At 70.1% G+C, this 56,850-nt stretch carries 51 protein-coding genes, 2 tRNA genes, 2 pseudogenes and 1 riboswitch (1 of these 56 only partly in view); of the genes and pseudogenes, 31 read left to right on the plus strand and 24 right to left on the minus strand.

What is annotated here, in order from left to right:
* The first annotated feature begins 68 nt into the window (after positions 1-68).
* The 5 genes from KWI83_RS16235 (at position 69) to KWI83_RS16255 (ending at position 3,983) form a co-directional block, all read left to right on the plus strand.
* Positions 69-2,285, plus strand: coding sequence for an ATP-dependent DNA helicase UvrD2 (locus KWI83_RS16235; RefSeq protein WP_218515072.1), 2,217 nt, complete (start codon positions 69-71; stop codon positions 2,283-2,285).
* Positions 2,286-2,449: 164 nt separating this feature from the next.
* Positions 2,450-2,773 (plus strand): hypothetical protein, encoded by a 324-nt coding sequence (locus KWI83_RS16240; RefSeq protein ID WP_218515073.1) that lies wholly within the window; start codon positions 2,450-2,452, stop codon positions 2,771-2,773.
* A 175-nt stretch (positions 2,774-2,948) separates the two neighbouring features.
* The gene (locus KWI83_RS16245; protein WP_019072119.1) at positions 2,949-3,317 is read left to right on the plus strand and encodes a WhiB family transcriptional regulator; all 369 of its coding nucleotides are present in this window, start codon (positions 2,949-2,951) and stop codon (positions 3,315-3,317) included.
* A complete protein-coding gene (locus KWI83_RS16250) occupies positions 3,314-3,637 on the plus strand; it encodes a hypothetical protein (protein WP_218515074.1) in 324 nt (107 codons plus the stop codon). Before KWI83_RS16245 ends, KWI83_RS16250 begins: the two co-directional genes overlap by 4 nt.
* Positions 3,638-3,773: 136 nt before the next feature.
* Positions 3,774-3,983, plus strand: coding sequence for a hypothetical protein (locus tag KWI83_RS16255; protein ID WP_218515075.1), 210 nt, complete (start codon positions 3,774-3,776; stop codon positions 3,981-3,983).
* An 82-nt stretch (positions 3,984-4,065) separates the two neighbouring features.
* Here the strand turns inward: KWI83_RS16255 and KWI83_RS16260 are convergent, their stop codons facing one another.
* On the minus strand, positions 4,066-5,439 hold the full coding sequence (locus tag KWI83_RS16260; RefSeq protein WP_218515076.1) for an AarF/ABC1/UbiB kinase family protein: 1,374 nt from the start codon (positions 5,437-5,439) through the stop codon (positions 4,066-4,068).
* Positions 5,432-6,658, minus strand: coding sequence for a TOMM precursor leader peptide-binding protein (locus tag KWI83_RS16265; protein ID WP_218515077.1), 1,227 nt, complete (start codon positions 6,656-6,658; stop codon positions 5,432-5,434). Before KWI83_RS16265 ends, KWI83_RS16260 begins: the two co-directional genes overlap by 8 nt.
* Positions 6,659-6,902: 244 nt before the next feature.
* Between KWI83_RS16265 and KWI83_RS16270 the strand changes: the two genes are divergently transcribed.
* The 4 genes from KWI83_RS16270 to KWI83_RS16285 all read left to right on the plus strand — a co-directional run bounded on the left by KWI83_RS16270 (position 6,903) and on the right by KWI83_RS16285 (position 10,846).
* Positions 6,903-7,499: a M48 family metallopeptidase gene (locus KWI83_RS16270; RefSeq protein WP_218515078.1), complete on the plus strand. Its 597-nt coding sequence runs from the start codon at positions 6,903-6,905 to the stop codon at positions 7,497-7,499.
* Positions 7,500-7,639: 140 nt separating this feature from the next.
* Complete coding sequence (locus KWI83_RS16275) at positions 7,640-9,379, plus strand: TerD family protein (RefSeq protein WP_218515079.1); 1,740 nt, start codon at positions 7,640-7,642, stop codon at positions 9,377-9,379.
* A gap of 14 nt (positions 9,380-9,393) precedes the next feature.
* Complete coding sequence (locus KWI83_RS16280) at positions 9,394-10,074, plus strand: AIM24 family protein (protein WP_218515080.1); 681 nt, start codon at positions 9,394-9,396, stop codon at positions 10,072-10,074.
* A gap of 16 nt (positions 10,075-10,090) precedes the next feature.
* Complete coding sequence (locus tag KWI83_RS16285; protein WP_218515081.1) at positions 10,091-10,846, plus strand: AIM24 family protein; 756 nt, start codon at positions 10,091-10,093, stop codon at positions 10,844-10,846.
* Between the two features lie 80 nt (positions 10,847-10,926).
* Here KWI83_RS16285 and KWI83_RS16290 read toward each other — a convergent pair whose 3' ends face one another.
* Positions 10,927-11,442: an NUDIX hydrolase gene (locus tag KWI83_RS16290; RefSeq protein ID WP_218515082.1), complete on the minus strand. Its 516-nt coding sequence runs from the start codon at positions 11,440-11,442 to the stop codon at positions 10,927-10,929.
* Positions 11,439-12,881: a zinc-dependent metalloprotease gene (locus KWI83_RS16295; protein WP_218515083.1), complete on the minus strand. Its 1,443-nt coding sequence runs from the start codon at positions 12,879-12,881 to the stop codon at positions 11,439-11,441. Before KWI83_RS16295 ends, KWI83_RS16290 begins: the two co-directional genes overlap by 4 nt.
* Positions 12,882-13,075: 194 nt before the next feature.
* Between KWI83_RS16295 and KWI83_RS16300 the strand changes: the two genes are divergently transcribed.
* The 4 genes from KWI83_RS16300 (at position 13,076) to KWI83_RS16315 (ending at position 16,388) form a co-directional block, all read left to right on the plus strand.
* Entirely contained in the window at positions 13,076-14,188 is a 1,113-nt protein-coding gene (locus KWI83_RS16300) for an SDR family oxidoreductase (RefSeq protein ID WP_218515084.1), read from the plus strand.
* Positions 14,189-14,490: 302 nt separating this feature from the next.
* Positions 14,491-14,952 carry a molybdenum cofactor biosynthesis protein MoaE gene (locus KWI83_RS16305; protein ID WP_218515085.1) on the plus strand — a complete coding sequence of 154 codons (462 nt, stop codon included), beginning with the start codon at positions 14,491-14,493 and terminating at the stop codon, positions 14,950-14,952.
* Positions 14,953-15,058: 106 nt separating this feature from the next.
* On the plus strand, positions 15,059-15,235 hold the full coding sequence (locus KWI83_RS16310) for a hypothetical protein (RefSeq protein WP_218515293.1): 177 nt from the start codon (positions 15,059-15,061) through the stop codon (positions 15,233-15,235).
* A gap of 55 nt (positions 15,236-15,290) precedes the next feature.
* The gene (locus tag KWI83_RS16315) at positions 15,291-16,388 is read left to right on the plus strand and encodes a PDZ domain-containing protein (protein ID WP_218515086.1); all 1,098 of its coding nucleotides are present in this window, start codon (positions 15,291-15,293) and stop codon (positions 16,386-16,388) included.
* Positions 16,389-16,475: 87 nt separating this feature from the next.
* Here the strand turns inward: KWI83_RS16315 and KWI83_RS16320 are convergent, their stop codons facing one another.
* Positions 16,476-17,018 carry a PPA1309 family protein gene (locus KWI83_RS16320; RefSeq protein WP_218515087.1) on the minus strand — a complete coding sequence of 181 codons (543 nt, stop codon included), beginning with the start codon at positions 17,016-17,018 and terminating at the stop codon, positions 16,476-16,478.
* A 161-nt stretch (positions 17,019-17,179) separates the two neighbouring features.
* On the opposite strand from KWI83_RS16320, the gene KWI83_RS16325 reads away from it, so the two are divergent.
* The 4 genes from KWI83_RS16325 to KWI83_RS16340 all read left to right on the plus strand — a co-directional run bounded on the left by KWI83_RS16325 (position 17,180) and on the right by KWI83_RS16340 (position 23,084).
* On the plus strand, positions 17,180-20,146 hold the full coding sequence (locus KWI83_RS16325; protein ID WP_218515273.1) for a UPF0182 family protein: 2,967 nt from the start codon (positions 17,180-17,182) through the stop codon (positions 20,144-20,146).
* A gap of 44 nt (positions 20,147-20,190) precedes the next feature.
* A tRNA-Met gene (locus KWI83_RS16330) sits at positions 20,191-20,264 on the plus strand.
* 225 nt (positions 20,265-20,489) lie between these two features.
* Positions 20,490-22,319: a tetratricopeptide repeat protein gene (locus tag KWI83_RS16335; RefSeq protein WP_218515088.1), complete on the plus strand. Its 1,830-nt coding sequence runs from the start codon at positions 20,490-20,492 to the stop codon at positions 22,317-22,319.
* Between the two features lie 691 nt (positions 22,320-23,010).
* Positions 23,011-23,084 (plus strand) — tRNA-Met (locus KWI83_RS16340).
* 90 nt (positions 23,085-23,174) lie between these two features.
* Here KWI83_RS16340 and KWI83_RS16345 read toward each other — a convergent pair.
* A complete protein-coding gene (locus KWI83_RS16345; protein WP_218515089.1) occupies positions 23,175-23,591 on the minus strand; it encodes a Fur family transcriptional regulator in 417 nt (138 codons plus the stop codon).
* Positions 23,592-23,755: 164 nt separating this feature from the next.
* Here KWI83_RS16345 and KWI83_RS16350 point away from each other — a divergent pair, with 164 nt between their 5' ends.
* Positions 23,756-25,210 (plus strand): catalase, encoded by a 1,455-nt coding sequence (locus tag KWI83_RS16350; protein WP_218515090.1) that lies wholly within the window; start codon positions 23,756-23,758, stop codon positions 25,208-25,210.
* Positions 25,211-25,329: 119 nt separating this feature from the next.
* Here the strand turns inward: KWI83_RS16350 and KWI83_RS16355 are convergent, their stop codons facing one another.
* Both KWI83_RS16355 and hisN read right to left on the minus strand, forming a co-directional pair.
* Positions 25,330-25,722 carry a cyclic nucleotide-binding/CBS domain-containing protein gene (locus KWI83_RS16355; RefSeq protein WP_218515091.1) on the minus strand — a complete coding sequence of 131 codons (393 nt, stop codon included), beginning with the start codon at positions 25,720-25,722 and terminating at the stop codon, positions 25,330-25,332.
* Positions 25,723-25,841: 119 nt separating this feature from the next.
* Complete coding sequence (gene hisN, locus KWI83_RS16360) at positions 25,842-26,642, minus strand: histidinol-phosphatase (protein ID WP_218515092.1); 801 nt, start codon at positions 26,640-26,642, stop codon at positions 25,842-25,844.
* 216 nt (positions 26,643-26,858) lie between these two features.
* On the opposite strand from hisN, the gene KWI83_RS16365 reads away from it, so the two are divergent.
* A complete protein-coding gene (locus tag KWI83_RS16365; RefSeq protein ID WP_218515093.1) occupies positions 26,859-27,467 on the plus strand; it encodes a TetR/AcrR family transcriptional regulator in 609 nt (202 codons plus the stop codon).
* A 32-nt stretch (positions 27,468-27,499) separates the two neighbouring features.
* Here the strand turns inward: KWI83_RS16365 and KWI83_RS16370 are convergent, their stop codons facing one another.
* From KWI83_RS16370 to KWI83_RS16415, 11 genes and pseudogenes are all read right to left on the minus strand, one after another.
* A complete protein-coding gene (locus KWI83_RS16370; protein ID WP_218515094.1) occupies positions 27,500-27,823 on the minus strand; it encodes a multidrug efflux SMR transporter in 324 nt (107 codons plus the stop codon).
* Between the two features lie 132 nt (positions 27,824-27,955).
* A complete protein-coding gene (gene rsgA / locus KWI83_RS16375; protein WP_218515095.1) occupies positions 27,956-28,966 on the minus strand; it encodes a ribosome small subunit-dependent GTPase A in 1,011 nt (336 codons plus the stop codon).
* Between the two features lie 11 nt (positions 28,967-28,977).
* Positions 28,978-30,294 carry a 3-phosphoshikimate 1-carboxyvinyltransferase gene (aroA, locus tag KWI83_RS16380; RefSeq protein ID WP_218515096.1) on the minus strand — a complete coding sequence of 439 codons (1,317 nt, stop codon included), beginning with the start codon at positions 30,292-30,294 and terminating at the stop codon, positions 28,978-28,980.
* An 86-nt stretch (positions 30,295-30,380) separates the two neighbouring features.
* On the minus strand, positions 30,381-31,094 hold the full coding sequence (locus tag KWI83_RS16385) for a M50 family metallopeptidase (RefSeq protein WP_218515097.1): 714 nt from the start codon (positions 31,092-31,094) through the stop codon (positions 30,381-30,383).
* A gap of 337 nt (positions 31,095-31,431) precedes the next feature.
* On the minus strand, positions 31,432-33,102 hold the full coding sequence (locus KWI83_RS16390) for an RICIN domain-containing protein (protein ID WP_218515098.1): 1,671 nt from the start codon (positions 33,100-33,102) through the stop codon (positions 31,432-31,434).
* Positions 33,103-33,259: 157 nt separating this feature from the next.
* Positions 33,260-33,404, minus strand: a pseudogene (locus tag KWI83_RS40275) (transposase); the annotation flags it as partial.
* Between the two features lie 11 nt (positions 33,405-33,415).
* Positions 33,416-34,126 (minus strand): GntR family transcriptional regulator, encoded by a 711-nt coding sequence (locus tag KWI83_RS16395; RefSeq protein ID WP_218515099.1) that lies wholly within the window; start codon positions 34,124-34,126, stop codon positions 33,416-33,418.
* Positions 34,127-34,282: 156 nt separating this feature from the next.
* Complete coding sequence (locus tag KWI83_RS16400; RefSeq protein ID WP_218515100.1) at positions 34,283-35,620, minus strand: Gfo/Idh/MocA family protein; 1,338 nt, start codon at positions 35,618-35,620, stop codon at positions 34,283-34,285.
* 185 nt (positions 35,621-35,805) lie between these two features.
* Positions 35,806-37,089: an extracellular solute-binding protein gene (locus KWI83_RS16405; RefSeq protein WP_218515101.1), complete on the minus strand. Its 1,284-nt coding sequence runs from the start codon at positions 37,087-37,089 to the stop codon at positions 35,806-35,808.
* Positions 37,090-37,173: 84 nt separating this feature from the next.
* Entirely contained in the window at positions 37,174-38,079 is a 906-nt protein-coding gene (locus KWI83_RS16410; RefSeq protein WP_308122070.1) for a carbohydrate ABC transporter permease, read from the minus strand.
* Positions 38,069-39,043, minus strand: coding sequence for a carbohydrate ABC transporter permease (locus KWI83_RS16415; RefSeq protein ID WP_218515102.1), 975 nt, complete (start codon positions 39,041-39,043; stop codon positions 38,069-38,071). Before KWI83_RS16415 ends, KWI83_RS16410 begins: the two co-directional genes overlap by 11 nt.
* Positions 39,044-39,472: 429 nt before the next feature.
* Between KWI83_RS16415 and KWI83_RS16420 the strand changes: the two genes are divergently transcribed.
* From KWI83_RS16420 to KWI83_RS16465, 10 genes are all read left to right on the plus strand, one after another.
* Positions 39,473-40,288 carry an SOS response-associated peptidase gene (locus KWI83_RS16420; protein ID WP_218515103.1) on the plus strand — a complete coding sequence of 272 codons (816 nt, stop codon included), beginning with the start codon at positions 39,473-39,475 and terminating at the stop codon, positions 40,286-40,288.
* A gap of 22 nt (positions 40,289-40,310) precedes the next feature.
* Positions 40,311-40,940 (plus strand): alpha/beta family hydrolase, encoded by a 630-nt coding sequence (locus KWI83_RS16425; RefSeq protein ID WP_218515104.1) that lies wholly within the window; start codon positions 40,311-40,313, stop codon positions 40,938-40,940.
* Between the two features lie 256 nt (positions 40,941-41,196).
* Positions 41,197-41,880 (plus strand): RNA polymerase sigma factor SigR, encoded by a 684-nt coding sequence (gene sigR / locus KWI83_RS16430; protein WP_218515275.1) that lies wholly within the window; start codon positions 41,197-41,199, stop codon positions 41,878-41,880.
* Positions 41,877-42,182 (plus strand): mycothiol system anti-sigma-R factor, encoded by a 306-nt coding sequence (gene rsrA, locus KWI83_RS16435; protein WP_218515105.1) that lies wholly within the window; start codon positions 41,877-41,879, stop codon positions 42,180-42,182. The genes sigR and rsrA overlap by 4 nt, the downstream gene beginning before the upstream one ends.
* A 140-nt stretch (positions 42,183-42,322) precedes the next feature.
* Positions 42,323-43,636 (plus strand): HD-GYP domain-containing protein, encoded by a 1,314-nt coding sequence (locus KWI83_RS16440; RefSeq protein WP_218515106.1) that lies wholly within the window; start codon positions 42,323-42,325, stop codon positions 43,634-43,636.
* Positions 43,633-44,871: an HD-GYP domain-containing protein gene (locus KWI83_RS16445; protein WP_218515107.1), complete on the plus strand. Its 1,239-nt coding sequence runs from the start codon at positions 43,633-43,635 to the stop codon at positions 44,869-44,871. Before KWI83_RS16440 ends, KWI83_RS16445 begins: the two co-directional genes overlap by 4 nt.
* A 105-nt stretch (positions 44,872-44,976) precedes the next feature.
* Positions 44,977-45,957: a hypothetical protein gene (locus tag KWI83_RS16450; protein ID WP_218515108.1), complete on the plus strand. Its 981-nt coding sequence runs from the start codon at positions 44,977-44,979 to the stop codon at positions 45,955-45,957.
* A gap of 62 nt (positions 45,958-46,019) precedes the next feature.
* Positions 46,020-46,670, plus strand: coding sequence for a peptide deformylase (def, locus tag KWI83_RS16455; RefSeq protein WP_218515109.1), 651 nt, complete (start codon positions 46,020-46,022; stop codon positions 46,668-46,670).
* Between the two features lie 278 nt (positions 46,671-46,948).
* Positions 46,949-48,034, plus strand: a complete 1,086-nt coding sequence (gene cyc1, locus KWI83_RS16460; protein ID WP_218515276.1) for an epi-isozizaene synthase — start codon at positions 46,949-46,951, stop codon at positions 48,032-48,034.
* Positions 48,031-49,407: a cytochrome P450 gene (locus tag KWI83_RS16465; RefSeq protein ID WP_218515110.1), complete on the plus strand. Its 1,377-nt coding sequence runs from the start codon at positions 48,031-48,033 to the stop codon at positions 49,405-49,407. The genes cyc1 and KWI83_RS16465 overlap by 4 nt, the downstream gene beginning before the upstream one ends.
* 3 nt (positions 49,408-49,410) lie before the next feature.
* On the opposite strand, the gene KWI83_RS16470 is transcribed toward KWI83_RS16465, so the two are convergent.
* The gene (locus KWI83_RS16470) at positions 49,411-50,373 is read right to left on the minus strand and encodes a GlxA family transcriptional regulator (RefSeq protein ID WP_218515111.1); all 963 of its coding nucleotides are present in this window, start codon (positions 50,371-50,373) and stop codon (positions 49,411-49,413) included.
* 93 nt (positions 50,374-50,466) lie between these two features.
* Here KWI83_RS16470 and KWI83_RS16475 point away from each other — a divergent pair, with 93 nt between their 5' ends.
* Positions 50,467-50,709, plus strand: coding sequence for a hypothetical protein (locus KWI83_RS16475; RefSeq protein WP_218515112.1), 243 nt, complete (start codon positions 50,467-50,469; stop codon positions 50,707-50,709).
* On the opposite strand, the gene KWI83_RS16480 is transcribed toward KWI83_RS16475, so the two are convergent.
* Together KWI83_RS16480 and KWI83_RS16485 are read right to left on the minus strand one after the other, a co-directional pair.
* Positions 50,622-51,635, minus strand: coding sequence for a ribonucleotide-diphosphate reductase subunit beta (locus KWI83_RS16480; RefSeq protein WP_218515113.1), 1,014 nt, complete (start codon positions 51,633-51,635; stop codon positions 50,622-50,624). The two genes, KWI83_RS16475 and KWI83_RS16480, sit on opposite strands and share 88 nt — an antisense overlap.
* Positions 51,635-54,007, minus strand: coding sequence for a ribonucleoside-diphosphate reductase subunit alpha (locus KWI83_RS16485; RefSeq protein ID WP_218515114.1), 2,373 nt, complete (start codon positions 54,005-54,007; stop codon positions 51,635-51,637). Before KWI83_RS16485 ends, KWI83_RS16480 begins: the two co-directional genes overlap by 1 nt.
* 145 nt (positions 54,008-54,152) lie before the next feature.
* A riboswitch (cobalamin riboswitch) is annotated at positions 54,153-54,231 on the minus strand.
* A 340-nt stretch (positions 54,232-54,571) separates the two neighbouring features.
* On the opposite strand from KWI83_RS16485, the pseudogene KWI83_RS16490 reads away from it, so the two are divergent.
* Positions 54,572-54,766 (plus strand): annotated as a pseudogene (locus KWI83_RS16490) (IS200/IS605 family accessory protein TnpB-related protein); the annotation flags it as partial.
* A gap of 61 nt (positions 54,767-54,827) precedes the next feature.
* Here the strand turns inward: KWI83_RS16490 and KWI83_RS16495 are convergent.
* Both KWI83_RS16495 and mctP read right to left on the minus strand, forming a co-directional pair.
* Positions 54,828-55,349, minus strand: a complete 522-nt coding sequence (locus tag KWI83_RS16495) for a GNAT family N-acetyltransferase (RefSeq protein ID WP_218515115.1) — start codon at positions 55,347-55,349, stop codon at positions 54,828-54,830.
* A gap of 73 nt (positions 55,350-55,422) precedes the next feature.
* Positions 55,423-56,850: the 3' portion of a monocarboxylate uptake permease MctP gene (mctP, locus tag KWI83_RS16500; RefSeq protein ID WP_218515116.1), read on the minus strand. It continues 183 nt past the right edge of the window; only the last 1,428 of its 1,611 coding nucleotides appear in the window; its start codon lies beyond the right edge, outside the window — the gene reads right to left on this strand; its stop codon occupies positions 55,423-55,425.

The raw sequence follows: 56,850 nt of genomic DNA on the forward strand, positions 1-56,850 counted from the left end.
TACGACTGCAGGGTCCCGCCTGTGGATAACCGACTCACCCGTCTCCGCCGACCTGGCAGCATGGCCGTGTGACAGCAGCAACGCACTCCACCCTCTTCCCGCAGGTACCGGACTCGGCCGACGCGGTACTGGAAGGGCTCGACCCCGAGCAGCGCGAGGTCGCCACCGCGCTGCACGGACCGGTGTGCGTGCTGGCAGGCGCCGGCACCGGAAAAACCCGGGCGATCACCCACCGGATCGCCTACGGCGTGCGCGCCGGCATCCTGCAGCCTTCCAGCGTGCTCGCCGTCACCTTCACCAACCGGGCCGCCGGCGAGATGCGCGGCCGCCTCCGCCAACTCGGCGCCGCCGGGGTCCAGGCCCGTACGTTCCACTCGGCGGCCCTGCGTCAACTCCAGTACTTCTGGCCGAAAGCCGTCGGTGGTTCGATGCCCCGGCTGGTCGACCGCAAGGTCCAGCTCGTCGCCGACGCGGCCGCCGCCTGCCGTATCCGCCTGGACCGGGGCGAGTTGCGGGACGTCACCGGCGAGATCGAATGGTCCAAGGTCACCCAGACCGTCCCGTCCGACTACGCGTTCGCAGCCGCCAAGGCCGGCCGCGAGGTGCCCCGTGATCCGGCCGAGATCGCCCAGGTCTACGCCGCCTACGAGGACCTCAAGCGGGACCGCGCGGTCATCGACTTCGAGGACGTCCTGCTGCTGACCGTCGCCATCCTCCAGGACCGGCACGACATCGCCGACCAGGTGCGCGCCCAGTACCAGCACTTCGTGGTCGACGAGTACCAGGACGTCAGCCCTCTCCAGCAGCGCCTGCTCGAACTCTGGCTCGGCGACCGGGACAACCTGTGCGTGGTCGGCGACGCCAGCCAGACGATCTACTCGTTCACAGGAGCAACACCCGACTACCTCCTCGACTTCCGCACCCGCCACCCAGGCGCCACCGTCGTCAAGCTGGTCCGCGACTACCGCTCCACGCCCCAGGTCGTCCACCTCGCCAACGGACTGCTCGCCCAGGCCCACGGTCGCGCCGCCGACCATCGGCTGGAACTGGTCTCCCAGCGCCCCGCAGGCCCCGAGCCCGCCTACACCGAGTACACCGACGAGCCCGCGGAGGCCGAGGGCGCCGCCCGCCGCATCCGCGAACTGCTCGACGCCGGGATCCCAGCCAGCGAAATCGCCGTCCTGTTCCGTACGAACGCCCAGTCCGAGACCTACGAGCAGGCGCTCGCCGACGCCGGGATTCCCTATCAGCTGCGCGGCGCCGAGCGGTTCTTCGACCGGCCCGAGGTGCGCAAGGCAGGCATCGCCCTGCGCGGCGCGGCCCGCTTCGGCGGCAACGACTCCCTCCTCGACGAGGCCGTCGACCTGCCCTCCCAGGTCCGGGCCGTGCTGTCCGGAGAGGGCTGGACGACCACGCCCCCGGCCGGCTCCGGTGCCGTCAGAGAGCGCTGGGAGTCCCTGGCCGCGCTCGTCAACCTCGCCCAGGACTTCGCCGCCGCCCAGCCCGGCGCCACCCTCGCCGACCTCGTCGCGGAACTCGACGAACGGGCGGGCGCCCAGCACGCCCCGACCGTGCAGGGCGTCACCCTCGCCTCCCTGCACTCGGCCAAGGGCCTGGAGTGGGACGTCGTCTTCCTGGTCGGTGTCGCCGAGGGCATGATGCCGATCACCTACGCGAAGACGGACGAACAGATCGAGGAGGAACGCCGCCTCCTCTACGTCGGCGTCACCCGCGCCCGCTCACACCTGCACGTCTCCTGGGCACTCGCCCGCTCACCCGGCGGCCGCCCGAACCGCCGCCCCAGCCGCTTCCTCGACGGACTGCGCCCCGGCTCCGCCGCAGCCGCGGGCCGCGCCGGCGCCGGGGCCGCGGGCGGCATCGAACGCGGCTACTCCAGCGGAGGCGGAGCAAACGGCACAGGCGGCCCCGCCGCCCCACGACGGACGCAGCGCGCCCCCGCCCGCTGCCGGGTCTGCGGACGCACGCTCACCGACGCCGGTGAGATGAAGCTGATGCGCTGTGAGGACTGTCCCTCCGACATGGACGAGGGGCTGTACGAGCGGTTGCGGGACTGGCGTGCGGTTCAGGCCCGGCGCAGTGGTCAGCCCGCCTTCTGCGTCTTCACGGACAAGACACTCATGGCGATCGCCGAGGCCGCCCCGGACGAGGAGGGCGAGTTGGCACGCATCCCCGGCGTCGGCATGCGCAAGCTCAACCGCTACGGAGCCGACGTTCTGGCCATCTGCGCAGGCCAAGAGCCCGGGAGAGAGGAAGACGGGGACTGATGCCAACTCGTCGAAAAAATAGTTTGCGCATGCCCCAGCAATCCCCATAGGTTCTTACGCACGGGGACAGCGGCCTTCCTGAGGCCCTGATTCCGTGTTGTACTTGCATATCCGTCGGACTGGCTCACCCCAGTCCCCCGAGACGCCGAGAGGAGGCGAGTCCAGTGATCAGCATCAAGAACAGCACCACCAGCATCGACAAAATGACCGATCGCTCGGTCGCCTCCGTGTGCATGCTCGGCGCCTCCAACCCGGGCACCGGTCTGTCCGGCATTCGTGCCGTCCGTCCGGCGTCCTCCCTGTCCCTCGCGGGCCTTCCCGTCCGCGAGTGCGATGAGCGACCGACCAAGGCACTGGAAGCGGCAGTACTGGCACAGGCCCAGGCCTATGCCTTTACGGCGACCGGTGCCGGATTCCGGAAGCAGACGACGCAGCACCACCTGATGTGGGCCTTCCGTGGGCCAGAACCCTGGAGTGATCCAGCCTGATCGGCAGTCAGGCCGGCGCCTTCAGGGCCGCGGAACCCCATCCGGGATCCGCGGCCCTTCTGTTTGTCCCGAACGGGACGGCGGAGCGAAGGGGCTTCGGGACAAGAAAAGAACCCGGTACCAGCCGCCACCCGGTCCCACCGGACCGGAACGACCAGACGAGGAAGACGACACCGTGCAACTCGAAGCGCACGCCCCGTCCGTACCGCCTTCGGAAACGATCCCCCCGCCCGGCCTCACGGAGGACTCCACCTTGACCCCGCTCACCGCGCTCACCGCGCTCGACGACGCCATCGAGAACCTCGGCGTGCCCGTCCCCTGCCGTTCCTACGACCCGGAGGTCTTCTTCGCCGAGTCGCCGGCGGACGTCGAGTACGCCAAGTCCCTCTGCCGCACCTGCCCGCTGATCGAGGCCTGCCTCGCCGGCGCCAAGGAGCGGCGTGAGCCCTGGGGTGTTTGGGGTGGCGAGCTGTTCGTCCAGGGTGTCGTCGTCGCCCGGAAGCGGCCGCGTGGCCGCCCGCGCAAGAACCCGGTCACGGCATGAACACCCCAGGAACGATCGACCGCCCTCTCACGCACGACCCCCAGAAGCAGGCCCCGATGAAGCCGTCCACCAACGAGCCCACCGGCTCCGCGACCCCAGATGTCACCACCACCGGCGCGAACGACTCGCGTCAGAACAGGACCCGAGAGATGCAACTCATCCCAGAAGCCCTGGCTCGTGCCCATATGCACGACCGCCTGCGTGAGGCGCAGCAGCAGCGCCAGGCCATGCGGCTGGTGGCCGCCCGCCGTATGCAGCGCCGGGCCGAGCGCGCCTCGCGGCGCGCCCGGCGGGCGCTCGCCATGGCCGTCATGCAGTAACCGCCACACCTCAAGCGGTGGCCTCCCGTCCCGAGGAGGCAGGTGCTTTCCCGCGGGGGCCGGTCCGGCCGAACGGACCGGCCCCCGCGGTGCGTTGTACCCGCCGGTCCGCCGGTCACGGCGATATCGTCGCCGGATGACGAGTCTTCCCGGAGGCAGCGACAAGGGCGGCTCCGCCCCGGAACCCCGCCCCATCGTCTGCGCCCGCTGCGGCAACCAGGCCCGCGCGCCCCAGCCGACCTGGACCTGCTCCGTGGAGAACGGCAAGCGCCGCTACTTCTGCGAGGCCTGCTCTCGGGAGAACCTGAGGGCCATTGAGGGGCGACTGGATTCAGCGTGGTGGTGAGGGCAGGCGCCCACACCGCCGGATCGTGACCTGACTACCGCCCATGCACACCCCTACGAAAACGGCAGCCCAGCAACACGGCTCACGCCTCAGCCGCCGCCGAGCCCCCCTCCTCCACCGCCTCCTCCGGCAGGAATCCCGGCAGCCACTCCTCCAGTTCCTCGCGCAGGCGGACCGTGGCGTTCAGCTGGCACAGGACGCCGATCGTGCTGAGGGTCACTCGGTGTATCAGGAGATACGCCGGGGGGAGGTTGAGCTGCTTGCCGAGTTGGTACGCGGGGGAGCGGATGTCGGCCACACGGGCCGCCTGGCTGCGCATCCAGCCGCGGGTGAAGGTGAACTCGTCGACGCGGGCCGGTTCGATGATCGGCAGCAGGTAGTCGAGGACCGCGTCCGGGTCGAGTGCGATGGACTCCTTGACGAAGCCCTCGGCGCAGAGCAAGTCGTAGACGGCCTGTGCCTCGCCGTCCAGCGTCATGCGCAGGGAGTCGCCGATGGGGGTCGGCAGGCCGCCCGGGAGGCGGTCGACCGTGCCGAAGTCCAGGACGCCCAGACGCCAGTCGTCCTCCCCGGCCGGACCGCCTGGCAGGAGGCGGAAGTTGCCGGGGTGCGGGTCGGCGTGCAGCAGGCCCGTGCGGGCGGGGCCGGAGAAGAGGAAGCGGGCAAGGAGCTGGCCGGCGCGGTCGCGCTGCTCCTGGGTGCCGTCCGCGATGATCTCCGACAGCGGGACACCCTCGATCCACTCGGTGATCAGGACCTCGTCGCACTGGTGGACCACGGCGGGCACCACCACGTCCGGGTCGTCGGCGAACTCATCGGCGTGCGCCTGCTGGGCCTGGGCCTCCAGGCCGTAGTCCAGCTCCTCCGAGACGCGGTCCTTCAGCTCCGCGATCAGCGGCTTGATGTCCATGCCGGGGATCAGCGGCCCCAACAGCCGTGCGAAGCGGCTCAGTTGGTTGAGGTCGGACAGCAGGGCCTCGCCGGCTCCCGGGTACTGCACCTTGATCGCGACCTCACGGCCGTCGTGCCACACCCCGCGGTGCACCTGGCCGATCGATGCCGCCGCGGACGGCTTGTCCTCGAACTCCAGGAACAACTCCCGCCAGTCCTCGCCGAGCCGTTCCGCGAGCACCGCGTGCACGGTGCGCGTCGGCATCGGCGGCGCCGCGTCCTGGAGCTTGGTCAGGGCAGCCCGGTAGGGCCCGGCGATCTCCTCGGGCAGCGCCGACTCGAAGACGGACAGGGCCTGCCCGAACTTCATCGCGCCACCCTTGAGCTCGCCGAGCACCTTGAAGAGCTGCTCCGCGGTGCGCTGCTGCAGTTCGCGGCCGACGAGCTCCGCGGACTCGCCGACGATCCGCTTGCCCAGCCCCCAGGTCGCCCGCCCGGCGAAGCCGAGCGGCAGCGCGGCGAGCTTGGCGGTCCGGGTGACCGCTTTGCGGGGAAGATCAGACATGCGCCCTCCAAGTCCCAGCCGGCCGCGCCGCGCCTGCCCGACGGCGTACGTCCGTTGACGACCGTTCCACCGCCATTGTCTCTTGTGCCTCCCCGTCCTTTGAGGCGCGTTCCCCCTTGGCTTTCTCCGTACCCTTCTCCGCCGCCCCGCACGGGCATGCCGGATGCGCCCAGACGGGGCGCGCGTGCCACTGGAGGACCGGTACGGAGATCTCCCAGCGGGCTCCCGCGCTGGTCGGACGGCGGCCGTCGAGGAAGGCGAGGGCGTGCGCGGCCGTCAGGCCGGCCACCGTGGTGGCCAAGGTCACGTCGCACGGGCGGACGTGGCGGTGCCGGCCCGAGCGCCACTGGGCGACCAGGCGGGGCCAGGTCGGATCCCGGTCCGTCCGGCCCTCGTGCAGGCAGCGGGCGCAGCCCGTGTCGCCCGGGAGGACGAAGGGGCCGACCACGCCGGTGCCCTCGACGACCCCGGCGTACAGGTGGGGCGTGCCGGAGGCGATCAGGGGCTCGGCGGTGTCCGGGGCGGGGGCGTGCACGGCGACGTCGTCGCGTGGGGCGAGGACCACCAGGGAGAAACCCGGGTCGGCCGGTTCCGTCGGGGCCCGGTGATCGCGGCGGGGCGGGCGGTCCGGGGCGGCCCTGCGGACGACCCGGCGGGCGGCCTCGTCACGGCGCTCGCCGATGGACTCGGCGGGCAGCCCGCCCGGCGCCACGTCCCAGGGCTCGACGCAGCCGCCGTCGCGCACGTCCACCTCGCCGACGCCGGCGGCCGACAGCAGCGCCGCCACCGTGGCGCCCACGCGGCCGGCGCCGCGTACCTGCACCCGCAGGGAGCGGCGGGCGGCGAGGCGTCGGATCGCGTCGCCCGGCTCGGCGGTGGTCATGGACAGCGTGGCCAGGTCCGGGCGCAGCCGGTCGAGGACGGCCTGCTTGCCGCGCAGGGCGTCGGCGGCCGGTCCGCCGCCCTTGGCGTCGTCGAGGAGTCCGGATCGGGCCAGTCGCCGGATCAGTTCGTCGACGTGGCCGTCGGGCAGGTCCATCCGGCGGCCCTCCTCGCGCAGGAGCGGCAGCCCGCGTGTGCCGTTCAGCAGCTCAAGGAAGCTGCCCGTCGCGGTGGCCATCGGACCCAGCGTCATCGCGTGCGCCGGCGTCATGCCGAACTGCACGGTGTTGAGGTCGCGCCAGCCGCGCCGCAGCGCGGGTTTCACCATCGGATGCATCACAGGCCCCCGTAGTCAGGAAAGTCCCTGAATGTCACTGTTCGGCGATGAGGTGGCCGGGTTGGTCCGGTCCGGCCGTGTCGTCGCCGACGAGTGCCAGCATGCCCGGCCTGGCGGTGTGGCGCCGAAAGTTATCCACAGGCGGGGAAAGTTTGTCGTACAAATCAAACGCATGGTGGGGGGATCGGAATCGAACCCTCCCGGACCCGGGACTTCCCCCGTGTGCAGCGGGTAACGTCGGGGCGTGTCCGCCGACCCACTCCACCGCGCCGGAAAGCCGCACCGCGGCACGACGAGCCCGCCGCCGAGCGGTTCGAAGGCGAGCGTGATCGAGGTGCGCCGGAGCGCTCGTCGACGCCGGACGGTCTCCGCCTACCGCGAGGGCGATCGCACTGTCGTGCTCATCCCAGCCCGGATGTCCGAGGCCGAGGAGCGGCGCTGGGTGACCGTCATGCTCGACAAACTGGCCGCTCAGGAGAGCAAGCGGGTGCTGGGCGACGCCGAGTTGACCGAGCGTGCCGAGCGGCTGTCCGCCCAGTACTTCGACGGCCGCGCGCGGCCCACGTCGGTGCGCTGGGTCACCAACCAGAACACGCGCTGGGGTTCGTGCACCCCGTCCGAGGGCAGCATCCGCCTGTCGCACCGGCTGCAGGGCATGCCCGAGTACGTCGTCGACTACGTACTCCTGCACGAGCTGGCGCATCTGCTGGTGCCCGGGCACGGGCCCCGCTTCTGGCGGCTGCTGGAGGTGTATCCGCGCACCGAGCGGGCCCGGGGCTATCTCGAAGGGGTGGTCGCCGCCGACCGGTTGCCGCATCTGCCCACCGCGCGCGGGGAGTGATCCCCCTCGCCGCACGTGCTTCGGGCGTGGCGGAGAAAGAGGTTGTGTACCGGGTCTGTACCGACTTCGTCCGGTGTCCGAGTTTGCCGTTAGCCTGGCGCGACGCACTCGCACTTCGGGATGGGGGACGGTCGTTACGCATGGCCAGGGAATTCCAACGCGGCCACAAGGCCAGGATCAGTGACCTCACCGCGGGCACGGATCTGTACGTAGGCGTGCAGATCTCGGCCCCTGGACTGACCTTCGACATCAGCTGCTTCGGTCTGGACGCCGACGAACGGCTCTCGGACGACCGGTACTTCGTCTTCTTCAACCAGCCGAAGTCCCCCGAGGAGGCCATCCAGCTCCTGGGCGCCCAGGCGGGCGACACGGAGTCCTTCCGGGTCACGCTCGACAGGATCCCACCGCAGATCCAGAAGCTGTCCTTCACGGCGACCATCGACGGCGCCGGGCAGATGTCGCAGGTCAATCCCGGCTACATCCGTATCGTCGCGGGCGGCGAGGAGGTGGCCCGGTACTCGTTCAACGGCTCGGAGTTCTCCACCGAACGGGCCGTGATGCTGGGCGACTTCTACCTGAAGGACGTGTGGCGGTTCGCGGCCGTCGGACAGGGCTTCGACGGTGGCCTGGACGCGCTGCTGAAGAACTTCGGCGGCGAGGTGCTCGAAGAGGAGACGCCGGCCGAGCCGCAGCCCCAGACGGGTGCCGCTCCCGGCTTCGCCCCGCCCGCACAGGCCTCCGCGCCACCCGCCTTCGGCGTCCCCACCGGCCCGGCCCCGACTCCTGCTCCGGCACCGGCCCCCGCTCCGGCCCCCGCGCCGCAGCCCGCCGCGCAGGGCTTCGTGCCGCCCGCGGGTGTCACGCCGCCTCCGGCTCCCGCCCCGGCGCCCGCGCCCCAGGTGCACACCGCGCCCACTGTCGTCGCGCCCATGACCCCGCCCGGCGGCGCCGCCGCCGTACCGCCGCCCGCCCCGGCACCCGCGCCGCCCTACGGCGGCCAGCCGCAGCCCCCGTACGGGCAGCCGCCCCAGCAGCAGCCCCCGTACGGGCAGGCCGCCCCGGGCCAGACCGCCCCGCTGCCCCCCGGCTACGGTCAGCCGCCCGCCCCGCAGACCCCCACCCCGCCCCCCGGCTACGGCCAGCCGACCCCGCCTCCGGGCTACGGCCAGCAGGCCCCCTATGGAGCGCCCCAGCCCGCGCCGCAGGGCGCTCCCCAGGCGCCCGGTGTCGCCGGTGCGCTCCAGAAGTTCAAGGAGACACCCACCGGGCAGCGCTGGACGCAGCAGAACAAGAAGCTCGTCCGCGTGGACCTCGGTATCGGCGGCCAGCCCGTGCTGGCCCGGCAGGGCAGCATGGTGCTCTACCAGGGCAAGGTCGACTTCAGCTACAAGGGCGCCGGGTTCACCGGCCGGATCGTCGGCAACGCGACCGGCCAGGAGATGCAGCTGATGCGCTGTACGGGCCAGGGACAGGTGTTCCTCGCCGAGAACTCCACGATGCTGCACCCCATCGAACTCCAGGGCGACGGCATCTGCGTCTCGGCCGAGAACGTCCTCGCGTTCGACGAGAGCCTCCAGTACGAGGTCCGCCGCATCGAGGGTCACGGCATCCCCGGCGGTGCGCTGTTCACCATGCAGTTCACCGGCACCGGCACCATCGTCGTCAAGACGCACGGCACGCCCGTGGTGCTGCCGGTCACGCCGACGACGTTCGCCGACTGCAACGCAGTGGTGGCCTGGTCGGCCGCCTCCCAGGTGGTCGTCTCCAGCCAGGTACGGATGCGCCGCAACGCCTACCCCGGCGACACCGGGGAGAGCGTCAACCTCCAGTTCCGGGGCGCGCCCGGCAACTTCATCGTCGTCCAGCCGTACGAGATCTGAAGGGAGAGCCCGTCATGAACCAGCCGCTCGCGGGCTACGCCCCCGCACCCGTCACCGCCCGCATGGAGAACCACGGCAACCACATGCTGAAGGTCGCCATGCAGACCGGACACGACCTCCTCGCGCGCGTGGGGTCGATGGTCGCCTACGAGGGCTTCATCCAGTACGAGCCCAACCCGCCGGCCGTGCGCCAGATCGCCCGCGACTGGGTGACCGGCGAGGGCGCGCCCCTGATGAAGTGCTCCGGCGACGGACTGCTCTACCTCGCCGACTACGGCGCCAACGTCGTCGTGATCAATCTGGGCGGGGACGGCATCTCCGTCAACGCCACCAACCTGCTCGCCTTCGACGCGCACCTCACCTGGGGCGTAGAACGGGTCAAGGGGCTGGCGAAGTTCGCCGGACAGGGCCTGTGGAACACCCGGATCTCCGGGCAGGGCTGGGTCGCCCTGACCTCCCGGGGCAAGCCGATCGTCGTCGACTGCGGCGGTGGCGAGAACGAGACGTACGTCGACCCGGACGCGCTCGTCGCCTGGTCCCCGAACCTCAAGGTGAAGGGCAAGCGCAGCTTCAAGGCGCAGTCACTGATCGGCCGGGGCAGCGGCGAGGCCTACCAGATGGCCTTCTCCGGCGAGGGCATCGTCGTCGTCCAGCCCAGCGAGGACAGCACCGACCGTCTTCGGATCCGGGGCTGAAGGGGAGCACCACACCATGCAGAGTCCGCTTTTCGCCTACAACGACCAGCAGACCCAGGAACGCTGGAGCCTGCAGAACAAGCAGATGCTGCGCGTCACCCTGGAAGGCCACGACGACATCCTGGCCCGCAAGGGCACCATGGTCGCCTACCAGGGGCTCGTCGAGTTCGACGCCGAGTTCCAGGGCAACCAGCAGGCACGCGCGCGTGCGCGCACCGGTGAGGGCCTGGACCTGATGCGCTGCCACGGGCAGGGCACGGTCTACCTCGCCAACCTCAAGCAGCACGTGCACGTGGTGGACGTGGACCAGGACGGGCTGACCGTCGACAGCAGCTATGTGCTGGCGATGGACTCCTCGCTGCACCACGAGGTCGTCGCCGTGGACAGCCTCTACGGCATCTCCGGCTCCGGGAAGTACCAGCTCAACATCACCGGCCGTGGCAAGGTCGCACTCATGACCTCGGGCATGCCGCTGATGATGCAGGTGACGCCCGACAAGTACGTCAACTGCGACGCCGACGCGATCGTCGCCTGGTCGACGGCCCTGCGCGTGCAGATGCAGGCCCAGACGCACTCCTCCGGGGTGTGGCGGCGCCGCGGCAGCACCGGTGAGGGCTGGGAGCTCAGCTTCATGGGCACCGGTTTCGTGCTCGTCCAGCCCAGCGAACTGCTGCCGCCGCAGAACGCCCAGATCGGGTCCGGCGTCGCCGCGCAGTACGGCATGGGGCAGCAGGGGGCTCGGGGGCAGAACCAGGGGAACGCCTGGAGCTGACCGTCCGGAAAGCATCTGCAGCTGACCGTCGGAAAAGCAAACGTAAGGGGCGCCCGCTCAAGCGGACGTCCCTTACACGTTCAGAGCCTGGCGCGGGTCGCCTCCACCAGTCGTACGACCGAGTCGTCGGCGATGCCCGCCACCTCGTCGTAGGGGAACCAGCGCAGGTCGAGGGACTCGTCGCTGATCGCCTCCACGGCTCCGGCCGGAGCGAGCGCCGCGTACTGGACGTCGAGGTGCCAGGCGCACGGCGTGTGGTGCCGGTCCAGGCGGACGGGACCGCCCGGCAGCAGGGTCAGGCCCCCGATGCCCGACTCCTCGGTGCCCTCGCGCAGGGCGGCGGCCGCCAGGGAGACGTCCCCGGGCTCGCAGTGACCGCCCATCTGCAGCCACATGCGCAGCTTCCGGTGCAGGGTCAGCAGCACCCGGCCGCGTTCCGGGTCGATCACCAAGGCGCTCGCCGTGAGGTGACCGTCCTCGCAGGACTTCCACATGCCGTCCGGGTGGGCCGCGAGGTGGTCGAGGTAGACCCCGCGCAGCTCTTGCTGGTCCTCGTAGCTCTTGAGTACGAGGACCGCGTCGTCATGGAGGCTCACTCGACGTCGTCGCCCTTGTCGCCGCCCTCGTCCTTCTTCAGGTTCGGCTTTCCGGAGGGCCCGTCCGCCGCCTCGCCGAGCATCTTGTCCAGCTCGGAGAAGTCCAGCTGCTCGCGGTGCACGAAGCCGTCCGGGTCGTCCAGGTCGTTCGCGGTCGGCAGCATGTCCGGGTGGGCCCACAGGGCGTCCCGGCCGTCGACACCGCGCGCGTCCGTCAGGGACGCCCACAGGCGGGAGGCGTCGCGCAGCCGGCGCGGGCGCAGCTCCAGACCGATCAGCGTGGCGAAGGTCTGCTCGGCCGGGCCGCCCGAGGCGCGGCGGCGGCGCAGGGTCTCGCGCAGCGCGTCGGCGGACGACAGACGGGGCTTGGCGGCCGCGTGCACAACGGCGTCCACCCAGCCCTCGACGAGTGCCAGAGCCGTCTCCAGACGGGCCAGCGCCGCCTTCTGCTCGGGCGTGTCCTCCGGCTGGAACATGCCCTGCTGCAGCGCGTCCTGCAACTGCTCGGGGTTCTGCGGGTCGAACTGGCCGACCACGTCCTCCAGCTTGGCCGTGTCGACCTTGATCCCGCGCGCGTACCCGTCGACCGCGCCGAACAGGTGCGAGCGCAGCCACGGCACGTGCGCGAACAGGCGCTGGTGGGCGGCCTCGCGCAGGGCGAGATACAGCCGTACCTCCTCCTTGGGCACGCCCAGGTCCTTGCCGAACACCTCGATGTTCACCGGCAGCAGCGCGGCCTTGCCGGCCGGGCCGAGCGGCAGGCCGATGTCGGTCGAGCCGACGACCTCGCCCGCGAGCACGCCCACGGCCTGCCCGATCTGCGTACCGAACATCGCGCCGCCCATCGAGCGCATCATGCCGATCAGCGGGCCGGCCATGGCCTGCATCTCCTCCGGCAGGACGTCACCCATGGCGGCGCCGACGCGCTCGGCGACCGGGTCGACGAGTTCCTGCCACGCGGGCAGGGTCGCCTCGACCCACTCCGCGCGGCTCCAGGCCACCGCGGAGGCGGCACCGGACGGCAGGGACGTCGCGTCGTCCAGCCACAGGTCGGCCAGGCGGACGGCCTCCTGGACCGCGGTGCGCTCGGCGGGGCCGACGCTCGCGTCCTTCGTGCCGTCCGGCGTGCCCTGGGAGACCGTCTGGCGGGCGATCTGCTTGGCCATGTCCCAGTTCACCGGGCCGCCCTCGTAGGAGAGCATCTGGCCCAGCTGCTGGAACGCGGCGCCCAGGTCGGTGGGGTTCAGCGAACCGAACATGGCAGCGAGCGGATTGTCCGCACCGGGGCCACCAAAGCCTCCGGCACCGGGCAGCCCGCCGAATCCGAACGGGTTGGCCGGTCCCTGACCACCACCGCTCTGCTGGTCCTTCTTCTTGCCCTCGTCGCCGTCTTCCGGCTCCTCCGGCGGAAGGCCGAATCCGAATGGGGTGTCACTCACGGGATTCCTCGGCTGTTAAGGCCGCCGGTCTTCCCCGACGGCACGACTGCCCTACAACACCACCCAGCCTAGACACCCCGGGGCGGTTCGGGCCTCGGTGCTTCGCCGACTCACGGCCTGCGGCAGGATGGATGCCACCTGGTACGTACGCGTCACTCGCGCTCGTATGTGAAGACAACCGCTGGAGACACCCGGTGAGTTCCCCAGATCCGCAGGTTCGCGCAGCGCGAAACCCGTCAACCACTCCCGCCCTGCGCGGGCCCGTCGTCGCGGTCACCGGCGCCGCGTCCGGCGTGGGTGCGCTGCTCACCGCGCGGCTGGCCGCGTCGGACGGGATCAAGCAGGTCATCGCCATCGACGAGCGGCGCGGCGAGTGCGCCGCGGCGCAGTGGCACATCCTCGACGTGCGGGATCCGGCGATCGCGGAGAAGCTGCGGGGCGCGGACGTGGTGGTGCATCTGGCGCTCGACCTGGACCTGGAGACGGACGCGGCCGCCCGTACGGCGTACAACGTGCGCGGGACGCAGACCGTGCTGACCGCCGCCGCGGCGGCCGGGGTGCACCGGGTGGTGCTGTGCACGTCGGCGATGGTCTACGGGGCGCTGCCGGACAACGAGCTGCCGCTGTCGGAGGACGCCGAGCTGCGGGCGACGGCGGAGGCCACCGGGGTGGGGGACCTGCTGGAGATCGAGCGGCTGGCGCGGCGGGCGCCGCGGGCGCACCCGGGGCTCAATGTCACCGTGGTGCGGCCCGCTGTCCTGGTGGGAGGCACGGACACCGCACTGACCAGGTACTTCGAGTCGCCTCGGCTGCTGGTCGTCGCCGGGTCGCGGCCGGCCTGGCAGTTCTGTCACGTCGAGGATCTGTGCAGTGCTCTGGAGTACGCCGTCCTGGAGAAGGTCGAGGGGGAGCTCGCCGTCGGGTGCGACGGGTGGCTGGAGCAGGAGGAGGTCGAGGAGCTGAGCGGGATCCGGCGGATGGAGCTGCCGTCGGCGGTGGCGCTGGGAGCAGCGGCCCGGCTGCACCGGATCGGGCTGACGCCGTCTCCGGCAGGGGATCTGGCGTACACGATGTACCCCTGGGTGGTCAGCGGAAGCCGGCTGCATGACGCCGGGTGGCGGGCTCGGTGGACCAACGAGGAAGTGCTCGCCGAGCTGCTGGAGGAGGTTTCCGGGCGGCATACGGTGGCCGGGCGACGGCTGGGGCGCAAGGACGCGACGGCTGCGGGGGCCGCGGGGGCGACGGTGGCCCTGCTGGGTGCGGCGGCTGTGGTGCGGCGGGCTCGGAAGGCTCGGCGACGGCTGTGACGGGCCGTGGGCTGCGGCGGGCGTCGGAGTTTAACGCCCCCGCCGTCCCTATCGTGTCTCTCGCCCCCGCCGTCCTAGTCGTGTTTCTCGCCCCCGCCGCCCCTACCGTCCCCTCCTGAGGGCCGCCCCCAGACCCCCGCTTCGGCCTGAAACGGCCTCGTCCTCAAGCGCGGGCGGGCTGAGAAGACGTGGCCCGCGCCGAAAAGCGGGCGTCTCCCTGTAGGAGGCTCCAAGACCGTACACGCGCGTGCCAGGTGAAAGCGCCATTCCCCCGCGTCGTGCGCGTGCGGCACGATGGATGCATGGCAGCCACCAATGATCACCCTGGCGAGCAGGGCGCACAGCAGCCCATCAAACTGATCGCCATCCGCGAGTCGGCCCTCTCCCTCGACGAGGTCTTCCAGGCCGTCGGGGACGACGCCGCCGGGGGAACCGCCCTGTTCGTGGGGACCGTGCGCAATCACGACGGGGGTGCCGATGTCGACGAGCTCGGGTACTCCTGTCACCCGAGCGCCGAGGCCGAGATGCGGCGGATCGCCGAGAAGGTCGTCGCCGACTTCCCGGTGCGGGCGCTGGCCGCCGTACACCGTGTGGGGGATCTGAAGGTCGGGGATCTCGCTGTCGTGGTCGCCGTGTCCTGTCCGCACCGCGGGGAGGCCTTCGAGGCCTGCCGGAAGCTGATCGACGACCTCAAGCACGAGGTGCCGATCTGGAAGCACCAGAAGTTCTCCGACGGAACCGAGGAGTGGGTGGGGGCCTGCTGACCCCCCGGCCGGGCGACTACCGGTTGCGTAACCGCACCCCTGGCGTGAGCGTTGTCTGAGCAGACGGTTAATCTGTTGATCATTCAGTTCGCGGACGCTCAGGGGTTTGGAGGTCGGCATGGCGTCGCTCGCCTGGTTGCTGATTCCGCTTGTGGCCGCTGTCGGCGCGGGCCTGTGGGGCAGTTGGGCCAACAGAACCCGCAAGGCCCGCAGCGACGGCCCCGAACTGGACGGCTACGCCCGCTTCTGCGCGGCCATGGAGAAGACCCACACCGGTCCGTGACCCTGTCGGGCGGCCCTCACGGTGCGCTGACAGAGCCGTCCCGTACTGTCGTGACATGCCACGCCGCACCGCGACGATGCTCGCCTCCACCCTGATGCTGATCGCGCTCCTGTGCGCGGGAGTGCTCATCCCCGTGCCGTACTCGGAGATGTCCCCGGGGCCGACGGTGAACACGCTGGGGGACCACGACGGCGAGCCGGTGCTGCAGATCTCCGGACGCAAGACCTACCCGACGGACGGTCACCTCAACATGACCACCGTCCGCGTCACCAGCGCCGACTACAGGATGAACCTCGTCGAGGCCGTCTACGGCTGGCTCGCGCACGACAACAAGGTCGTCCCGCACGACACCCTCTACCCGGACGGCAAGACCGAGGAGGAGTCCACCCAGGAGAACGCCGAGGAGTTCAGCCAGTCCCAGGAGAGCGCCAAGGTCGCCGCACTGAAGGAACTCGGCGTCAAGGTGCAGTCCTGGGTGATCGTCTCCACCGTCGTGAAGGACTCCCCGGCCGAGGGCAGGCTGCACGCCGGTGACGTGATCAAGGCAGTCGACGGTACGACGGTGAAGGAGCCCGCCGACGTGGCCGAGCTGGTGACCAAGCACAAGCCGGGCGAGGACGTCGTCTTCACGATCGTGCCCGCCAAGGAGCAGGCCGCCGCCGAGAAGGAGAAGCGCGAGCCGCTGAAGACGGAGAAGATCACGATCCCCACGACGACCTCCGACGACGCCGGCGAGAAGCGCGCCATCGTCGGGATCTCGGCCGGCACCGACCACACCTTCCCGTTCACCATCGACATCAAGCTCGCCGACGTCGGCGGTCCGAGCGCCGGCCTGATGTTCGCGCTCGGCATCTACGACAAGCTCACCCCGGGCTCCCTCACCGGCGGCTCGTTCGTCGCCGGCACCGGCACCATCGACGACGACGGCAGGGTCGGCCCGATCGGCGGCGTCGAGATGAAGACCGTCGGCGCGCGCGGCAAGGGCGCCCAGTACTTCCTGACGCCCGCCGACAACTGCACGGCCGCCGCCAAGGACACCCCCAAGGGCCTCACCCTCGTCAAGGTCAACACCATCGACGACGCCCTCGGCGCCCTGAAGGACATCCGCGACGGCGACACCGCCGACCTGCCGAAGTGCACGGCCAAGGGCTGATCAGGAGACGCACCCCGGGCATGCGGACGCACCCGGCGCCGTGCATCGGGCACGCGGACGCACCCGGCGACGTACCACCGGCCCGACTCAGTCCTCGAACGTGGCCGCCAGCGCCTGCGCCAGACCCGGTACCAGCTCGGAGCCGGTGAGGACCTCCGTCGGGGAGTCCTTCTCACGCAGCCGCAGGGCCGACTCGCGCGCCCCGTCGCGCAGGACGGCGACCGTCATGCGCACCTCCTGGCGCTCGGGGTGCCGGGCGACCCACTGGGCGAGCGCGGCCTCGTCCAGATCGTCCGGGACCTGGGCCTCGGCGGACGGCGGCAGCATCAGCCGCTCCACCGTGAGCGCGCATCCGGCCACCGCCTCGGGCCAGGCGATGGTGCCGAGGAACTCGTCGAGCGGCTTGTCCGTTGGGATTTCGTCCTGCTCGATCGGGGTCAGACCGGCGGCGTCCGGCTCGTCGCCCAGGCCGAGCTGCGCCGCCAGCGCGGGTTCCTGTGCCCGCAGCTGCGCGGTGTCTACGAGGGCGAAGAGGCGTGCGGGCTGGTCCCAGCCGAGGCCGGAGGCGTACTCGTCGATCTCGAGTACGGCCCGGGTGAGCGGGCTCGCCGCCATGGGTGTGTTGGACATGGTCACAATCCTGCCTCGTTCCCGCCCGGAATCGGGAACCGAGTAAAGGGTGAGTAAGTTGCATAGGTAGGGCCTACGATCACGGGGCCCGTCGACGGCCCGCGAAAACGGGGGCCTGACAGACCAACAGCGATTTTCGAGGTGCCACCTTGGCTTTCCAGATGCCGGACCGCGGCGGAGGCCCGACGGGGCCACGGATCAGAGTGGGCCGCCCGTCCCGGCGTGTCCGGACCCTGCTCATGACATTGGGCGTCCTAGCCGTGCTCGGCATGGCGTTCACCATGTTCGCGGGCTTCTGGACGGACTGGCTGTGGTACCGGTCGGTGGACTACTCGTCCGTCTTCACCACCACCCTGTGGACCAAGATCGGGCTCTTCTTCGTCTTCGGCCTGCTCATGGCCGTCGCCGTCGGGTTCAACATCTGGCTGGCCCACCGGCTGCGCCCCCCGCTGAGCGCGATGTCGATGGAGCAGCAGAGTCTCGACCGCTACCGGATGGGCATCGCGCCGTACAAGAAGTGGCTGCTGCTCGGGATCACGGCCCTGGTGGGCCTGATCGCCGGCGCGTCCGCGTCCGGGCAGTGGCGGACCTGGCTGATGTGGGTCAACGGCGTGCCGTTCGGGCAGAAGGACCCCCAGTTCCAGCTGGACGTCGCGTTCTACGCCTTCGACCTGCCCTGGTACCGGTTCCTGCTCGGCTTCGGCTTCGCCGCCGCGATCCTCTCCCTGATCGCCGCCGCGCTCACGCACTACCTGTACGGCGGGCTGCGCGTCACCAGCCCGGGCGCGCGCGCCACGGCCGCCGCGACCGGACATCTGTCGGTGCTGATCGGTTTCTTCGTCGCCCTGAAGGCGGTCGCCTACTGGCTCGACCGGTACGGCCTGGCGGTCAAGTCCAGCGACTTCAAGGCGACGGACAACTGGACGGGCCTGAGGTACGTCGACGCCAACGCCTATCTGCCGGCCAAGACGATCCTGTTCTGCATCGCCGTCATCTGCGCCCTGCTGTTCTTCTCGACGATCTGGCGGCGCACCTGGCAGCTGCCGCTCATCGGCTTCGGTCTGATGGTGCTGTCGGCGATCCTGATCGGCGGGCTGTACCCGGCGATCGTGCAGAAGTTCCAGGTCCAGCCGAACGAGCAGGCCAAGGAAGCGCCGTACGTCGAGAAGAACCTCACGGCGACGCGTGAGGCGTACGGCATCGACGGCACGCAGGTCACCGAGTACTCGGGCACGGCGAACACCAAGGACGCCAGCAAGCTGCGGGATGAGGTCGATGCCACGGCGAGCATCCGCATCATGGACCCGAACATCATCTCGCCGACCTTCCAGCAGCTCCAGCAGATGCGGAAGTACTACGCGTTCCCGACCAACCTGGACGTCGACCGCTACGGCGAGGACGGCAAGGAGCAGGACACGGTCATCGGTCTGCGGGAGCTGAACTACGCGGGCATCGACAAGAAGAACTGGATCAACAACCACTTCCGCTACACCCACGGATACGGCGTGGTCGCCGCGGAGGGCACCTCCGTGGACTCCGAGGGCCGCCCGGTCTTCACCGAGTCCGACCTGCCCTCCAAGGGCAAGCTCGGCTCGTACGAGCAGCGGATCTACTACGGCGAGAAGACCAACACGTACTCGATCGTCGGCGGTCCCCAGAAGGAGATCGACTACTCCGACGACAGTGGTGAGAAGACCTACAGCTACGAGGGCAAGGGCGGCGTCGACCTCGAGAACCCGATAAACCGGGCCGCCTACGCGGTGGCGCTCAACGAGCCGCAGATCATCTACTCCGGTGCGATCGGCGATGGTTCGCGGATCCTGTACAACCGCACGCCCAAGGAGCGCGTCGAGGCGGTCGCCCCGTGGCTGACCATCGACGGCGACGCCTACCCGGCGATCGTCAACCACCGGATCCAGTGGATCGTCGACGCGTACACGACCACGAACGGATACCCGTACGCCTCGCGTACGACCCTCGGCGACACCACCGCCGACTCGCTGACCGCGACCAACGACCAGCGCGCGGTGGTGGCCCAGCAGAACCAGGTCAACTACATCCGCAACTCGGTGAAGGCGACCGTCGACGCGTACACCGGCGAGGTCAAGCTCTACCAGTGGGACACCCAGGACCCGGTCCTGAAGACCTGGATGAAGGCGTTCCCCGGTACGGTGGAGCCCAAGTCGGGGATCTCCGACGCGCTCATGGCTCATCTGCGGTACCCGCAGGACCTGTTCAAGGTCCAGCGCGAGCTGCTGACCCGCTACCACGTGAAGGACGCGGACACGTTCCTCAGCGGCAGCGAGGTGTGGCAGGTGCCGGACGACCCGACCAACAAGTCGGGCGACGCGGTGCCGCCGTACTACCTCAGCATGAAGATGCCCGACCAGAAGGAACAGGCGTTCTCACTGACGACGACCTTCACGCCCAACGGCCGGGACAACCTCAGCGCGTTCATGGCGGTCGACGCCGAGGCGGGCAAGAGTGACTACGGCAAGATCAGAATCCTGAAACTGCCGACGAGCACGACGGTCAACGGACCCAAGCAGGTACAGAGCCAGTTCAACTCCGAACAGGACATCGCCGAATCCATCCGGCTGCTGAGAGGCGGCGACTCGGAGGTGGAGTACGGCAACCTGCTGACGGTACCGCTGGACGGCGGCCTGCTCTACGTGGAGCCGGTCTACGTACGCGGTGGTGGACTCCAGTACCCGCTGCTGCGCAAGGTGTTGGTGAGCTACGGCGGCAACACCGCGTTCGAGGACACCCTCGACGAGGCCCTCAACAAGGTGTTCGGCGCGGAGGGTTCGACCCCGCCGCCGGAGGAGGATGCCGACGAGGGCGACGGCGACACCACGACGCCGCCGCCGACGAACGAGAACCCGACGGTCCAGCAGGCGCTCAACGACGCCCAGAAGGCCTTCGAGGCCGGCCAGGAGGCGTTGAAGAACGGCGACTGGGAGGCGTACGGAAGGGCGCAGCAGGACCTGGAGGCGGCGCTGCGGCGCGCCGAGGAGGCGCAGTCGCGGGCCGGCGGCGCCGGCGGCGCAGCAGGCAGCCCGAGTCCCACCGGCAGCCCGAGTCCCACCGGTAGTCCGAGTCCCACCGGCAGCCCGCGGAGCGGCTGATCGAAAAGCTCCTCCCGCGTCGTGATACGGTTGCCGAACAACGACGCGGGGTGGAGCAGCTCGGTAGCTCGCTGGGCTCATAACCCAGAGGTCGCAGGTTCAAATCCTGTCCCCGCTACTGAAGTCGACGTGATGTCGGCCTGGTCGAAGGCCCGGATCCTCCAAGGATCCGGGCCTTCGTGGTGTGCGAACACATGTGCCGACGTGTGGGATCGCCGTGCCGCCGTGGGGAGTTGGGAGATCTGTGTTTGACTTGTCTCTCTGTGGGCATGTCGACAAAACGCTGAAGTGACCTCACTGGCTGCGGTATACCAGGTGTACCCAGGTTGCAGGTGGTGCGACGATGGACGTTATGGGGGACAAGGCAACTCTGTTCGAGACAGGGCGATTTGTGCAGCCCGCCGGTCAGGAGGAGACCCGGGACGAAACGGGCGAGGCGGCCGAGGAGGCGCGTCAGCGGCTCGCGGCCGAGGCCGGTGACGTCGAGGCGATGAGCGTCCTCGGGGCCATGCTGCTGCGCCGTGGCGATCTCGACGGAGCCGAACCCCATCTGCGCGCCGCGACCGCCGAGGGCGACCGCGCCGCCGCGAACAATCTGGGCGTCCTGCTGCACCAGCGGGGGTACGCCGACGAGGCCGCCGGATGGTGGCGGATCGCCGCCGTCGCGGGCAGCGCGGCCGCCGCGCACGCCCTCGGGCGGCATCACCGGGAGCGGGGCGACGAGCCGGCCGCCGAGTACTGGCTGCGGCAGTCCGCCGAGCAGGGGCACGTCCTGGGGGCGTACGCGCTGGCCGATCTGCTGGAGCACCGGGGGGACGACGCCGCCGAGCAGTGGATGCGGGTCGCCGCCGAGCGGGGGCACCGGGAGGCGGCGTACCGGCTGGCGCGGACGCTTGATCGCAGAGCGGTGCGCGAGGGCGGGGCCGGGGCTGACAACGGTGTCGGGGCCGTCGGCGGTGCTGCTCCGGAGGAGGAGGCCGAGCAGTGGTACCGGCAGGCCGCCGCGCGCGGGCATCGGCGGGCCGCGCTGCATCTCGGGGCGATCCTGGAGAAGCGCGGGGAGCTGAAGGAAGCCGGGCGCTGGTATCTGACCTCCGCGAAGGACGGGGAGCCGCGGGCCGCCTGTGCGCTCGGGTTCCTGCTGCGGGACGCGGGGGACGAGGAGAGCGCCGCCGTGTGGTGGCTGCGGGCCGCGCAGGACGGTGACGGCAACGCGGCGAACGCGCTGGGCGCGCTGCACGCCGAGCGCGGGCAGACGCAGACCGCCGAGCGATGGTACCGGGCTGCCCTGGACGCCGGAGACGTCAACGGGGCGTACAACCTCGGGCTGCTCTGCGCCGAGCAGGGGCGGATCGGGCAGGCCGAGCAGTGGTACCGGCGTGCGGCGTACGCCGGGCACCGGGAGGCGGCGAACGCGCTGGCGATCCTGCTGCTTCAGGGGGGTGACGAGACCGGGGCGGAGCCGTGGTTCTCCAAGGCGGCGGAGGCGGGGAGCGTCGACGCCGCCTTCAATCTGGGGATTCTGTACGCCAAGCGGGGCGAGGACACGGCCGCGCTGCGGTGGTACGAGCGGGCGGCGGCCGACGGGCACATCGAGGCGGCGTTGCAGGTCGGGATGGCTCGGCTGCGGGACGGGGACGAGTCGGCGGCGGAGCGGCATCTGCGGTGCGCGGCGGGGGGCGGCAGCGCGGAGGCGGCGTACCGGCTGGCGGCTTTGCTCGACGCGCGGCGGCCGCCGGTGTCGCCGCACGAGCTGGGGGAGCCGGCGCAGGAGAAGTCCGAGTGCGAGGAGTGGTACGAGCGGGCGGCGGTGCAGGGGCATCGGCGGGCGCAGGTGCGGGTGGGGATGCTCGCGGCCGCGCGGGGGGATGTGGTCGAGGCCGCTCGGTGGTACCGGGAGGCGGCTGAGGCGGGGTCGCGGAACGGGGCGTTCAATCTGGGGCTGCTGCTGGCTCGGGAGGGGAGTGAGCCGGAGGCGGCGGTGTGGTGGACGCGGGCGGCCGACGCGGGGCATGGGCGGGCGGCGTTGCGGCTTGCCCTCGTCTACGCGCGTCGGGGGGAACTGGCGGAGGGGCAGCGGTGGGCCGATCGGGCGGTGTCGCTGGGGCCTGGGGAGGTGGCTGAGCGGGCGGCGCGGCTGCGGGATGCGTTGCGGGAGGAGCTGTCGGCGTGACGCTGCGCCGACCGGTTGCCCGGCGTTGCTGCTGGGGGGTGGGGTGCCCCGCCCGCGCCGACGCGGTGCCGCTGCGCCCACCCGTGCCGCCCCAGCGGCACGACTGCCCGCAGCTACGCCAGCGGCGTGAGCGGCTGTGGGGTGGGCTGTCGTCCGAGCGGTGTGCTGAGGTGTGGGCTGTCGTCCGAGTGGTGCGGCTGTCCGTAGGTATGCCGGTGTGGTGGGAGCGGCTGTGGGGTGGGCTGTGGTTCGGGCGGTGTGCTGGGGGTGGGCTGTCGTCCGAGCGGTGTGCTGGGGTGTGGGCTGTCGTCCGAGCGGTGTGCTGGGGTGTGGGCTGTCGTCCGAGTGGTGCGGCTGTCCGTAGGTATGCCGGTGCGCCGAAAGCCGCTGCGAGGTGGGCTGTCGTCCCGGCGGTGCGGCTGTCCGCAGGACCGGGCGGCGCGTACGGCCGTGCCGCGCAGGTGTGGCGGGAGGTGCTGCTGCCCTGGCCAGGGGTGCGGCGGTCCGCAGTCACGGCGCTGTGGCCCGCGACGGAAGCTACGGCGCCGTGGCGGGGGTGGCCGCTTACCCCGCGGTGCCGCGGCAGTTGCCGCGGCGGGCAGCCATACCGTTGCGGCGGTAGGCCGCTGAGCAGGGGTTCTCAAGTGATTTGCTTCTGTCGGCGGTCTTGACGTAACGTTGCATTCACCGACGCGGGGTGGAGCAGCTCGGTAGCTCGCTGGGCTCATAACCCAGAGGTCGCAGGTTCAAATCCTGTCCCCGCTACTGAAGGCCGAGGGCCGGAATCCAGTCACTGGATTCCGGCCCTCGGTTTTGTGCTGCTGCAGGGCAGCGGACGAAGCAGAAACCGCGTGCTCACGCCGACGCGCAGTTCGGGCACAGGCCGCGGTACGTCACCTCGACGTCCGAGACCGTGAAGCCGAAGCGCTCCGAGTCGGGCAGGTCGGCCAGGGGGTTGCCCGTGGGGTGGACGTCGCGGATCGCGCCGCACTGGGCGCAGACCAGGTGGTGGTGCGGGCTGCGCGCGTTCGGGTCGTACCGCTTGGCGCGCTTGTCCGTGGTGACCTCGAGCACCTCACCGAGGGAGACCAGCTCGCCCAGCGTGTTGTAGACGGTCGCCCGGGAGATCTCGGGCAGCTTGGCGACAGCCCGGGCGTGCACCTCGTCGGCCGTCAGATGGACGTGTTCGCCGTCGAGGACCTCGGCCACAACACGCCGCTGCGCGGTCATCCGCCATCCGCGTCCGCGCAGCCGTTCCAGAAGGTCACTCATGAGGACCAGCCTAGCAGCAGGGAGCCCAAACTCCGAACAGGTGTGACTTTGGAGCTCTCCTTGACTTAGACAAAGTCCATTGTAGGATCGAGTACGGCTCTGGCCGAGGGACAGGAAACCGGCCGAGGAGCAGGAACACGCACGGCATGACGCAGGAGGCGCACGTGACCCAGGGACCGCTCACGACGGAGGCCGGTGCTCCGGTCGCCGACAATCAGAACAGCGAGACCGCGGGCGTCGGTGGTCCCGTGCTCGTCCAGGACCAGCTCCTGCTGGAGAAGCTGGCCCACTTCAACCGTGAGCGCATCCCGGAGCGTGTCGTGCACGCCCGTGGCGCCGGTGCCTACGGCACCTTCACGGTGACCGCCGATGTCACGAAGTACACGCGGGCCGCGTTCCTCTCCGAGGTCGGCAAGCGGACCGAGGTCTTCCTGCGTTTCTCGACGGTGGCCGGCAACCTCGGCGCGGCGGACGCCGTCCGCGACCCGCGTGGCTTCGCGCTGAAGTTCTACACCGAGGAGGGCAACTACGACCTCGTCGGCAACAACACCCCGGTGTTCTTCATCAAGGACGCCATCAAGTTCCCCGACTTCATCCACACCCAGAAGCGCGACCCGTACACCGGCTCGCAGGAGGCGGACAACGTCTGGGACTTCTGGAGCCTGTCTCCCGAGTCCACGCACCAGGTGACCTGGTTGTTCGGTGACCGCGGCATCCCCGCCTCGTACCGCCACATGGACGGCTTCGGTTCGCACACCTTCCAGTGGAACAACGAGGCCGGCGAGGTCTTCTGGGTCAAGTACCACTTCAAGACCGACCAGGGGATCAAGAACCTCACCGCCGAGGAGGCGGAGATCCTCGCGGGCAAGGACCCCGACTCGCACCAGCGCGACCTGCGCGAGGCCATCGAGCGGGGCGAGTACCCGTCCTGGACCGTGGGCGTGCAGATCATGCCGGCGGCCGAGGCGGCGACGTACCGCTTCAACCCGTTCGACCTGACCAAGGTGTGGCCGCACGCGGACTACCCGGTCGTCGAGATCGGCAAGCTGGAGCTCAACCGCAACCCGCGGAACATCTTCGCGGAGGTCGAGCAGTCGGTCTTCAGCCCCGCCCACTTCGTGCCGGGCATCGGCCCGTCCCCGGACAAGATGCTCCAGGGCCGCCTCTTCGCGTACGGCGACGCCCACCGCTACCGCGTCGGCATCAACGCCGACCAGCTGCCGGTGAACCGCCCGCACGCCACCGAGGCGCGCACCAACTCCCGTGACGGCTTCCTGTACGACGGCCGGCACGGCGGTACGAAGAACTACGAGCCGAACAGCTTCGGGGGCCCGGCGCAGACCGGCCGTGCGCTGTGGCAGCCGTTCGACGGCTTCACCGCCGGCACCGGCAACCACCCGGCCCCGGTGCACGCCGAGGACAACGACTTCGTCCAGGCGGGCAACCTCTACCGGCTGATGCCGGAGGACGAGAAGGAGCGCCTGATCGACAACCTGGCGGGCTCCCTCTCGCAGGTCTCGCGCGAGGACATCATCGAGCGCGCGATCGGCAACTTCCGTCAGGCGGACGCCGACTTCGGCAAGCGGCTGGAGGCCGCGGTCCAGGCCCTGCGCGGCTGACACCACCAGCACTGGACCGCTTGCCGAGTGGACGGGCCGGATCTCCGTACGACGTACGAGGGGATCCGGCCCGTCCGTGTGCTACGAGGGCCCGTCCGTGTGCCTGTCAGCAGGTGTGCTCAGGCCGGTACCTGCTGCCGTACCGGTGCCCAGCAGCGGATGATGTCGCGGACCGAGACGATGCCGGCGGGTTCGCCGCCGTCGAGGACGATGAGATGCCGGAAGCCGCCGTGTGCCATGGCGTGGGCCGCCTCCTCCAGGGTCCACGACGGGGCCGCGAACACGACGTCGGTGGTGGTGTGGTCGTGGGCGTGTTCCGTGTCCGGGTCCTGGCCGAGACCCACGGAGTTCAGGATGTCGCGCTCGGTCAGGATGCCGATGCCGCCGGCGTCGGGGTCGTGCACCACCGCCGCGCCGACCCGACGGGCGGACATCAGCGCGGCGGCCTGGCGCAGGGTGTGGGTGGGGCCGATGGTGAGGACGACTGTGCTCATGGCGTCACGTACGAACATGGATGGAGCCACCTCCTGAAGTGTCCCCGCCGTGTGTTCTGTTTGTTCACCGTTTCACAAGTTCACAAGTGGGGGGACTTTCAGGGTGGCAGGTAAAGCGGGGGTCAACAAGTGGGCGTTCAGTAACGCTCGTTGAGGTACGCCAGCAGCTCGTCGTGCAGCAGGCCGTTCGACGCCGCCGCGTTGCCGCTGTGCGGGCCGGCGCGGCCGTCGAGGCCGGTGAAGGTGCCGCCGGCCTCCGTGACGATGATGGCGTTCGCGGCCATGTCCCACAGCGACAGCTCGGGTTCGGCGCACATGTCGACCGAGCCCTCGGCGACCATCATGTACGGCCAGAAGTCGCCGTACGCGCGCGTGCGCCACACCTCGCGGCTGAGGTCCAGGAAGCCGTTCAGGCGGCCCTGCTCCTCCCAGCCGGAGAGGGAGGAGTACGCGAAGGAGGCGTCCGAGAGCTTGGCGACGCGCGAGACGTGCAGTCGGCTCGCGGAGGTGAGGCTGCGGCCGCTGAAGGCGCCGTGGCCCTTCGCGGCCCACCAGCGGCGGCCCAGGGCGGGGGCGGAGACGAGGCCGACGACGGGCTGGTAGCCGCCCTCCGCCGCCTCCATCAGGGAGATCAGGGTCGCCCAGACGGGGACGCCGCGTACGTAGTTCTTGGTGCCGTCGATGGGGTCGATGACCCAGCGGCGGGGGCCCGTGCCCTCGACGCCGTACTCCTCGCCGAGGATCGCGTCGCGCGGGCGGGCGCGCTGGAGGTGGCCGCGGATGAGTTCCTCGGCGGCCCGGTCGGCCTCGGAGACCGGCGTCATGTCGGGCTTGGTTTCGACCTTCAGGTCGAGGGCCTTGAAGCGGTCCGTCGTCGCGGCGTCGGCGGCGTCCGCGAGGACGTGGGCAAGACGCAGGTCGTCGAGATAGTCGGGCATGTGAGGAACGGTATCTGCCGTGGTCGGTACGGGGCTACAGGGGGCGGTGGCGGCGGGTCGCGCCCGGGCGGGCGGGGCGCACGGCCCGGCGCGGGGAGTCTGCGCACTCGCCCCTCACCTCCCCCCGCCCCCCAACCCCGACGATCTGCACGAACCCTTGACAGTGCCCCCACAGCCGTCAAATCTGGGCGCAGAGTCCGTCCCCCCAGGGAGGCGATGATGCCTGCTGCCCGGGAGTCCCTGCTGGACGCCGCCTATACGGCGCTCGCGCGGCGGCCGTGGGCCGCGGTGCGGATGGTGGACGTGGCCGCGGCGGCCGGGGTGTCCCGGCAGACGCTGTACAACGAGTTCGGCAGCAAGGAGGGGCTCGCCCGGGCGCTGGTGCGCAGGGAGGCCGACGGGTATCTCGCCGGCGTCGACCGGGCCCTCGGTACGCACAGCGACCCCCGCGAGCGGCTCATGGCGGCCGCCGAGTGGACCATCGTGGCAGCCCGCGAGAACGCGCTCGTGCGCGCCATGCTCACCGGCTGCTGGAGCCAGTGGCTGCCGTCGCCGACCCTCACCGCGGTCCCGTCCTCCTCCGCCGTCCCCGCGCAGCGCCGGGCCGACGGCGCGTTGCCCTCGCCCGGCGACTTCGTGGCGCAGGTCCGCGACCGTGCCGTCGCGGTGCTGGCCGGACCCGGCGTGCCCTCGTCGGACACGACCGACCTGGCCCGCTCCTGCGAACTGGTCGTCCGTCTCGCGCTGTCCTGCGTGGCCGCACCGCCCGGCGACGGCGGCGTCACGGACCTGGTGCGCGGCGCCCTGCACCGGCAGCCGGTGTGAGCCCCGTACGCCTCAGCGCGCGGAAGCACGCCTCAGTGCGCCGAGCCGGACAGTTGCAGGCCGATGATGCCGATGATGACCAGGCTGATGGAGACGATCTTCAGCGTGGAGACGATGTCGCCGAGGAAGACCATGCCGTAGATGGCGGTCCCGGCCGCGCCGATGCCGGTCCACACCGCGTACGCGGGACCCACGTCGAGTTTCTTCAAAGAGAGCGTCAGCAGGCCGAAGCTGCCGATCGCGAAGATGCAGAACGCGATGGTCGGCCAGAGTCTGGTGAAGCCGTGCGACAGCTTCAGACAGACCGCGAAGCCGGTTTCGAGCAACCCGGCCACGATGACCAGCAGCCACGCCATGTGCTGTCCTCCCCGTTTCTCCCCGTGACCGCGTGTCAGGCGTTTGTCAGGGTTGGCATCCGGCTTTTGCGATTATGCCCTTACCGAACCGGCCCCAAGACAAACCCCGCGTGAAGAGAAACAACGCGACGGTCAGTCCCCTTCCTTCCGCTCGCGCGTCCCCAGCAGCCGCCGCAGCGAGTACAGCCGGGCGGGATCGGCGTGCCCCTCGGCCACCCACGCGTCCAGCGCGCAGTCCGGCTCGTCGTGACTGCACGCGCGCGGGCAGCCCGCCGTGCCCGGCTCCAGGTCGGGGAAGGCGTGGATGACCCGGGACGGGTCGATGTGCGCGAGCCCGAACGACCGTAGGCCCGGTGTGTCGATGACCCAGCCGTCCGTGCCGGTGAGCGGGAGCGCCAGGGCCGAGGTCGTCGTGTGGCGGCCGCGTCCGGTCACCGCGTTCACATGCCCCGTCAGCCGCCGCCGTTCCTTGGGCACCAGCGCGTTGACCAGGGTCGTCTTGCCCACGCCCGAGTGGCCGACGAACGCCGTGATCTTATCCTGGAGCTGCTCGAACACCCGCTCGGCCGCATCGCCGTTCTCCAGCTCCTCGCGGCTGGTGACGACGTACGGGATGTCCAGGTCGCCGTAGAGCTCCAGGAGCTTGTCGGGCGGGGCGAGGTCCGACTTGGTCAGCACCAGCAGCGGGTCCAGGCCGCCGTCGTAGGCCGCGACCAGGCAGCGGTCGATCAGGCGTGGGCGTGGCTCGGGGTCGGCGAGGGCGGTGACGATGGCGAGCTGGTCGGCGTTGGCGACGACCACGCGCTCGTACGGGTCGTCGTCGTCCGCGGTGCGCCGCAGCACCGATGTGCGCTCCTCGATGCGCACGATCCGCGCGAGCGTGTCCTTCTTGCCGGACAGATCGCCGACGAGGGCCACCCGGTCGCCGACCACCGCCGCCTTGCGGCCCAGCTCGCGGGCCTTCATCGCCATCACCACACGGTCCTCGACCAGACACGTCAGGCGGCCCCGGTCGACGGTGAGGACCATGCCCTCGGCCGCGTCCTCGTGCTTCGGGCGGATGTTCGTACGCGGCCGGTTGCCCTTGCGGTTGGGGCGGGAACGGATGTCGTCCTCGTCGGTGTGCTTGCCGTAGCGGCGCATGGCGGTGACCCCTACGCCCCGAGCATCCCGGTCCACAGGTCGGGGAAGTCCGGCAGGGTCTTCGCCGTCGTCGCCACGTTCTCGATCTGTACGCCCTCCACCGCGAGGCCGATGATCGCGCCGGCGGTGGCCATGCGATGGTCCTCGTACGTGTGGAAGATCCCGCCGTGCAGCGGGCGCGGGCGGATGTGCAGACCGTCGGCGGTCTCGGTGACGTCACCGCCGAGTTCGTTGATCTCCTTGGTGAGCGCGGCCAGACGGTCCGTCTCGTGCAGCCGCAGATGCGCCACGCCGCGCAGCGTGGAGGGGGAGTCGGCGAGGGCGGCGACCGCCGCGATGCCGGGGGTGAGCTCGCCCACGTCGCCGAGGTCGACGTCGATGCCGTGGATCGAGCCCGAGCCGGTGAACACCAGGCCGTAGTCGGTCAGTTCGCAGGAACCGCCCATTTCGGTGAAGATCTCGCGCAGCCGGTCGCCGGGCTGGGTGGTGCGGGACGGCCAGTCCGGGATCAGCACCTTGCCGCCGGTGACCAGGGCCGCCGCCAGGAACGGCTGGGCGTTCGACAGGTCCGGCTCGATCGTCAGGTCCCGGCCCAGCAGGGCGCCCGGCGTGACCCGCCAGACGTTGCGCTCGCCGCCCGACTCGGGGGTGTCGACCTGCGCACCGACCGCGCGCAGCATGTCGACGGTCATCCGGATGTGCGGCATGGACGGCAGCGTGGAGCCGATGTGGCGGACCTCCACGCCCTGGTTGAAGCGCGGGCCGGACAGCAGCAGGGCGCTGACGAACTGGGACGACGACGAGGCGTCGACCTCGACCGGGCCGCCGTCCAGCGCGCCCCCGCCGTGCACGGTCAGCGGCAGCGCGCCGCGGCCGTCGTCGTCGATCCGGGCACCGAGCACGCGCAGTGCGTCGATCACGCCGTTCAGGGGACGCTCGTACGACCTCGGGTCGCCGTCGAAGCGGATGGGCCCGTCGGCGAGCGCGGCGACCGGCGGCAGGAAGCGCATCACCGTGCCGGCGTTGCCGACGTCGACGGTGGCCGGGCCGCGCAGCCCCGCCGGGAGCACGCGCCACGCCTCGCCGGTGCCGTCCGGGCCCACGCCCTCCTCGATGCCGACACCCATCGCCCGCAGGGCACCGGCCATCAGCAGCGTGTCGCGGGAGCGCAGCGGGCGGCGCAGCCAGCCGGGCTCGGAGGCGAGGGCGGCCAGCACCAGGGCGCGGTTGGTGACCGACTTGGACCCGGGCACGTGGACCGTCGCGTCGACGGCTCCGCTCGCGTGCGGGGCGGGCCAGAGGGCGGTGTCTGCGGGGTTCTGCGCCATGGGCCCCACTCTAGTAGGCGGCGGTGGTTCGGGTACGGGTGCGTTGTGGCTGGTCGGGCAGTCGACGGCGCGCCATCGCCAGCCGCTCACAGCTCCAGCAGCCAGCGCCCGCCACCGATCAGCGAGCTCAGCGACACCACGTGGAAGAGGAACAGCCACAGCCCCGCCGGTACGTTCGTCAGCCGCGACAACTGGTCGGCGTCCGAGTCACCCGCGCCTGACCGCCGCCGTTTCCCCTGCAGCTCGAACGCCGGGCGCACTCCGCCGAGCAGCAGGAACCACACCACCACGTACGCGAACGCCGCCTGCACCTGGGGCCCCGCCAACCAGGAGACCAGGAGGAACGCGCCGCCGGTCAGGAAGACGGTCAGGACGCCGTACGCGTTGCGGATCATCACCAGCATCGCCACCAGCAGGGCCGTCGCCACCCACAGCAGCAGCGTGATGCGCCCGGTGGCGAGCAGCGCGGCGCCGCCGAGGCCCAGCAGCGGGGGAGCGGTGTACCCGGCGGCAGCGGTGAGGATCATGCCGATGCCGTACGGCTTGCCCCGGCTGACCGTGAGGCCGCTGGTGTCGGAGTGCAGGCGTATGCCGGTCAGGGTGCGGCCGGTGAGCAGCGCGATCAGACCGTGGCCGCCCTCGTGGGCGATGGTGATGGCGTTGCGTGCGACGCGCCACAGCCCGTGCGGGACGATCACGGCGAGGGCCGCGGCCAGGGTGGCGAGTACGACCCACAGGTCGGGGTCGGGCTGGGTGCCGACGAGTTCGTCCCAGAGAGAGGTGGCTGTCGTGCTGTCCATGTTTCCGGGGCGCTCCCTGTTGTCGGCGAGGTCTGGCAGTGTGGCACGTATGTGCGGCCGGTATCTGAGACGCCGATGTAGCAGGGGTCGTTCCTGACGGCAAACATGCAGGTCACAGCGGCAGAGCCCCAGAGTGATCCGGGGCTCTGCCGCTACCGTGCTGACTGTGTGCCGCCACCGGCACGACGGGCATGGTCAACGTGGGTGCCCGCCTCCTGGGCGCGGGGCTGCCGAAGGGCTGGAGCCGTGCCGGGAGCTGTTCGGGCGTGCTGAACAGCTCCCGGCGTCGGCGGCCGCAGCTGCACAGCCTCAGGCGGGGTGGGTCCGCCGGGGTCGGTTACGGCGTCACCACCTTGCCGCCGAAGGTCACCACCAGGCGGCCGTCCGAGGCGAAGGACCAGCCCAGCGCGCCGCTGTAGGAGGAGCACCGGGAGCCGTTCGAACCCGTCCACCACTGGTTCGAGCTGTCGGAGTTGCCGATGATCCGGTCGTTCGAACCGCCGTCGCAGGAGGTGTTGTCCCGGAACACCGACCTGCTGCCGGAGTCGAAGTTGAAGTTGCGCTGTTCGTTGCCGATGCTGACGTTGTCCGAGATCTGCATCGTGCCGGTGTTGCGGTTGTAGGTGAACCCGTGCTTGCCGTTCCCGTAGGCGATGCTGCGCCGGACGATGTGATCGACCCCGATGTCCTCGCCGCCGAGCTTGTAGCCGTTGCGGTCACCGTTGCCGGCCTGGCCGCCGTTGCTGAGGGTGCCGTTGTCGTAGGCGAGGGAGTCCTCGATGGTCACCGCGCCGATGGGGCCGGTGTCCGTCTTGGTGAAGAGGTCCCAGCCGTCGTCGATGTTGTTGTGGGCGACGGCGTAGCGGAAGACGTTCCCGGGGCCGGAGGTGAGCTTCGCGGCGAAGCCGTCGGCGTCCTCGCCGTCGGAGTCGGCGTTGTCGTGCGACTCCGCGCTCAGGATGAGGTTGTTGGACGGCCACTGGTCCTTGGGGGTGGTGGAGGTCATCCGGGACAGCTGCAGCCCGGTGTCCCGGTTGAAGCGGGTCACCGTGCGCTCGATGACGTTGTTGCTGCCGCCGACGAAGATGCCGTTGTCCCCGGCCCGTTCGACGACGAGGCCCTTGACGTGCCAGTACGACCCGTTCACGGCGAGTCCGCGGTTGGACGAACTCTCGCTCTGCGCCGAGAAGTTCAGCACGGGGGTCTCACCCGGGTAGGCGGCCAGTTCGGTGCGGTCGCCCGAGGTGCCGTTCTTGCCCGCCGGGATGGTGACGGTCTGCGAGTAGCGGTAGGTGCCGCCGCGCATGTAGATCGTCCCGCCGGGAGTGACGCGGGAGATCGCCGAGGTGAGCGTCGTCGGGTTCGACTGCGTTCCGGCTGCGCTGTCGCTCCCGTTCGGCGCCACGTACAGCGCATCGCCGGCCGGCGGCTGGCTGCCGCCGCCCTCGACGGGGATGAGGGCGAACTGCTGGTTGACTCCGTCGTGGGGGGTGTGCTGGGAGATGCGGGCGCCGTCGGCGGTGGACCACTCCCAGACGTCGAGGGCCTTGCCGCTGAAGCGGTTGATGAACCGGTGGTAGCCGTTCCCGAGGTCGTCCAACCGCCACTGCTGGTTCTCTTCGCCGAGGTCGGTCCACTGCACGATCTGTGCGCCGTTGTCGGGGTTCCACTCGAAGACGTCGAGAGCCTTGCCGGAGTGGCGGGCCTGGATGCGGTAGAAACCGTCGCCCGCGTCCAGGAAGCGGAACTGCTGGTTGGTGGCGTCGGAGCGGGACCACTGGATGAGGCCGGCCCCGTCCTCGGTGCTGCGGGCCTGGATGTCCAGGACCTTGCCCGAGTGGCGGGACTGGATGACGTACCAGGTGTCGGATGCCGGCTCGGCGTGACTGGGACTCGCGCCGAACAGGCCCAGCAGAAGGGCGAAAGCGCTTGCTATCGCGAGGGTGATCCAGCTGTGCCGATGTCTCCGGCCGTGTCGTTCGCGCGGAGGCGAGGATGGTGAGGACATGGTGCTGACCCCTTTCCAAAAGTGTGCGGATCCGGATAGATGCACAGAGGGGGAGCGCTCCCAATGGGTTCGGAACGTAGCAATTCGCCATGAACCCGTCAACGGAATGGACAGAAAGCGCTATCTTTTTTGGAGCAGACAAACCGTCTGGCGTTCCCGCGGTGACCGCGGCGTCGTCCCCCGGCACCAGACGCAGAGCGTCCAACGGAGCGGTCCACGAGCCGCGGCCCGATTCCAGCGCGCAGATCACCGAAAGGGCCGGCCAGGGACGGGGTGCGCTGGTCCTTGCCGCGTCGGTAGGTGTCCGGGTTCGCTACTGGCCGGCCGCCTCGGGCCGGGGCGCGATGTCCGGCTCCCGCTCCTCGCCCGGCGCGGATTGCGGGAAGGCGCGGCGCACGAATCCCGCGATGTGGTCGTACAGCAGGTGTGCGGCGCCGGCCGCGTCGCCCTCCAGCGCGCGGGTGAGGATCCGCCGGTGCTCCTCCGCCTCCCGCTCCCAGCTGGGGGTGGACTCCCAGGCCACCGTCGAGACCAGCGCCGCCTGGTCGCGCAGGTCGTCGAGCATGTGCACCAGGAGCGGGTTGCCGCACGGGTGGTAGAGCGCGCGGTGGAAATCCCGGTTGGCCAGGGAGCGGCCGGCCCGGTCCTCGGCGGCGTCGGCGCGATCCAGCGCCGCCTGGGCGCCGGCGAAGTCCGACTGCGCGAGGATGCTGCGGCGCAGCGCCTCCGGTTCGAGCATCAGCCGCACGTCGTAGACGGAGCGGGCCATGGTCGCGTCCACGGCGCGCACGGCCGCGCCCTTGTACTCGCTCATCACCACCAGTCCGCGTCCGGCCAGCGTCTTGAGCGCTTCCCGGACGGGGGTCTTGGACACCCCGAACCGCCCGGCCAGCTCGCTCTCGACCAGCGGCTGTCCCGGCGGGAGCTGGCCCGTGAGGATGGCCTGCGTGAGGTGCTCCAGGACGAACTGGGTCCTGGAGGGGACGGGGACGACCGGTGTGGTGCCGGGCACGGGCACATTCATGCGGCAACAGCTCTCAGGTCTCGTCTGTCATATGTCATATATAGCGTCATCGTAGGGCGCTGGACGTTGGCGGACCGCGGAGTCCCGCGGGAGCGCCGGGTGGACCTGGGCGGGGTCGGGGACGGCGTCGGCCGGGGGCGAGGTGTCGAGCGGGGGTCATCCGAGGCGGGTGCCGTTCTCCACCAGCCGCACCGGCCGGTGAGTGTCGGCCGACCTGCTCGCCGCGACACCCACGAGCACGCTGCGGATGCCGTCGCGATAGCCCGCCTGCCGGCCCAGGGGGTCCCCGGTGGGGCCGCGGAAGACGTCGTCGAGCAGGAGCCGGTCGCCGCCGCCGTGCCCGCCGCCCGCCCGCCGTCCGTCGTCTCCGTCGTCTCCGTCATGCAGGGCGATCTCCTCCCGCGGGGACCAGTGCCGCTGCAGGGTCAGCCGTTCCCACGTTCCTTCGGCGTTCTCCTTGCTGCGCGCCGAGGGGTCGATGGCGGCCTGTGGCGGCGTCCAGGCGCGTTCGCAGACCTCCAGTTCGGCCCGGCCCTCGGTGCCGTTCACCGCCACCCGGTAGCCCTCGAAGGGCGCGTGGGCGTGCAGCGAGTAGGTCAGCATCGCCCGGTTGTCGTAGCGGACCAGCACCGCCATGGTGTCGTCGATGGTCACTCCGTCGCCGAACACGTCCTGGTCCCGCAGATAGCCGTCCTCGTGCTCGGCGTCGAGGTAGAGCCGCGCGAGCCGTTCGTCGCGCGACATGTCCAGCAGGAAGGGGTCGGTGTCGGTCGAGGGCGCGCCGGTGCCGCGCGCGGGCCGCGGGCCCAGGCCGCGTCCGCGGGCGTTCTCGCTGCCGTAGAAGAGCAGGTCCGCCTGGGCGAAGACCAGCTCGGGGCTGGCGTCCAGCCACCAGTTCACCAGGTCGAAGTGATGGGTGGACTTGTGCACCAGCAGGCCGCCGGAGCGCGTCCGGTCCCGGTGCCAGCGCCGGAAGTAGTCCGCGCCGTGGATGGTGTCCAGCGCCCACTCGAAGTGCACGGAGGTCACCTGGCCGACGGCGCCGTCGGCGATGAGCCGCCGCAGCGCCGTGTTCCGCGGCGAGTAACGGTAGTTGAAGGTGACGATGATCTGGGCGGTGCTGCGCTCGGCCGCGGCCGCGATCGCCGCGCAGCCCTCCGCGTCCGTGGTGAGCGGCTTCTCCACCACGACGTCCACCCCGGCGTCCAGAGCGGCGCACACGTAGTGGGCGTGGGTGGCGTCCACCGAGGTCACCAGCACCGCGTCGGCTCCCTCCAGCATCTCGGTGAAGCCGTCCGGCCCGAAGCACGGCACGGGCCCACGGCCCGCCGCGGCCATGCGCTGGTTGTAGAAGTCCATCCGGGTCCGGTTGGTGTCACAGAGCGCGACGATCTCTCCGGTGTCGCTCCAGTCACCGAGCAGCGCGTCGACGTACATCTGCGCGCGGTGGCCGAGCCCGACGACGGCGTAGCGGCGTTTGCCACGCGATTCCACAGGCGGCTCCTCGAAAGCGGGTCTTCGGGGGTCAGGCGATACAGGCGGTTCAGTGATTCAGGCGGTTCAGTCAGGTGGTTCAGGTGGTTCAGGCGGTTCACGCCGCGCGACGGCGTGCCCGGGGGCGGCGAGCCGCCCGGCCGGTGGGGCCGGGCAGGGCACGCCGGTTGTCAGCGGGGCGGGGATCAGCCGAGCGTGCTGTTCGCCTCCTGCAGGAATCCCTCGGCGGCGTCCTGCGGGGTCTTGCTGCCGGAGATGACTTCCTGGCCGTAGCGCTCCAGCATGTCCGGGATGTCGGCGGCGCCGTCCGGATAGGCGGAGGGCGGGTCGGCCAGCTTGTCGCGGACCTTGTCGACATAGGCCAGCGAGGCCTGGTCGGGTGCGGGCAGGTCGCCCTTGATCTCCTGGAGGACCTTGCTGTTCATCGGCAGCCCGCGGTCGCTGCCCAGGATCTTGCCCGCCTGCGGATCGTTGACGAGGAAGTCGATGAGCTTGCCCGCCGCCTTCTGCTGCTTGCTCTGTGCGCCGACGGCCCAGAACATCGTCGGCTGGAGGAACATGCCGCTGCTCGTCGCCCCCTGCTCCTGCGGCATCTGCAGCAGGCTGATCTCCTGGCCCGAGGCGGTGCTGGCGGCGCTGAGCTGGTTGGTCCAGTACATCCCCATGCCACCCTGGTTGGTGCCGATGAGGGACTGCTCGATGCTGTTGGAGCCCAGCTCGTTGCTGAGGGCGGCGTCGGGGGAGCCCTTCGCCTTGATCATGTCCGCGCTGAGCTTGTACCAGTCGGCGAGGGTGCCGGCCGAGACGCCTATCTTGCCGTCCTTGTAGAGCGGCTCGCCGCGTTGTGCGGCGAAGACGTTCAGGAAGGCGTCGTTGAAGTTGATCTGGGTGCCGTAGACGCCGTCGCCGCCGGCCTTGGTGAGCTCGGCGCTGACGTCCTGGTAGTCCTCCCAGGTCCAGGACGTGTCGTCGGGGACGTCGACCCCGGCCTTCTCGAAGACCGAGGGGTTGGCCATCACGGCGAAGGCGTTGGCGCCGGTGGGGATGGCGTACTGGGTGCCGTCCACCGCGCCGCTGGAGAGCAGCTTCTGGTCGAGATCGCCGGTGTTCACCAGCCCCTTGAGATTGGCGAGCGTGTTGTTGCGGGCGAACTCGCCGAGCTTGCGGATCTCGATGGCGAAGACGTCCGGGGCGTCCCCGCCGGCGACCTTGGTGGTCAGCTGGTCGTAGTAGGCGTCCCAGTCGGAGTACGACGACTTGATCGTGATGTCCGGATTCTCCTTCTCGAAGACGTCGATCGCCTCCTCAGTGATCTTGTGCCGACTGGCCTCGCCCCACCAGCTGACGTTGAGCGTGACCTTGCCGTCGTCGCCGGATCCCGAGTCGCCTCCGCAGGCGGCGGTGGCGGTCAGGAGGCCCGTGGCCGCGAGGGCCACGCACAGCCTTTTCGTTCTCGGTCGGTGAAGCACGGGAGTTCTCCTTCGGTGCGTTCCAGTGGGTAGAAGTCAGTGGGGGGAGAGAGGGGTGGGGGAGGAGACGTACTGTTCCTGGGGCTACTTCAGGCCGGTGACGGCGACCCCGCGGACCAGGTATTTCTGGCCCGCCAGGAAGAAGCCGAAGATCGGGCCGAGGGAGAGCACCGACATCGCGAACATCGGCCCCCAGGCGGACTGGCCCGACGAGTCGAGGAAGGTGCGCAGGGCCACCGGCACGGTGTGCATCTCCGGATCGGTCAGGAAGATCAGCTGGCTGAGGAAGTCGTTCCAGGTCCAGATGAAGGTGAAGATGGCGGTGGTGGCCAACGCCGGCAGCGACAGCGGAATGATGATCCGGCTGAAGATGCGCCAGTGGCCGGCCCCGTCGATCCGCGCCGCCTCGTCCAGGTCGCGCGGCAGCGTCCGGATGAACTGCACCATCAGGAAGACGAAGAAGGCGTCGGTGGCGAGGAACTTCGGGACGATCAGCGGGTAGAACGTGTTGATCCAGTCCAACTGCTTGAAGAGGATGTACTGCGGCACGATCACCACCTGCAGGGGCAGCATGATGGAGCCCAGCATGAGCGCGAACCACAGGCGCTTCAGCGGAAACTCCATGCGCGCGAAGGCGTACGCGGCCAGGGAACAGGCCGTCAGGTTCCCCAGTACGGAACCGCCCGTGATGATCAGCGAGTTGAGCAGGTAGTGACTGAAGGGGTTCGTCAGCGCGTTCCAGCCGTCGACGAAGTTCTGTGCGGTGATGCTGGTGGGTATCAGCCCCTGCTCGCGGAAGATGAGCCCCTCCGGCTTCAGGGAGCTGGAGATCATCCACAGCAGCGGATAGAGCATCACCAGGCCGAAGAGGATCAGGCCGAGGTGGATCAGGAGTTTCTTCCCCCGCACCGCGAGCAGGGCTCTGGCCAGCATCGTGTCGTTCAGGCCGGCCCGGGCGGCGTCGTCGTCGGTCTTCAGCTCATTTGTCACCGTAGAACACCCAATACTTCGACGTCAGGAAGTTCACCGCGGTCAGGCAGGCGATGATGACCACCAGGAACCAGGCCATCGCCGAGGCGTAGCCCATCTCGAAGGAGTTGAAGCCCTTGGTGTACACGTACATCGTGTAGAAGAGCGTCGAGTCCGAGGGGCTTCCGTTTCCGCCGCTGACCACGAACGCCTGGGTGAAGGACTGGAAGGCGCCGATCAGCTGCAGAATCAGGTTGAAGAAGATGACGGGGGTCAGCAGCGGCACCGTGATGTGGAAGAACTGCCGCACCTTGCCGGCCCCGTCCATGCTGGCGGCCTCGTAGTAGCTGGCCGGGATCTGCCGCAGACCGGCCAGGAAGATCACCATGGGTGAGCCGAAGGTCCACACGTTCAGCACGATGAGCGTCCCCAGCGCGGTGGACGGATCGCCGATCCAGCTGCGCCCGTCGACGCCGAACAGGCTGAGGAAGTGGTTGAAGAGGCCGTCGTCCCCGAAGACCTTCCGCCACAGAATGGCGATGGCCACGCTGCTGCCGAGCAGTGAGGGCAGGTAGTACACCGAGCGGTAGATGGCCAGTCCCCGCACGCCCCGGTCCAGCACCAGTGCCAGCAGCAGCGCGAAGGCCAGCTGCAGGGGCACCGAGACGAAGACGTAGATCGTGGTGTTCTCCAACGCCTTCAGGAACCGAGGGTCGTCGAACATCCGGGTGTAGTTGTCCAGGCCGACCCAGTTCGAGCCTCCGATGAGGCTGTAGTCGGTGAACGACAGGTACAGCGAGGCCAGCAGCGGCCCCGCGCTGATGAAGAGCAGCCCGGCGAACCATGGCGCCAGGAAAAGGTACGCGGTGAGCGCCTCCTTGCGCCGTCGCCGCTTACGCGCCCGGCCGGCCTCCCGCGCACTCGCGGAGCGCCGGTCGTCGGGTGGCACCGCGTCCGCGAGCGGACGCACCTGAGTGCCGGTCATGCAAAGCCTCCTGACATCGTGCGGCCCGCCTGCCCGCACCACCTGCGGTGAGCAGCCCGCAGCTGGGACGGGCGGCTCGATTGCATGTCATATATGACGTATGAAGTACGTCGTATGACGTGGCAACGTAGGGTCCTGCGAGGGAGTCGTCAATGCTGCGTGCAGGATTTGTCGCCGTCGCCGCGCACTTGGGAATTCCGGGGGAAATGGGTCTGCCCCGCCTCTTGACACCTCTGGGGTGCGCTCGTACGCTCGGTCGCTGTCATTTCATACGTGATATATGACATGCAATGTATTGGGAGTTGATCCTCCGGCCCCGGCAACGACGACCTGCGACACTGGTTCGCCGCGACGACGCTCGGCAACGGTCTGCCACTCTTGGACGAGGCGGCAATGATCCAGCGTTTCCGCAGGTCGGAGGGTTTTGATATGTGCGGACGGTATGCAGCGAGTCGTAGGCCCGAGGATCTCGCAGGAATCTTTGAGATCGAGAAGTGGGATCCGGAGGAGACCCTGGAGCCCGACTACAACGTGGCTCCCACCAAGGAGGTCCACGCCGTCCTGGACCGCCCTCTGAAAGACGTGGCCGACCCGCGCCCGGTCCGGCAGCTGCGCAAGCTCAGGTGGGGGCTCGTCCCGTCCTGGGCCAAGACGCCGGAGGGCGCCGCCCGGATGATCAACGCGCGCGCCGAGACCGTCCACGAGAAGCCCGCCTTCCGTCGCGCCTTCGCCGCCCGGCGCTGCATCCTGCCCGCCGACGGCTACTACGAGTGGGTCACCGGCAAGCAGGAGCGGGACCTGGAGGTCGAGGGCAAGAAGAAGCGGCCGCGCAAGCAGCCGTACTTCGTGCTGCCCGCCGACGGGTCCGTCTTCGCGATGGCGGGGCTGTACGAGTTCTGGCGGGACCGGACGCTGCCCGACGACCACCCGCAGGCCTGGTGGGTCACCTGCTCGGTGATCACCACCGAGGCCGAGAGCAGCCCGCTGGCCGTGGCCCCCGCCGAGGGCCCGCACACGCTCGCCGACATCCACCCCCGGATGCCGCTGATGCTCACCCCCGACCGCTGGGACGCCTGGCTCGACCCGTCCCGCACCGACCCCGAGGACCTGCGTGAGCTGCTCGCTGCGCCCCCGCCCGGCCTGATGCGCGCCTACCCGGTGACGACGGCCGTCTCCAACGTCCGCAACAACGGCCCGGAGCTGCTGAAGGAGCTGGAGGGGCCGGTGGAGGGCACACTCTTCTGATGTGACTTCCCACGTGACCGACGTGACCACCGAGACAGTCGAAACCGACGCGGGCACCGCCCGTATCACCTGGCACAAGGCGCACAAGGCCCGCCTCGTCCTCGCCGTCGGCCACGGCGCCGGCGGCGGCATCGAGGCCCGTGACCTCAAGGCGCTCGCGGACGTGCTGCCCCGGCACGGCGTGACCGTCGCCCGGGTGGAGCAGCCCTGGCGGGTCGCCGGGAGGAAGGTGGCACCGGCGCCGAAGACCCTGGACGCCGGCTGGCGCGGCATCTGGCCCGCGCTGACCACGCCGGGGCGCCCCGTGATCTCCGGCGGGCGCAGCGCGGGTGCCCGGGTGGCCTGCCGCACGGCGACGGAGCTCGGCGCGGCGGCCGTGCTCGCCCTCAGCTTTCCGCTGCACCCGCCGGGCAGGCCGGAGAGGTCCCGCGCCGGGGAACTGCTCGGCGCGGGGGTGCCCACCCTTGTCGTACAAGGGGGAAACGACCCGTTCGGGAAGCCGGAGGAGTTCCCGGACGGGGCGTACGAGCTGGTCGAGGTGCCGTACGGCGATCACGGCTTCGCCGTGCCGAAACGGGCGCAGATCAGCCAGGAACAGGCCGTCGGCATGATCACGGACGCGGTGGTCAAGTGGACGGGGTCACTGAAGTAAAGATTCGGGAATGCCCCGGTCACGACCACTGTTGAGGCGGACAGAAGTGCTGATGACCAGCACCGACGTCGTAGGAGAGGAAGTCCGCCGCATGGGTTCGACCTTCTGCCCGAGCCGCCGCAGCCGTACTGACCTGGACTGGACGGTGCTGCACGCGGCCAGGACCGCCCCCATTCGAGCGGCGGCGGGTGCGGATCGTCGTCTATCCTCCGATTCTGGTGGGACCGGGTTCGGTCCTGCCCAGATTCCTGAGGAGGTGGGTCCGGTCACCGGTAACGACGCAGGGACCGACAACGGCCAGGCGGAGCTGCCCGAGGGCCAGGGCAACAGCGCGGAGACGACCGCGGAGCGCAGTGCGCGCTTCGAACGGGACGCGCTCGAATTCCTCGACCAGATGTACTCGGCCGCGCTGCGCATGACACGCAACCCGGCCGATGCCGAGGATCTGGTGCAGGAGACCTACGCCAAGGCGTACGCGTCCTTCCACCAGTTCCGCGAGGGCACCAACCTCAAGGCGTGGCTGTATCGCATCCTCACCAACACCTTCATCAACTCGTACCGCAAGAAGCAGCGCGAACCCCAGCGCTCCGCGGCCGAGGAGATCGAGGACTGGCAGCTCGCCCGCGCCGAGTCGCACATGTCGACGGGCCTGCGTTCCGCCGAGTCGCAGGCGCTCGACCACCTGCCCGACTCGGACGTGAAGGCAGCGCTGCAGGCGATCCCCGAGGAGTTCCGCATCGCCGTCTATCTGGCGGACGTAGAGGGCTTTGCGTACAAGGAGATCGCGGACATCATGGGGACACCCATCGGTACGGTGATGTCCCGGCTGCACCGGGGCCGCCGTCAACTGCGCGGCATGCTCGAGGACTACGCCCGTGAGCGTGGGCTGGTCCCGGCCGGCGCCGGAGAGTCGAACGAAGCGAAAGGCTCGGGCTCATGAGCTGCGGAGAGCCGCACGAGACGGACTGCAGTGAGGTCCTCGACCATCTGTACGAGTTCCTCGACAGTGAGATGCCGGACGTCGATCGCGAGAAGTTCCAGCAGCACTTCGAGGAGTGCTCGCCGTGCCTGGAGAAGTACGGCCTGGAGCAGGCCGTGAAGAAGCTGGTCAAGCGGTGCTGCGGGCATGACGACGTGCCCACCGACCTGCGCGCCAAGGTGATGGGGCGGATCGAGCTGATCCGCTCCGGGCAGACCGTGCCCGAGCACGACGTGACGACGGCCACCGCACAGGAGTCCTGACTCCGCGTACGTCGCGCACTCCGGGTGCGAGCCGTCGTCACCCGAACGCGTTAATAGGCCGCCCGTCGGCCCGCGCCCCCTCCGTACCGCCCTAGGCTCCGGAGCCCGGACAGGCATGGGACTGGGGGAGGGCGTCATTCATGGAGGCGGTTCCGGCACGGGCACGCGCGTATGTGGCCTGTGTCGTCCTCGGCGCGCTGATGTGCCTGCTGCCGCTGCCCGCGCCGCGGACGCCCTGGTGGGCGATGACGCTGCTCGCCGTCCTGTACGCCTGCGGGGAGTGGCTCGCCCGCAGGCGGTTCCCCGGCACCTTCTACCCCGTGCTGCTCGCCGGGGTGTTCCTGCTGCCCCCGCCCGCCGCCGCGCTGGTCGCGCTGCCGGGTGCGCTGCTGTCGCCCGTCGAGCGGCGCCCCGCCTGGCTGCGGCGCCTCTGGCGGGCGGCCGAGCTGGTGGTGGCCGTGTGGGCGGCCGGGCAGGTGTTCCGGGCGCTGGGCGGGCGGGACGCCGTGGTGGCGTCCGACGTTCCGTACGCGCTCGGCCCGGCGGCGGGTGCGGTGCTGGCGTTCTGCGCGGTGCTGACCGTGCTCGACGGCGGGATTCTCGTCGTCGCCGAGCGGGTGCCGGTACGGCGGGCCTGGCGCGGTCTGCTGCTGCGGTCGCTGGCGCCGGTCGGCGTGCACGGGCTCGCCGGGTTGATGATGGCCGTACTGTGGCGCAGCCCGTACGGACCCCTGGCCGCGCTGCTCGTGCTGCTGCCGATGGGCGTGTCCTGGTGGGCGTTCGCGCAGTACCACCGGGAGCGGGGCGCCCATCAGGCGACCATCCGGGCGCTGGTGCAGGCCGTCGACATCAAGGACGAGTACACGCGCGGGCACAGCGAGCGGGTCGGGCAGGCCTCGATGATGATCGCGCGCGAGCTCGGCATGGACGACGAGCGGGTCGAGGTGCTGCGGTTCGCCGGGATCCTGCACGACGTGGGGAAGTTGGGGGTGCCCACGCGGCTGCTGCGCAAGGACGGGCCGCTGACGCCCGAGGAGCGGCGGGTGATCGAGCTGCATCCGGAGTACGGGCACGAGATGGTGCGGGGGATCTCCTTTCTCGGGGAGGCCCGGGCCGCCGTCCTGCATCATCACGAGCGGCTGGACGGGAGCGGGTATCCGTACGGGCTCGTGGGGAGCCAGATTCCCGAGTCCGCGCGGGTGGTCGCCGTCGCCGATGCGTTCGACGCCATGACGTCCACTCGGTCCTACAGCAGGGCCCGGCCCGTCGCTGCCGCGTTGGAGGAGCTGGAGCGGTGTGCGGGACGGCAGTTCGATCCGGTGATGGTGGCTGCGCTGGTGCGGGTGGTACGGCGGTCCGGGTGGGACCCCGTGGTCACCGCTGACGGCGTGCCGTCCCGTCGCGTTCACCCACCCCACTCACCCGTTTCCAGCCGGGCGGGAGCGGACCGTTGAAAGGTGGCCGGGTCCTCTTTCTGATTCACGGCTCCGCCGCCCTCCTCGTCCTCGTCTCCCTCGGCGTCACCTTCTGGACCGGCGTCGAGCAACGCGGCATCGCGCTCGCCTTCGGTGCGCTCGTCGCCCTCGGTGAACTCACCCGCTGGTACGGACCGCAGGTCAGGGAAGCCGCTCCGCTCGGGGCCGCCGGGGCCTTGTCGTACGCCCTGCTCGGGGAGGACGCCGGGCGCGCCACCACGCACGGGGTCGCCCAGGTGGTGAGCGTCGTGCTGGCCGCCTCGCTCGTCGGGTGTGTGCCGCACATCGCGCGCGGGCGTGGGCCCGTGTTCGATCATCTGGCGCGGCGGGTGCTCACCGTCGGGTTCGCCGCCGTGTGCTTTCAACCGCTGTACAAGCACGGCACGTTCGCGGACTGGAGCGGCCCCGCCTACGCGCTGCTGCTGGTCGCGCTGCTCACCCTCACCGCGCTGTGCGACGTCGTGCTCGCCGCCGCGCTGGCGCACTCCCGCACCGGGTGGCCGTTCGGGCCGCTGCTGCGGGACGAGCTGCGGGGCGTGCTCGGGGTCGGGTCGGCCGTGGGGGCGACGGGGGCCGTGATGGCGCTGGCGGTCGCGGTCGTCGGGTTGTGGGCGCTGCCCGTGTTCTGTCTGCCGCTGCTGCTCACGCAGGTGTCCCTGCGCCGGTACGCGGCCGTCCGGACGACGTACCGGCAGACCATCGCCTCCCTCGCCCGGGCCACCGAGATCGCGGGGTACACCCCGCCCGGGCACGCGCGCCGGGTCGCCGCGCTCAGCCGGGCCGTCGGGCGGGACCTGGGCCTGAGCGAGCCGGAGCTCACCGTGCTGGAGTACGCGGCGCTGATGCACGACATCGGGCAGCTGAGCCTGGTCGACCCGGTGCCGGCCGGGGCCACGGCCGGGCTGCCCGGCGCCGAGCAGCGGCGGATCGCGCTGCTGGGCGGGGCGGTCGTACGGCAGACCGGGGTGGACCCCGAGGTCGCCGTGGTGGTGGAACGGCAGGCCGATCCGTACCCTGAGCAGCCGACGGCCGCCCGGATCGTGCGGGCGGTCAACGCTTACGAGGAGAAGGTGCGCGACGCGGGCCCCGGTGGGCCGCTGCGCGCGCTGGAGGAGCTGCGGCTGGGGACCGCGGGGGACTACGCTCCCGAGGTCGTCGAGGCGCTGGCCCGGGTGCTGTCGAGGGAGGGTCTGACCCTGCCCTCGGCTGGGTAACCCATGGGTAATGAGCGCCCTTCCAGCCGCACGTGGTTGGATGCGAAGGAGAGGGTGTCCGGGGGCACAGGCCAGCCCACTCCACGGAACTGGCAGGCGGGAATCGTGAGGATCTTCGGCAAGGGACGGCACCGGCCCTCCGCCTCCTGGCGGCAGGCCACCGACCGGGCGTTCACGCTGATCGGGGACGGCCGGTACGAGGACGCGGGCGCGCTGCTCACGCGGGCCGCCGATCTGGAGCCGTGGCTGTCGGAGTCCTGGTTCAACCTCGCGCTGCTGCACAAGTTCCGGCACGACTGGGAGCAGGCCCGGGCGGCCGGTCTGCGGGCCGTCGCCCTGCTCGACCGGGAGACCGGCGCACCCGACTGGTGGAACGTCGGCATCGCCGCCACCGCCCTGCAGGACTGGCCGCTGGCCCGGCGCGCCTGGCAGGCCTACGGGCTGCACGTGCCCGGCGGTGCCACGGACTCCGGCGAGCCCGCCGGCATGGACCTGGGCAGCGCGGCCGTACGGCTGTCGCCCGAGGGTGAGGCCGAGGTCGTGTGGGGACGGCGGCTGGATCCGGCGCGGATCGAGGTGCTGTCCATCCCGCTGCCGTCGTCGGGGCGGCGCTGGGGCGAGGTCGTGCTGCACGACGGGGTGCCGCACGGCGAGCGGACCACGGCCGCCGGGCACTCGTATCCGGTGTTCGACGAGATCGAGCTGTGGGCGCCCTCGCCCGTGCCCACCTGGGTGGTGCTGCTGGAGGCGGCCACCGAGGCCGACCGGGACGCCCTGGAGCAGCTCGCCGCCGACGCCGGGTTCGCCGCGGAGGACTGGTCGTCGTCCGTGCGGCTGCTGTGCCGGTTGTGCTCGGAGTCACGGATGCCGGCCGACGAGGGCGACGGGGAGCATCTGGACCCGCACGATCACAGCGAGCCCGGGCATCCGGGGCCGCTGGGGCATCGGACCGACGGGCAGCTGTGGGTGCCGGAGCGCGAGTGCGGGGTGGCTGCGCCGGCTTCACTGGTTCGGGGGTTGCTGGACGGGTGGGTCGCGGACTCACCCGATTCGAGGGACTGGCGGGATCTGGAAGAGGTCTGCTGACCGGCCGCCGTACCCTGTATCAGCATCACACCCCAGATTTCCCAGGAAGGCGTACGTCGGTCATGGCGCAGCAGGACACCGATCAGCAGCACGCGGGCGTGCTCCCCGTGGACGACGAGGGCTTCGTCATCGACACCGAGGAGTGCGAGGAGCGCGAGGCGGCCTGGCGTGAGCGGGGCGCCTCGCGGCCGATCACCGTGGTCGGGAACCCGGTGCTGCACAAGGAGTGCAAGGACGTCACCGACTTCGGCGAGGAGTTCCAGCAGCTGGTCGCGGACATGTTCGCCAGCCAGCGCACCGCCGAGGGCGTGGGCCTGGCCGCCAACCAGATCGGCGTCGACCTGAAGGTGTTCGTCTACGACTGCCCGGACGACGAGGGCGTCCGGCACGTCGGCGTGGTCTGCAACCCCAAGCTCGTCGAACTGCCCGCCGACAAGCGCCGGTTGGACGACAGCAACGAGGGCTGTCTGTCGGTGCCGACGGCGTACATGCCGCTGGCCCGCCCGGACTACGCCGAGGTGACCGGGCAGGACGAGCGGGGCAACCCGATCAAGGTCCGCGGCACCGGTTACTTCGCTCGGTGTTTGCAGCACGAGACCGACCACCTCTACGGCTACCTCTACATCGACCGGCTCTCCAAGCGGGAACGCAAGGACGCGCTGCGGCAGATGGCCGAGAACGAGCCCCGCTACCCCGTGGTCGCGAACGACTGACACCTCACCCTTCTCCTGCGTACGGCGTCTGATCAGGTTGCTCAGCCTGACCAGGCGCCGTTCGTCTGTCCGTCGCACGTTCGATCGGATTGTGCCGCGAGTGATCCAGAACCAGTCAGGTGACGGGAGGATCTCGGCACTGTGGGGTAGTGAATGAAGCAAATCCGTTCCCAGAACGGTCAGTTGTGGTGCTGAATGGGATGTGCGGGATACGCAACGGCGCACGCCCGGCACAGCGCGAGGGGCGTGCCCAACTGGCGGCTGAGAGGGGTTTGTTCGTGCCTGCTTTCCCACACAGCACCACACCGACCGCAACGGCGGTCGCGATCCCACCCTCGCTGTCTCTTCCGGTGATCGAGACGGCGTTTCCCAGGCAATTGCACCCGTATTGGCCCAGGCTCCAGGAGAAGACCCGGACCTGGCTCCTGGAAAAACGGCTCATGCCGGCGGACAAGGTTGAGGAATATGCCGACGGCCTGTGCTACACCGATCTCATGGCGGGGTACTACATTGGCGCCCCCGACGACGTCCTGCAGGCGATAGCGGACTACAGCGCGTGGTTCTTCGTCTGGGACGACCGGCACGACCGTGACATCGTCCACCACCGCCCCGTGGCCTGGCGCCGGCTGCGGGCACGGCTGCACGAGGCGCTCGACTCCCCACAGAACCATCTGCACCACGAGGATGCGCTGGTCGCGGGGTTCGCGGACAGTGTGCTGCGGCTGTACTCGTTCCTGCCCCGCACCTGGAACGAGCGGTTCGCCCGGCACTTCCACGCGGTGATCGAGGCGTACGACCGGGAATTCCACAACCGAACCGAGGGAATCGTCCCGACGGTCGAGGAATATCTGGCGCTGCGCCGGCTCACCTTCGCGCACTGGATATGGACCGACCTGCTGGAGCCGAGCGCCGGGCAGGAGCTGCCGGACGCCGTGCGAAAGCACCCGGCCTATCGGAAGGCGGCGCTGCTGAGTCAGGAATTCGCCGCCTGGTACAACGACCTCTGTTCCCTGCCCAAGGAAATCGCGGGCGACGAGGTGCACAATCTCGGAATCAGTCTCATCACCCACGAGGGGCTGACTCTCGAAGAGGCAGTCGTCGAAGTCCGGCGGCGCGTCGAGGAATGCATCGCGGAATTCCTCGCCGCCGAACGGGAGGGCTTACGCTTCGCGGACGCCCTCGCCGACGGCACGGTACGCGGAAAGGAACTGAGCGCTGCCGTACGCGCCTGCCTCGGGAATATGCGGAACTGGTTCAGCTCCGTCTACTGGTTCCACCACGAGTCCGGCCGCTACATGGTCGACAGCTGGGACGACCGGTCCACGCCCCCGTACGTCAACAACGAAACGGCAGGTGAGAAATGACCGTCGAGTCAGTCAAGCCCGCAGCCGAGGTACGCCCGGCTGCGGAACTGCGTGAACCGCCCCTCGCGGGCGGCGGTGTCCCGCTCCTCGGCCACGGCTGGAAGCTGGTGCGCGATCCGCTGGCCTTCATGTCCAAGCTGCGCGACCACGGTGACGTGGTCCGGCTGCGGCTCGGCCCGAAGACGGTGTACGCCGTCACCACCCCGGCGCTCACCGGCGCCCTGGCGCTGAGCCCCGACTACAAGATCGACGGCCCGCTGTGGGAGTCCCTGGAGGGCCTGCTCGGCAAGGAGGGCGTGGCCACCGCCAACGGCCCCCGCCACCGGCGTCAGCGCCGCACCATCCAGCCCGCGTTCCGGCTCGACGCGATCCCCGCCTACGGGCCGATCATGGAGGAGGAGGCGCACGGACTCACCACCCGCTGGCAGCCCGGTCAGACCATCGACTGCACCTCCGAGTCCTTCCGGGTCGCCGTGCGCATCGCGGCCCGCTGCCTGCTGCGCGGCGAGTACATGGACGAGCGCGCCGAGCGGCTGTGCCTCGCCCTCGCGACCGTGTTCCGGGGCATGTACCAGCGGATGGTGATCCCGCTCGGGCCGCTGTACCGGCTGCCGCTGCCCGCCAACCGCGAATTCAACCGGGCGCTGGCCGATTTGCATCTCCTCGTCGACGAGATCGTGTCCGAACGCCGGGCATCCGGTCAAAAGCCGGACGATTTGCTGACGGCATTGCTGGCGGCGAAGGACGAGAATGGTGAGCCCATCGGGGAACAGGAGATCCACGACCAGGTGGTCGCGATACTCACCCCAGGGAGCGAAACGGTGGCCTCCACGATCATGTGGCTGCTCCAGGTGCTCGCCGAGCATCCGGAACACGCGGACCGGGTCCGGGACGAAGTTGAATCCGTGACGGGCGGCCGGCCGGTCGCATTCGCGGACGTCCGCAGGCTCACGCACACCAACAATGTCGTCGTGGAGGCGATGCGTTTGCGTCCCGCCGTATGGATACTGACCCGGCGGGCGGTCACCGACACGGAACTCGGTGGCTATCGGATTCCGGCCGGAGCGGACATCATCTACAGTCCGTACGCAATACAGCGCGATCCGCGATCGTATGCGGACAACCTGGAGTTCGACCCCGACCGGTGGCTTCCGGAACGCGTCAAGGACGTGCCGAAATATGCCATGAGTCCGTTCAGCGTGGGTAATCGGAAGTGCCCGAGCGACCACTTCTCGATGGCCCAGCTGACGCTGATCACGGCGGCGGTGGCGACGAAGTACCGCCTGGAGCAGGTGCCCGGATCGAACGACGCGACCCGGGTGGGCATCACGCTGCGTCCGCACCGGCTGCTGCTCACGCCGGTGCCCCGGTGATGGTCAGGCGGCTTCCGGGCCCCTGAACGTGCGCCGGTAGGCGTTGGGGGTGGTCCCCAGCGCCCGGACGAACTGATGGCGCAGTGCGGCCGCGTTGCCGAACCCCGTTCGACCGGCGATCGCGTCCACCGTCTCGTCCGTCGCTTCCAGCAACCGCTGGGCCAGCAGCACGCGTTGGCGCAGGATCCAGCGGTACGGAGTGGTCCCTGTCTCCTGCTGGAAGCGGCGGGCGAAGGTGCGCGGTGACATCAGGGCGCGGGCGGCGAGCTGCTCGACGGTGACCTCCTGGTCGAGGTTGCGCTCCATCCACACCAGCACCTCGGCGACCGTGTCGGCCTCGGAGCGGGGCAGCGGCCGCTCGATGTACTGCGCCTGACCGCCGTCGCGGTGCGGCGGCACCACCATCCGCCGGGCGATCCTGTTGGCGACCTCCGGCCCCTGCTCCTTGCGCACGATGTGCAGACAGGCGTCGATACCGGCGGCCGTACCGGCCGAGGTGATCACCGGGTCCTCGTCGACGTACAGCACGTCCGGCTCGACGACGGCCCGCGGATACCGCCGTTCCAGCTCGTCGGCGTGCCGCCAGTGCACGGCACACCGCCGCCCGTCCAGCAGTCCCGCGGCGCCCAGCGCGAAGACCCCGGAGCACACGCTGAGTACCCGCGCACCCCGCTCTACGCCCCGGCGCAGGGCGTCGAGCAGCTCGGGCGGAAAGGCCCGCGACTCGTAGCCCGAGCCCGCCGGTACGGCGATCAGGTCGGCGCTCTCCAGGCGCTCCAGCCCGTGCTCGACCCGCAGGGAGAAGCCGGCGCTCGACCGCAGCGCCGGCCCCTCGGCGGAGGCGACCGCGAAGTCGTACACCGGCAGCCCTTCGTCGCTCCGGTCGATGCCGAAGACCTCGCAGATCACGCCGAGTTCGAAGGGATTCACGCCGTCGACGAGGACGGCGGCCACGTTGTGCAGCATGCCTCCAGTGTGCCTCAGCGGTGGCAGTAAATCGAGGTTCCACGGCAGTCCTGCCACTGTTGGTAAGGAGCGTCAAGCGCGACAGTGGTGTCCATGAACGCGAACCAGATCGAAGCACTCATCGGAATGCTGGCCGTCGCCGGACTCTTCGTGATCATGTTCCTCCCCGCACTGATCGGCATGGCGCACGAGCGCCGCGTCGACCGGGAGATCAGGGAGGCCCAGGACCGCGCCAAGGAGAAGGAGGATCAGAAGTCCTCGTCCAGGTCGACCGTGCCCTCCACGGCCACCTGGTACGCCGAGGGACGCCGCTCGAAGAAGTTGGTCAGCTCCTGAACCCCCTGCAGCTCCATGAAGGAGAAGGGGTTCTCGGAGCCGTACACCGGGGCGAAGCCGAGGCGCGTCAGGCGCTGGTCGGCGACGCACTCCAGGTACTGCCGCATCGAGTCGGTGTTCATGCCCGGGAGGCCGTCACCGCACAGGTCGCGCGCGAACTGCAGCTCGGCCTCGACGGCCTCCCTCAGCATGTCGGTGACCTGCTGCTGGAGGTCGTCGTCGAAGAGGTCCGGCTCCTCCTTGCGGACCGTGTCGACCACGTCGAACGCGAAGCTCATGTGCATGGTCTCGTCGCGGAACACCCAGTTGGTGCCGGTCGCGAGGCCGTGCAGCAGACCCCGGCTGCGGAACCAGTAGACGTACGCGAAGGCACCGTAGAAGAACAGGCCCTCGATGCACGCGGCGAAGCAGATCAGGTTCAGCAGGAAGCGGCGGCGGTCGGCCTTGGTCTCCAGGCGCTCCAGCTTCTCCACCTCGTTGATCCACTTGAAGCAGAACTCTGCCTTCTCGCGGATCGAGGGGATGTTCTCCACGGCCGCGAAGGCGGCGGCGCGGTCCTCCGGGTCGGGGAGGTAGGTGTCCAGCAGGGTCAGGTAGAACTGGACGTGGACCGCTTCCTCGAAGAGCTGCCTGCTCAGGTACAGGCGCGCCTCGGGGGAGTTGATGTGCTTGTAGAGGGTCAGCACCAGGTTGTTCGCGACGATCGAGTCGCCGGTCGCGAAGAACGCGACCAGCCGACCGATCAGGTGCTGCTCACCGGGGCTGAGCTTGGCGAGGTCGGCGACGTCCGAGTGGAGGTCGACCTCCTCCACGGTCCAGGTGTTCTTGATGGCGTCCCGGTAGCGCTCGTAGAAGTCCGGGTAGCGCATGGGGCGCAGGGTCAGCTCGAAGCCCGGGTCGAGAAGGTTCTGGTTACGGGTGGTCATTACTGGCAGGCCTCGCAGGACTCGGGGTTTTCCAGGGAGCAGGCGACCGCGTCTTCGGGTGCCGACTGCTGTACGGGGACGGTCTTTTCAGGCTGAGCCTGGGCCTGGGCCGCGCGGGCGATGCGGGTCGCCGGGCGCGAGCGCAGGTAGTACGTCGTCTTCAGGCCCGACTTCCAGGCGTACGCGTACATCGAGGAGAGCTTGCCGATGGTCGGCGTCTCCATGAAGAGATTCAGCGACTGGGCCTGGTCGAGGAACGGGGTCCGCGCGGCCGCCATGTCGATGAGCCCGCGCTGCGGGATCTCCCACGCCGTGCGGTAGAGCCGCCGTACGTCCTCGGGGATCCAGGCGAAGTCCTGCACCGAGCCGTTCGCCTCGCGCAGCGCCTCACGGGTGCGGGCGTCCCAGACGCCGAGGGCCTTCAGCTCCTGCACCAGGTAGGAGTTGACCTGGAGGAACTCGCCGGACAGCGTCTCGCGCTTGAACAGGTTCGACACCTGCGGCTCGATGCACTCGTAGGCACCGGCGATCGAGGCGATGGTGGCGGTGGGCGCGATGGCCAGCAGCAGGGAGTTGCGCATGCCGACGGAGGCGATCCGCTCGCGCAGGGCGGCCCAGCGCTCCGGCCAGGTCAGCTCGACGTCGAAATGGTCCGGGTGCAGTACCCCGCGCGCGGTACGGGTCTTCTCCCACGCGGGCAGCGGCCCGTTGCGCTCGGCGAGGTCGGCGGACGCCTCGTACGCGGCGAGCATGATGCGCTCGGCGATCCGGGTGGACAGCGCCTTCGCCTCGGGCGAGTCGAAGGGCAGCCGCAACATGAAGAAGACGTCCTGCAGGCCCATCGCACCGAGGCCGACCGGACGCCACCGGGCGTTGGAGCGGCCCGCCTGCTCGGTCGGGTAGAAGTTGATGTCGACCACGCGGTCGAGGAAGGTGACGGCGGTGCGGACGGTGGCGTCCAGCCGCTCCCAGTCGATGCTTCCGGTCGCCGTGTCGACAAAGGCGCCCAGGTTCACCGACCCCAGGTTGCAGACGGCCGTCTCCCCGTCGCTCGTGACCTCCAGGATCTCCGTGCAGAGGTTCGAGGAGTGGATGACCTGGCCCGGCTCGGCGGTCTGGTTGGCGGTCCGGTTGGCGGCGTCCTTGAAGGTCATCCAGCCGTTGCCGGTCTGCGCGAGGGTGCGCATCATCCGGCCGTACAGCTCGCGGGCGGGAAGGGTCTTCTTCGCCAGGCCCTTCGCCTCGGCGGCACGGTACGCCGCGTCGAACTCCTCGCCCCACAGGTCGACCAGCTCGGGCACGTCCGACGGTGAGAACAGCGACCACCGCGCGTCGGCGTTCACCCGGCGCATGAACTCGTCCGGGATCCAGTGCGCGAGGTTGAGGTTGTGCGTACGGCGGGCGTCCTCGCCGGTGTTGTCCCGCAGCTCCAGGAACTCTTCGATGTCGGAGTGCCAGGTCTCCAGGTAGACCGCGGCCGCGCCCTTGCGCCGGCCGCCCTGGTTCACGGCGGCGACCGAGGCGTCGAGCGTCTTCAGGAACGGGACGATGCCGTTGGAGTGGCCGTTCGTGCCGCGGATGAGCGAGCCGCGGGAGCGGACACGGGAGTACGCGATGCCGATGCCGCCGGCGTGCTTCGACAGCCGTGCCACCTGGTGGTAGCGCTCGTAGAGGGAGTCCAGCTCGTCCTTGGGGGAGTCCAGCAGGTAGCAGGACGACATCTGGGGGTGCCGGGTGCCGGAGTTGAAGAGGGTGGGGGAGGAGGGGAGGTAGTCGAGGCGGCTCATGAGCCCGTGGAGCGCGGCGACTTCGTCCACCGACCGGCGGGTGTCGTCCTCGGCGAGGCCGGCGGCGACGCGCAGCATGAAGTGCTGCGGCGTCTCGATGACCCTGCGGGTGATCGGGTGCCGGAGCAGGTAGCGGCTGTGCAGGGTGCGCAGGCCGAAGTAGCCGAAGCGGTCGTCGGCGTCCGGGTCGATCAGGGCGTCCAGGCGGTCGGCGTGCAGGCGTACGAACTCGGCCGTACGGTCGGCGATGAGCCCTTCCCGGTGCCCCACGGCGACGGACTCGGTGAAGGACGTGACGCCCTGGGAGGCGGCCTCGGCGGCGATGGACACGGTCAGCAGACGGGCGGCCAGCCGCGAGTAGGCGGGGTCCTCGGAGATGAGACCGGCGGCGGCCTCCGTGGCCAGCTCGCGCAGCTCCGCCTCGTCGGCCCGGGCGGAGCGGCCCCGCAGCGCGGCGGCGGCGACCCGGCCCGGGTCGGCGTCGGGGAGGTCGGCGGTCAGCTCGGTCAGGGTCCGCAGCAGTGCGGTTCCGGGACCGTCGGACTCCGGGGTCGCTGAGGCCGGTTCGGCTGGCGCGATGGTCACGTGGGGCTCTCCCTCGCTCGGCACGGGGGCCTTGCGGAGGGCAGGGGGCAGCACACGAGCGCACGCGGCGTCGCGTCCACCGGCCCATTCCACGAGGCCCGGACGTCAGGGCACCCGGACCGGTCGGCCGGGCGCACTGTCGGCAGGTCCTCGGACTGACTCCTGTGCACAGACATGCACAAGTACACCATTGCGGGACAGTTCCGGATTCGCACCGGATTCCCCTGCGGCGACAGCGAGCATGAGCATACATGTTGTGCCGGGTTCGGTCGGCGCCCCCAGATGTTGTGTCGTGACGACTTCGGGGAGTGTGTAACCCCGCGCCGCCGCCAAGTGTTGCTTCTGCGGGCATCTTTTGGCGATCAAGCGCCCATTAGCTTGATCGGGTGATCTCTGTCGAACTAATGATTGCGTCTCGCGCGTTTGCACATCTTGGTGATCGTGAAGCTGGTTGTGCACGTCGGGTTGCTGCCAACGCCTGAGCAGGCCGCAGCACTTGAGGCGACTCTTGTGGCGTGCAAACCGATCGCCTTCCAGGACACGGGTGCGCAGCCGTACGACGACCGCATGCAGAAGAAGAACACCCCTTCCGCCAAGCGGCGTCTGAAGAAGCGGCGCCGTAAGGAGGCGCGGCGGGCGAAGGACGTCAACCACAAGATCGCGAAGCATGTAGTGGCCCAGCTGGGGTCGTTCATCGCGGACAAGGCCCGCCGGGCGGGGGTGCCGGTGGTTGACGTCGATCCGGCGTACACCTCGCGGGTGGGGCTGGACGCAGACGCAGCATCACTGCCAGTGATGCCCGTTGGGCACACCCGGCGGCTCAGCGCCCGGTGGTTGACAGCGTCAACTCATAGGTGATCAGCGTGATGTCGTCGAGGTGCGGGATGGGGTTCCAGTCGCGGTCGGGTGTGCGGGTGAAGCCCAGACGTTCGTAGATGCGGTGGGCTGAATGCATGGTGCGCTGGGTCGACAGGACGATGCCCGTGCAGCCGTGCGTGGCCCGTGCGCGGTCGACGCAGGCGCGTACGAGGGCCTCGCCGACGCCCCGGCCGCGGGACTCGTGGGCGACGGCGAGCATGCGGATCTCGGTCTCTCCGGGGCGCGCTATGTCGGCCATGGGGCCGCCGGACGGGACGAAGGTCACGCCGCCCAGGATCCGGTCGCTCTCGGTGGCCACCAGGACCTCGGCCGCGGCGGCTCGTTTGGCGACGTTCCTCAGTTCGCCGAGGTACTCGTCGCTCTCGCCGAAGTCGAGGAGACCGTCCTGGAGGTAGGCCTGGGCGGTGATCTCGCCGAGGGTGCGGTACTCGTCGGGCTCCGCCTGCCGGATCACGATGTCCATGCAGGTGAGTGTGCCCGACACGGACGACAAACGGGCCGCCGGATTTCTCCGACGGCCCGCCGACGCGAGGTACTCAGTGAGACGTGCCCGCAGTCGCCGGAGGCAGTTCCACCTGTACGCCCGGGTCGCCCGCGTCCGCCGTGTAGTCCTCCGGGCTCGTCTCATCCGTACCCTCGGGGGCCTTCGCCGCCCTCAGGACGAAGGTGAGGACCACCGTCACCACCAGGTTGAGGACGAACGCCGTGAGGCCGATGTAGCCGATCTCACCGATGCCGGGGATCTCCGCCGAGGAGCCGCCGAAGTGCTTCTGGGTCGGGGAGGCGACGCCGTACGCCGCGACGGTGCCGTAGATCATGCCGACCGCCCAGCCCGCCAGCAGGGCCCAGCGGTGGAACCAACGGGTGAACAGGCCGCCGACCAGGGCGGGCATGGTCTGGAGGATCCAGATGCCGCCGAGCAGCTGGAAGTTGATCGCGACCGTCTTGTCCATGCCCAGGACGAAGACCAGCGCGCCCACCTTCACCAGCAGGGACACCAGCTTGGAGACCTTGGTCTCCTGCTCCGGCGTGGCGTCCGGCTTGATGAAGTCCTTGTAGATGTTGCGGGTGAAGAGGTTCGCCGCCGCAATCGACATGATGGCCGCCGGGACCAGCGCGCCGATGCCGATCGCCGCGAACGCGACGCCCGCGAACCAGTCCGGGAACATGTTCTCGAACAGCTGCGGGATGGCCAGCTGGCCGTTCTGCACCTTGACACCGGCCGCGATCGCCATGAAACCGAGCAGGCCCAGCATGCCCAGCATCAGCGAGTACAGCGGCAGGATCGTGGAGTTGCGGCGGATCACGTCCCGGCTGCGGCTGGACAGCACGGCCGTCACGCTGTGCGGGTACATGAACAGCGCGAGCGCCGAGCCCAGCGCCAGCGTGGCGTACGTCCACTGCGAGGCCGCGTTCGGCACCAACCCGCCCGCACCGGCGGCCGAGTACTTCTCGCTCGCCGCGCTGAAGATGTCGTCGAAGCCGCCCAGCTTGATCGGGATGTAGATGATGGCGACGGCGATGACGATGTAGATCAGCGTGTCCTTCACGAACGCGATCAGGGCGGGCGCCCGCAGGCCCGACGAGTACGTGTACGCGGCGAGCACGCCGAAGGCGATGAGCAGCGGCAGGTCCTTGATGAACCAGTTGGTGTCCTCACCGCCGCCGATGCCCATCACGTCCAGCACGGCCTGGATGCCGACCAGTTGGAGGGCGATGTACGGCATCGTGGCGAGGATGCCGGTGACCGCCACCGCGAGGGAGAGACCCTTCGAGCCGAAGCGGCCGCGGACGAAGTCCGAGGTGGTGACGTACCCGTGCTTGTGGGACACCGACCACAGACGCGGCAGGAAGATGAACATCAGCGGGTAGATGAGGATCGTGTACGGCACCGCGAAGAAGCCGGCCGCGCCCGCCGCGTAGATCGCCGCCGGTACGGCGACGAAGGTGTACGCCGTGTAGAG

Origin of the sequence: Streptomyces sp. TRM70350 (assembly GCF_019219825.1) — a bacterium.
Classification (GTDB): Bacteria; Actinomycetota; Actinomycetes; order Streptomycetales; family Streptomycetaceae; genus Streptomyces.

Coding starts and splice junctions, on each gene's coding strand:
- KWI83_RS16250 (WP_218515074.1), top strand. CDS start 3,314: ATGAACACCCCAGGAACGATCGACCGCCCTCTCACGCACGACCCCCAG.
- KWI83_RS16255 (WP_218515075.1), top strand. CDS start 3,774: ATGACGAGTCTTCCCGGAGGCAGCGACAAGGGCGGCTCCGCCCCGGAA.
- KWI83_RS16260 (WP_218515076.1), bottom strand. CDS start 5,439: ATGTCTGATCTTCCCCGCAAAGCGGTCACCCGGACCGCCAAGCTCGCC.
- KWI83_RS16265 (WP_218515077.1), bottom strand. CDS start 6,658: ATGCATCCGATGGTGAAACCCGCGCTGCGGCGCGGCTGGCGCGACCTC.
- KWI83_RS16275 (WP_218515079.1), top strand. CDS start 7,640: ATGGCCAGGGAATTCCAACGCGGCCACAAGGCCAGGATCAGTGACCTC.
- KWI83_RS16280 (WP_218515080.1), top strand. CDS start 9,394: ATGAACCAGCCGCTCGCGGGCTACGCCCCCGCACCCGTCACCGCCCGC.
- KWI83_RS16285 (WP_218515081.1), top strand. CDS start 10,091: ATGCAGAGTCCGCTTTTCGCCTACAACGACCAGCAGACCCAGGAACGC.
- KWI83_RS16305 (WP_218515085.1), top strand. CDS start 14,491: ATGGCAGCCACCAATGATCACCCTGGCGAGCAGGGCGCACAGCAGCCC.
- KWI83_RS16315 (WP_218515086.1), top strand. CDS start 15,291: ATGCCACGCCGCACCGCGACGATGCTCGCCTCCACCCTGATGCTGATC.
- KWI83_RS16320 (WP_218515087.1), bottom strand. CDS start 17,018: ATGTCCAACACACCCATGGCGGCGAGCCCGCTCACCCGGGCCGTACTC.
- KWI83_RS16325 (WP_218515273.1), top strand. CDS start 17,180: ATGCCGGACCGCGGCGGAGGCCCGACGGGGCCACGGATCAGAGTGGGC.
- KWI83_RS16335 (WP_218515088.1), top strand. CDS start 20,490: ATGGACGTTATGGGGGACAAGGCAACTCTGTTCGAGACAGGGCGATTT.
- KWI83_RS16345 (WP_218515089.1), bottom strand. CDS start 23,591: ATGAGTGACCTTCTGGAACGGCTGCGCGGACGCGGATGGCGGATGACC.
- KWI83_RS16355 (WP_218515091.1), bottom strand. CDS start 25,722: ATGTTCGTACGTGACGCCATGAGCACAGTCGTCCTCACCATCGGCCCC.
- hisN (WP_218515092.1), bottom strand. CDS start 26,642: ATGCCCGACTATCTCGACGACCTGCGTCTTGCCCACGTCCTCGCGGAC.
- KWI83_RS16365 (WP_218515093.1), top strand. CDS start 26,859: ATGATGCCTGCTGCCCGGGAGTCCCTGCTGGACGCCGCCTATACGGCG.
- KWI83_RS16370 (WP_218515094.1), bottom strand. CDS start 27,823: ATGGCGTGGCTGCTGGTCATCGTGGCCGGGTTGCTCGAAACCGGCTTC.
- rsgA (WP_218515095.1), bottom strand. CDS start 28,966: ATGCGCCGCTACGGCAAGCACACCGACGAGGACGACATCCGTTCCCGC.
- aroA (WP_218515096.1), bottom strand. CDS start 30,294: ATGGCGCAGAACCCCGCAGACACCGCCCTCTGGCCCGCCCCGCACGCG.
- KWI83_RS16385 (WP_218515097.1), bottom strand. CDS start 31,094: ATGGACAGCACGACAGCCACCTCTCTCTGGGACGAACTCGTCGGCACC.
- KWI83_RS16390 (WP_218515098.1), bottom strand. CDS start 33,102: ATGTCCTCACCATCCTCGCCTCCGCGCGAACGACACGGCCGGAGACAT.
- KWI83_RS16395 (WP_218515099.1), bottom strand. CDS start 34,126: ATGAATGTGCCCGTGCCCGGCACCACACCGGTCGTCCCCGTCCCCTCC.
- KWI83_RS16415 (WP_218515102.1), bottom strand. CDS start 39,043: ATGACCGGCACTCAGGTGCGTCCGCTCGCGGACGCGGTGCCACCCGAC.
- KWI83_RS16420 (WP_218515103.1), top strand. CDS start 39,473: ATGTGCGGACGGTATGCAGCGAGTCGTAGGCCCGAGGATCTCGCAGGA.
- rsrA (WP_218515105.1), top strand. CDS start 41,877: ATGAGCTGCGGAGAGCCGCACGAGACGGACTGCAGTGAGGTCCTCGAC.
- KWI83_RS16440 (WP_218515106.1), top strand. CDS start 42,323: ATGGAGGCGGTTCCGGCACGGGCACGCGCGTATGTGGCCTGTGTCGTC.
- def (WP_218515109.1), top strand. CDS start 46,020: ATGGCGCAGCAGGACACCGATCAGCAGCACGCGGGCGTGCTCCCCGTG.
- KWI83_RS16465 (WP_218515110.1), top strand. CDS start 48,031: ATGACCGTCGAGTCAGTCAAGCCCGCAGCCGAGGTACGCCCGGCTGCG.
- KWI83_RS16470 (WP_218515111.1), bottom strand. CDS start 50,373: ATGCTGCACAACGTGGCCGCCGTCCTCGTCGACGGCGTGAATCCCTTC.
- KWI83_RS16475 (WP_218515112.1), top strand. CDS start 50,467: ATGAACGCGAACCAGATCGAAGCACTCATCGGAATGCTGGCCGTCGCC.
- KWI83_RS16480 (WP_218515113.1), bottom strand. CDS start 51,635: ATGACCACCCGTAACCAGAACCTTCTCGACCCGGGCTTCGAGCTGACC.
- KWI83_RS16495 (WP_218515115.1), bottom strand. CDS start 55,349: ATGGACATCGTGATCCGGCAGGCGGAGCCCGACGAGTACCGCACCCTC.